This window comes from Hydrogenophaga laconesensis (assembly GCF_031457235.1).
GTDB classification, from domain to species: Bacteria; Pseudomonadota; Gammaproteobacteria; order Burkholderiales; family Burkholderiaceae_C; genus Hydrogenophaga; species Hydrogenophaga laconesensis.
Genome location: NZ_JAVDWE010000002.1, coordinates 110,528 through 166,764 on the forward strand (window position 1 = coordinate 110,528; position 56,237 = coordinate 166,764).

At 67.8% G+C, this 56,237-nt stretch carries 53 protein-coding genes (1 of these 53 cut by a window edge); 36 read left to right on the forward strand and 17 right to left on the reverse strand.

Translation table 11 applies throughout. From position 1 onward, the window contains the following. Positions 1-17: 17 nt before the first annotated feature. From J2X09_RS04910 to J2X09_RS04930, 5 genes are all read left to right on the forward strand, one after another. Positions 18-755, forward strand: a complete 738-nt coding sequence (locus J2X09_RS04910) for a GntR family transcriptional regulator (RefSeq protein ID WP_204732868.1) — start codon at positions 18-20, stop codon at positions 753-755. Beyond that, positions 752-1,546, forward strand: a complete 795-nt coding sequence (locus J2X09_RS04915) for a transporter substrate-binding domain-containing protein (protein ID WP_204732867.1) — start codon at positions 752-754, stop codon at positions 1,544-1,546. The genes J2X09_RS04910 and J2X09_RS04915 overlap by 4 nt, the downstream gene beginning before the upstream one ends. Before the next feature lie 24 nt (positions 1,547-1,570). Next, positions 1,571-2,239 (forward strand): amino acid ABC transporter permease, encoded by a 669-nt coding sequence (locus J2X09_RS04920; RefSeq protein WP_204732866.1) that lies wholly within the window; start codon positions 1,571-1,573, stop codon positions 2,237-2,239. Between the two features lie 72 nt (positions 2,240-2,311). Beyond that, the gene (locus J2X09_RS04925; protein WP_204732865.1) at positions 2,312-2,962 is read left to right on the forward strand and encodes an amino acid ABC transporter permease; all 651 of its coding nucleotides are present in this window, start codon (positions 2,312-2,314) and stop codon (positions 2,960-2,962) included. Next, positions 2,949-3,731, forward strand: a complete 783-nt coding sequence (locus J2X09_RS04930) for an amino acid ABC transporter ATP-binding protein (protein ID WP_310307618.1) — start codon at positions 2,949-2,951, stop codon at positions 3,729-3,731. Before J2X09_RS04925 ends, J2X09_RS04930 begins: the two co-directional genes overlap by 14 nt. On the opposite strand, the gene J2X09_RS04935 is transcribed toward J2X09_RS04930, so the two are convergent. The 3 genes from J2X09_RS04935 to J2X09_RS04945 form a co-directional block, all read right to left on the reverse strand. After that, complete coding sequence (locus J2X09_RS04935; RefSeq protein ID WP_310307620.1) at positions 3,728-5,008, reverse strand: anion transporter; 1,281 nt, start codon at positions 5,006-5,008, stop codon at positions 3,728-3,730. The genes J2X09_RS04930 and J2X09_RS04935 overlap by 4 nt on opposite strands. An 89-nt stretch (positions 5,009-5,097) precedes the next feature. Continuing rightward, positions 5,098-6,078, reverse strand: coding sequence for an MBL fold metallo-hydrolase (locus J2X09_RS04940; RefSeq protein ID WP_204732864.1), 981 nt, complete (start codon positions 6,076-6,078; stop codon positions 5,098-5,100). 63 nt (positions 6,079-6,141) lie between these two features. Then, positions 6,142-6,759, reverse strand: a complete 618-nt coding sequence (locus J2X09_RS04945; RefSeq protein ID WP_204732863.1) for a TetR/AcrR family transcriptional regulator — start codon at positions 6,757-6,759, stop codon at positions 6,142-6,144. A gap of 39 nt (positions 6,760-6,798) precedes the next feature. Between J2X09_RS04945 and J2X09_RS04950 the strand changes: the two genes are divergently transcribed. Next, positions 6,799-7,158 carry a TfoX/Sxy family protein gene (locus J2X09_RS04950; RefSeq protein ID WP_204732862.1) on the forward strand — a complete coding sequence of 120 codons (360 nt, stop codon included), beginning with the start codon at positions 6,799-6,801 and terminating at the stop codon, positions 7,156-7,158. 21 nt (positions 7,159-7,179) lie between these two features. Here J2X09_RS04950 and J2X09_RS04955 read toward each other — a convergent pair whose 3' ends face one another. After that, positions 7,180-7,671, reverse strand: a complete 492-nt coding sequence (locus J2X09_RS04955) for a DUF2917 domain-containing protein (RefSeq protein ID WP_204732861.1) — start codon at positions 7,669-7,671, stop codon at positions 7,180-7,182. A gap of 126 nt (positions 7,672-7,797) precedes the next feature. Between J2X09_RS04955 and J2X09_RS04960 the strand changes: the two genes are divergently transcribed. Together J2X09_RS04960 and J2X09_RS04965 are read left to right on the forward strand one after the other, a co-directional pair. Further along, positions 7,798-8,823: a LysR substrate-binding domain-containing protein gene (locus tag J2X09_RS04960; protein WP_204732860.1), complete on the forward strand. Its 1,026-nt coding sequence runs from the start codon at positions 7,798-7,800 to the stop codon at positions 8,821-8,823. A 110-nt stretch (positions 8,824-8,933) separates the two neighbouring features. Further along, a complete protein-coding gene (locus tag J2X09_RS04965) occupies positions 8,934-9,848 on the forward strand; it encodes a DMT family transporter (protein ID WP_204732859.1) in 915 nt (304 codons plus the stop codon). Between the two features lie 4 nt (positions 9,849-9,852). Here the strand turns inward: J2X09_RS04965 and J2X09_RS04970 are convergent, their stop codons facing one another. Then, positions 9,853-10,503: a 5-formyltetrahydrofolate cyclo-ligase gene (locus tag J2X09_RS04970; RefSeq protein WP_204732858.1), complete on the reverse strand. Its 651-nt coding sequence runs from the start codon at positions 10,501-10,503 to the stop codon at positions 9,853-9,855. Positions 10,504-10,590: 87 nt separating this feature from the next. Here J2X09_RS04970 and J2X09_RS04975 point away from each other — a divergent pair, with 87 nt between their 5' ends. The 8 genes from J2X09_RS04975 to otsA all read left to right on the forward strand — a co-directional run bounded on the left by J2X09_RS04975 (position 10,591) and on the right by otsA (position 20,243). Beyond that, a complete protein-coding gene (locus tag J2X09_RS04975; protein WP_204732989.1) occupies positions 10,591-12,546 on the forward strand; it encodes a lytic transglycosylase domain-containing protein in 1,956 nt (651 codons plus the stop codon). Between the two features lie 25 nt (positions 12,547-12,571). Further along, the gene (locus J2X09_RS04980; RefSeq protein ID WP_204732857.1) at positions 12,572-13,525 is read left to right on the forward strand and encodes a complex I NDUFA9 subunit family protein; all 954 of its coding nucleotides are present in this window, start codon (positions 12,572-12,574) and stop codon (positions 13,523-13,525) included. A 96-nt stretch (positions 13,526-13,621) separates the two neighbouring features. Continuing rightward, positions 13,622-13,948, forward strand: coding sequence for a metal-sensitive transcriptional regulator (locus tag J2X09_RS04985; protein ID WP_310307624.1), 327 nt, complete (start codon positions 13,622-13,624; stop codon positions 13,946-13,948). Positions 13,949-14,083: 135 nt separating this feature from the next. After that, the gene (locus J2X09_RS04990) at positions 14,084-14,773 is read left to right on the forward strand and encodes a glutathione S-transferase family protein (protein ID WP_204732856.1); all 690 of its coding nucleotides are present in this window, start codon (positions 14,084-14,086) and stop codon (positions 14,771-14,773) included. A 27-nt stretch (positions 14,774-14,800) separates the two neighbouring features. Next, positions 14,801-16,093: a multifunctional CCA addition/repair protein gene (locus J2X09_RS04995; protein ID WP_204732855.1), complete on the forward strand. Its 1,293-nt coding sequence runs from the start codon at positions 14,801-14,803 to the stop codon at positions 16,091-16,093. Between the two features lie 103 nt (positions 16,094-16,196). Then, on the forward strand, positions 16,197-16,940 hold the full coding sequence (gene otsB / locus J2X09_RS05000) for a trehalose-phosphatase (protein WP_204732854.1): 744 nt from the start codon (positions 16,197-16,199) through the stop codon (positions 16,938-16,940). Further along, positions 16,937-18,748: a glycoside hydrolase family 15 protein gene (locus J2X09_RS05005; RefSeq protein ID WP_204732853.1), complete on the forward strand. Its 1,812-nt coding sequence runs from the start codon at positions 16,937-16,939 to the stop codon at positions 18,746-18,748. The genes otsB and J2X09_RS05005 overlap by 4 nt, the downstream gene beginning before the upstream one ends. Before the next feature lie 112 nt (positions 18,749-18,860). After that, positions 18,861-20,243 carry an alpha,alpha-trehalose-phosphate synthase (UDP-forming) gene (gene otsA / locus J2X09_RS05010; RefSeq protein WP_204732852.1) on the forward strand — a complete coding sequence of 461 codons (1,383 nt, stop codon included), beginning with the start codon at positions 18,861-18,863 and terminating at the stop codon, positions 20,241-20,243. Between the two features lie 6 nt (positions 20,244-20,249). Here the strand turns inward: otsA and glk are convergent, their stop codons facing one another. From glk to J2X09_RS05030, 4 genes are all read right to left on the reverse strand, one after another. Further along, positions 20,250-21,224: a glucokinase gene (gene glk, locus J2X09_RS05015; RefSeq protein ID WP_204732851.1), complete on the reverse strand. Its 975-nt coding sequence runs from the start codon at positions 21,222-21,224 to the stop codon at positions 20,250-20,252. Positions 21,225-21,289: 65 nt separating this feature from the next. Beyond that, positions 21,290-21,736: a thioredoxin TrxC gene (gene trxC, locus J2X09_RS05020; RefSeq protein ID WP_204732850.1), complete on the reverse strand. Its 447-nt coding sequence runs from the start codon at positions 21,734-21,736 to the stop codon at positions 21,290-21,292. Positions 21,737-21,801: 65 nt separating this feature from the next. Further along, positions 21,802-21,996 (reverse strand): DUF2905 domain-containing protein, encoded by a 195-nt coding sequence (locus J2X09_RS05025; RefSeq protein ID WP_204732849.1) that lies wholly within the window; start codon positions 21,994-21,996, stop codon positions 21,802-21,804. 2 nt (positions 21,997-21,998) lie between these two features. Continuing rightward, positions 21,999-23,114 carry a class I SAM-dependent methyltransferase gene (locus J2X09_RS05030; RefSeq protein ID WP_204732848.1) on the reverse strand — a complete coding sequence of 372 codons (1,116 nt, stop codon included), beginning with the start codon at positions 23,112-23,114 and terminating at the stop codon, positions 21,999-22,001. Positions 23,115-23,142: 28 nt separating this feature from the next. On the opposite strand from J2X09_RS05030, the gene J2X09_RS05035 reads away from it, so the two are divergent. The 4 genes from J2X09_RS05035 to J2X09_RS05050 are packed head-to-tail and all read left to right on the forward strand — an operon-like array spanning position 23,143 to position 26,004. Continuing rightward, positions 23,143-23,928 carry an SDR family oxidoreductase gene (locus tag J2X09_RS05035; RefSeq protein ID WP_204732847.1) on the forward strand — a complete coding sequence of 262 codons (786 nt, stop codon included), beginning with the start codon at positions 23,143-23,145 and terminating at the stop codon, positions 23,926-23,928. 5 nt (positions 23,929-23,933) lie between these two features. Beyond that, a complete protein-coding gene (locus J2X09_RS05040) occupies positions 23,934-24,317 on the forward strand; it encodes a dihydroneopterin aldolase (RefSeq protein WP_204732846.1) in 384 nt (127 codons plus the stop codon). Positions 24,318-24,327: 10 nt separating this feature from the next. Further along, positions 24,328-25,257, forward strand: coding sequence for a tRNA 2-thiocytidine(32) synthetase TtcA (gene ttcA / locus J2X09_RS05045; protein ID WP_204732845.1), 930 nt, complete (start codon positions 24,328-24,330; stop codon positions 25,255-25,257). A 42-nt stretch (positions 25,258-25,299) separates the two neighbouring features. Further along, complete coding sequence (locus J2X09_RS05050; protein WP_204732844.1) at positions 25,300-26,004, forward strand: hypothetical protein; 705 nt, start codon at positions 25,300-25,302, stop codon at positions 26,002-26,004. 24 nt (positions 26,005-26,028) lie between these two features. Here J2X09_RS05050 and J2X09_RS05055 read toward each other — a convergent pair whose 3' ends face one another. After that, entirely contained in the window at positions 26,029-28,395 is a 2,367-nt protein-coding gene (locus tag J2X09_RS05055; RefSeq protein ID WP_204732843.1) for a hybrid sensor histidine kinase/response regulator, read from the reverse strand. Between the two features lie 104 nt (positions 28,396-28,499). On the opposite strand from J2X09_RS05055, the gene J2X09_RS05060 reads away from it, so the two are divergent. Continuing rightward, positions 28,500-29,144, forward strand: coding sequence for a histidine phosphatase family protein (locus J2X09_RS05060; protein WP_204732842.1), 645 nt, complete (start codon positions 28,500-28,502; stop codon positions 29,142-29,144). Continuing rightward, the gene (locus J2X09_RS05065; RefSeq protein ID WP_204732841.1) at positions 29,128-30,312 is read left to right on the forward strand and encodes a DSD1 family PLP-dependent enzyme; all 1,185 of its coding nucleotides are present in this window, start codon (positions 29,128-29,130) and stop codon (positions 30,310-30,312) included. The genes J2X09_RS05060 and J2X09_RS05065 overlap by 17 nt, the downstream gene beginning before the upstream one ends. Before the next feature lie 18 nt (positions 30,313-30,330). On the opposite strand, the gene J2X09_RS05070 is transcribed toward J2X09_RS05065, so the two are convergent. Continuing rightward, complete coding sequence (locus tag J2X09_RS05070; protein WP_310307634.1) at positions 30,331-31,476, reverse strand: SPOR domain-containing protein; 1,146 nt, start codon at positions 31,474-31,476, stop codon at positions 30,331-30,333. A 103-nt stretch (positions 31,477-31,579) separates the two neighbouring features. On the opposite strand from J2X09_RS05070, the gene J2X09_RS05075 reads away from it, so the two are divergent. Continuing rightward, on the forward strand, positions 31,580-33,439 hold the full coding sequence (locus tag J2X09_RS05075) for a lysoplasmalogenase family protein (RefSeq protein ID WP_204732839.1): 1,860 nt from the start codon (positions 31,580-31,582) through the stop codon (positions 33,437-33,439). On the opposite strand, the gene J2X09_RS05080 is transcribed toward J2X09_RS05075, so the two are convergent. From J2X09_RS05080 to ruvA, 3 genes are all read right to left on the reverse strand, one after another. Then, positions 33,363-36,032: a M66 family metalloprotease gene (locus J2X09_RS05080; RefSeq protein WP_204732838.1), complete on the reverse strand. Its 2,670-nt coding sequence runs from the start codon at positions 36,030-36,032 to the stop codon at positions 33,363-33,365. The genes J2X09_RS05075 and J2X09_RS05080 overlap by 77 nt on opposite strands. Before the next feature lie 210 nt (positions 36,033-36,242). Further along, a complete protein-coding gene (ruvB, locus tag J2X09_RS05085) occupies positions 36,243-37,295 on the reverse strand; it encodes a Holliday junction branch migration DNA helicase RuvB (RefSeq protein ID WP_204732837.1) in 1,053 nt (350 codons plus the stop codon). Then, entirely contained in the window at positions 37,296-37,874 is a 579-nt protein-coding gene (gene ruvA, locus J2X09_RS05090; RefSeq protein WP_204732836.1) for a Holliday junction branch migration protein RuvA, read from the reverse strand. It abuts the gene before it with no gap. 32 nt (positions 37,875-37,906) lie between these two features. Between ruvA and J2X09_RS05095 the strand changes: the two genes are divergently transcribed. The 3 genes from J2X09_RS05095 to ybeY are packed head-to-tail and all read left to right on the forward strand — an operon-like array spanning position 37,907 to position 39,766. After that, on the forward strand, positions 37,907-38,893 hold the full coding sequence (locus J2X09_RS05095; protein WP_204732987.1) for a PhoH family protein: 987 nt from the start codon (positions 37,907-37,909) through the stop codon (positions 38,891-38,893). Positions 38,894-38,903: 10 nt separating this feature from the next. Beyond that, positions 38,904-39,311, forward strand: coding sequence for an MliC family protein (locus tag J2X09_RS05100; protein ID WP_204732835.1), 408 nt, complete (start codon positions 38,904-38,906; stop codon positions 39,309-39,311). Continuing rightward, positions 39,311-39,766 (forward strand): rRNA maturation RNase YbeY, encoded by a 456-nt coding sequence (gene ybeY, locus J2X09_RS05105; RefSeq protein ID WP_204732834.1) that lies wholly within the window; start codon positions 39,311-39,313, stop codon positions 39,764-39,766. The genes J2X09_RS05100 and ybeY overlap by 1 nt, the downstream gene beginning before the upstream one ends. 22 nt (positions 39,767-39,788) lie before the next feature. Here the strand turns inward: ybeY and dtd are convergent, their stop codons facing one another. Further along, a complete protein-coding gene (gene dtd / locus J2X09_RS05110; RefSeq protein ID WP_204732833.1) occupies positions 39,789-40,232 on the reverse strand; it encodes a D-aminoacyl-tRNA deacylase in 444 nt (147 codons plus the stop codon). Then, positions 40,229-41,158, reverse strand: coding sequence for a cation diffusion facilitator family transporter (locus tag J2X09_RS05115; protein WP_204732832.1), 930 nt, complete (start codon positions 41,156-41,158; stop codon positions 40,229-40,231). Before J2X09_RS05115 ends, dtd begins: the two co-directional genes overlap by 4 nt. Positions 41,159-41,251: 93 nt before the next feature. Here J2X09_RS05115 and glgB point away from each other — a divergent pair, with 93 nt between their 5' ends. The 10 genes from glgB to J2X09_RS05165 all read left to right on the forward strand — a co-directional run bounded on the left by glgB (position 41,252) and on the right by J2X09_RS05165 (position 55,641). Then, entirely contained in the window at positions 41,252-43,168 is a 1,917-nt protein-coding gene (gene glgB, locus J2X09_RS05120; protein ID WP_310307637.1) for a 1,4-alpha-glucan branching protein GlgB, read from the forward strand. Next, a complete protein-coding gene (glgX, locus tag J2X09_RS05125) occupies positions 43,165-45,333 on the forward strand; it encodes a glycogen debranching protein GlgX (RefSeq protein WP_204732828.1) in 2,169 nt (722 codons plus the stop codon). The genes glgB and glgX overlap by 4 nt, the downstream gene beginning before the upstream one ends. Further along, positions 45,330-46,835: a 4-alpha-glucanotransferase gene (gene malQ, locus J2X09_RS05130; RefSeq protein ID WP_204732827.1), complete on the forward strand. Its 1,506-nt coding sequence runs from the start codon at positions 45,330-45,332 to the stop codon at positions 46,833-46,835. The genes glgX and malQ overlap by 4 nt, the downstream gene beginning before the upstream one ends. A gap of 38 nt (positions 46,836-46,873) precedes the next feature. Further along, positions 46,874-48,133, forward strand: a complete 1,260-nt coding sequence (gene glgC / locus J2X09_RS05135; RefSeq protein ID WP_204732826.1) for a glucose-1-phosphate adenylyltransferase — start codon at positions 46,874-46,876, stop codon at positions 48,131-48,133. Continuing rightward, positions 48,130-49,650: a glycogen synthase GlgA gene (glgA, locus tag J2X09_RS05140; protein ID WP_204732825.1), complete on the forward strand. Its 1,521-nt coding sequence runs from the start codon at positions 48,130-48,132 to the stop codon at positions 49,648-49,650. Before glgC ends, glgA begins: the two co-directional genes overlap by 4 nt. 56 nt (positions 49,651-49,706) lie before the next feature. Next, positions 49,707-52,175 (forward strand): glycogen/starch/alpha-glucan phosphorylase, encoded by a 2,469-nt coding sequence (locus J2X09_RS05145; protein WP_204732824.1) that lies wholly within the window; start codon positions 49,707-49,709, stop codon positions 52,173-52,175. Positions 52,176-52,214: 39 nt separating this feature from the next. Continuing rightward, positions 52,215-53,699, forward strand: coding sequence for a sensor histidine kinase (locus J2X09_RS05150; protein ID WP_204732823.1), 1,485 nt, complete (start codon positions 52,215-52,217; stop codon positions 53,697-53,699). After that, positions 53,696-54,352: a response regulator transcription factor gene (locus tag J2X09_RS05155; RefSeq protein WP_204732822.1), complete on the forward strand. Its 657-nt coding sequence runs from the start codon at positions 53,696-53,698 to the stop codon at positions 54,350-54,352. Before J2X09_RS05150 ends, J2X09_RS05155 begins: the two co-directional genes overlap by 4 nt. Before the next feature lie 105 nt (positions 54,353-54,457). Continuing rightward, on the forward strand, positions 54,458-54,952 hold the full coding sequence (locus J2X09_RS05160; protein WP_204732821.1) for a GlcG/HbpS family heme-binding protein: 495 nt from the start codon (positions 54,458-54,460) through the stop codon (positions 54,950-54,952). Then, positions 54,949-55,641 (forward strand): ankyrin repeat domain-containing protein, encoded by a 693-nt coding sequence (locus J2X09_RS05165; protein ID WP_204732820.1) that lies wholly within the window; start codon positions 54,949-54,951, stop codon positions 55,639-55,641. The genes J2X09_RS05160 and J2X09_RS05165 overlap by 4 nt, the downstream gene beginning before the upstream one ends. 307 nt (positions 55,642-55,948) lie before the next feature. Here J2X09_RS05165 and tyrS read toward each other — a convergent pair whose 3' ends face one another. Beyond that, on the reverse strand, positions 55,949-56,237 hold the 3' end of the coding sequence (gene tyrS / locus J2X09_RS05170) for a tyrosine--tRNA ligase (RefSeq protein ID WP_204732819.1). Its footprint extends 962 nt past the window's final position; the window shows 289 of its 1,251 coding nt (coding positions 963-1,251); the start codon falls outside the window, past its right edge; its stop codon occupies positions 55,949-55,951.

Below are 56,237 nucleotides of genomic sequence, written 5' to 3' on the forward strand. Positions count from 1 at the left end.
GACCGCAAAGGTCTTTCATGGTCAGTTCCACCGACATCGCCCAACGCATCATCGAAGCCGTGCTCGCACAGCGCCTTGCCCCAGGCACGCGACTGGGCGAACAAAGCCTTTCGATGCTGTTCGACTGCAGCCGCACGCTGGTGCGCGAGGCGCTGGTGCGCCTGGCGGCGCGCGGCATCGTCACCGTGAGTTCGCGCCGGGGCTGGTACGTGGTGCAACCCTCACACGAGGAAGCGCGTGAGGCGTTCGAGGCGCGCCGTGTCATCGAAACCGGCCTGATCCGGGGAACGACCCAGCTCGACAAAACCGCGCTCCGGCGCCTGCGCCAGCACCTGAAGCAGGAACAGGCGGCCCTGAAAGGCGATGACGTCGGCCAGCGCAGCTATCTGCTGGGCGACTTCCATGTCTGCCTGGCCGAATGCCTGGGCAACCAGTTGCTGGCCGACACGCTGCGCGACTTCACCGCACGCACCACGCTCATCGCCATGCTCTACCAGAGCAACCACGACGCCGTCCAGTCCTGCCAGGACCATGTGGACATCGTGACCGCGCTGGAGCGAGGCGACACCGCCGCTGCCGAAAACCTCATGGCCGCGCACATCGGCCAGGTGCAGGCCGCCCTCCGGCTGGGCACGGCGAGCGACCCGCTGGCCAACCTGCGCGAAGCCCTGGCGCCCGTGCGCGAGGCCACCGCCCCTGCAAAGAAGCCCCGTTCATCCCCCCCGAGCGACACCTACCTAGGAGCCCTGCTATGACCCTCACCAAACGCGCTTTCATCGCATCCACCGTGGCCGTTGCGGCCGCACTGGGTCTGGGCCACGCCCACGCCCAGACCGCGCTCGACACGGTGATGAAGAACAAGCTGATCAAGATCGCCGTGCCGACCGACTTCCCGCCTTACGGTTTCGTCGGCATCGACCTCAAGCCCCAGGGCCTGGACGTCGACACAGCCAACCTGATCGCGGCCAAGCTGGGCGTGAAGGTGGAACTGGTGCCGGTGACCAGCGCCAACCGCGTGCCTTATCTTCAGACCAAGAAAGCCGACCTGGTGATCTCCACGCTGGGCAAGAACCCCGAGCGGGAGAAGGTGATCGACTTCACCGCGGCCTACTCGCCGTTCTTCCAGGCGGTGTACGGTCCGAAGGCCGCGGCGCTGGCCGATTTCAATGGGCTCGGTGGCAAATCGGTGGCGGTGACGCGCGGTGCCATCGAAGACCAGGAGCTCACCAAGGTCGCACCCGCCAACACCGACATCAAGCGCTTCGAAGACAACAACGCCACCGTCTCGGCCTTCGTCTCCGGTCAGACGCAGTTCATCGCCACGGGTGTCTCGGTGGCCGACAACATGATCAAACGCAACCCGGCACTGGGCGCCGAATACAAGCTGCTGCTGAAAGACAGCCCGAATTTCATCGGCGTGGCCAAGGGCGAGGACGCGCTGCGCGCCAAGGTCAACGAGATCATCATCGCCGCCAAGAAGGCCGGCGAGTTGGACGCCCTGGCGAAGAAGTGGCTGGGTCGCCCAACTGGCGCACTGCCCGAGTAAGGCAACACCTCATCGGGTCCTGACATGGGCATCGAACTCGATTTCCCAGCCGTGCTCGCGCAGTGGCCGCTGCTGGCCAAGGGCGTGCTCTGGACGCTGGGCCTGACCGCCGTCTCGGCGGTGATCGGTCTGTTGCTGGGCACCGCCTGCGCCTGGGCGCGCAGCAGTGGACCGCTGGCGCTGCGCTGGATGGCGGGCACCTATGTGGAACTGATCCGCAACACGCCCTTCATCGTGCAACTGTTCTTCGTGTTCTTCGGCCTGCCGGCCGCGGGCGTGAAGCTCACACCCGAGATCGCGTCGGTCATCGCCATGGTGATCAACCTCGGCGCCTATGCGGCCGAGATCATCCGGGCCGGCATCGAAGCAACGCCCAAGGGCCAGTTCGAGGCCGCGGCCAGCCTGGCGCTCTCGCGCGTGCAGACCTTCCTGCACGTGGTGCTGCCGCCCGCGCTGAAGAAAGTGTGGCCAGCGCTCACCAGCCAGATCATCATCGTCATGCTCGGCTCGGCCGTGTGCGGGCAGATCTCCACGCAGGAGCTCAGCTACGCCGCCAACCTGATCCAGAGCCGCAACTTCCGCGCGTTCGAAGCTTTCATCATCGCCACCGGCATCTACCTGCTGCTCTCGGTCGGCGTGCGGGCGCTGCTCAACTGGCTGGGCCCCAGGTACCTGTTCGGAGGAAGACGATGAGCCCCACACTCACTTCGTTCATGGCCCCCAAGGGGCGCGCAACGCCCTCCGGGCGGCCGGGCGGTCCTTGCCATGGTTGACTTCACCCTCTGGGACATCGTGCGCAACCTGCTGCTGGCCGCGCGCTGGACGGTGGCGCTCTCGCTGATCGCCTTCATCGGTGGCGGCATCGTCGGCCTGTTGCTGCTCGTGGCGCGCACCGCGCGCTGGCCCGGCGCCGAAACCTTCGTGAGCGGCTACGTGCAGCTCTTCCAGGGCACGCCGTTGCTGATGCAGCTGTTCCTGGCCTACTTCGGCCTGGCGCTGTTCGGCTACGAAACCTCGGCGTGGACGGCGGCTTCCGTCGCGCTCACGCTGTACACCAGCGCCTTCCTGGTGGAGATCTGGCGCGGCTGCGTGGCCGCCGTGCCCAAAGGCCAATGGGAGGCCGCACAAAGCCTGGCGCTGAACTTCGGTGAGCAGCTGCGCTACGTGGTCCTGCCGCAGGCCACGCGCATCGCCATCGCGCCCACGGTGGGCTTCCTGGTGCAGGTTGTCAAAGGCACGGCGCTGGCCTCGGTGATCGGCTTCGTCGAACTCACCAAGGCCGGCACCATGATCACCAACGCCACCTTCGCTCCGTTCCTGGTCTACAGCTGTGTGGCCCTGATGTACTTCGCGCTGTGCTTCCCCGTGAGCCTGTACGCGCGCTTCCTCGAAAGGAAACTCCATGCAAGTCGCTGAACCCCTCGTGGCGGAGACGCCCGCGATCAACGCCCGCACCATCGTCGACATCCGGCAGCTGCGCAAGTCCTACGGCAGCAACGAGGTGCTCAAGGGCATCGACCTGCAGGTGAAGGCGGGTGAGGTGATCGCCATCATCGGCAAGAGCGGGTCCGGCAAGAGCACGCTGCTGCGTTGCATCAACGGCCTGGAGGTGTTTCAGTCCGGCTCGCTGACGGTGGACGACAAGCCCCTGCTGCACAAGGACGCCGCCGCCATGCGCGAACTGCGCCAGCACGTGGGCATGATCTTCCAGAACTTCAACCTCTTCCCTCACCTGAGCGTGGGCCGCAACGTGATGCTGGCACCTGCCCTGGTGAAGAAAACCCCGGGCGCGGAAGGCGAGGAGCGCGCCAGGCAATTGCTCAAGCGCGTGGGACTGGGCGAGAAGTTCGACGCCTTCCCGGACCAGCTCTCCGGTGGTCAACAGCAGCGCGTGGCGATCGCGCGCGCACTGGCCATGCAACCCAGCGTGCTGCTCTGCGACGAGATCACCTCGGCGCTCGATCCCGAACTGGTGGGCGAGGTGCTGCGTGTGGTGGAGTCGCTGGCCGACGAGGGCATGACGCTGCTGATGGTCACGCACGAGATGAACTTCGCGCGCAAGGTGAGCGACCGCGTGATCTTCATGCACCAGGGCCGGGTGCATGAGATGGGGCCGCCCGCCGAACTCTTCGGCTCACCGAAGACACCCGAGCTGCAGCAGTTCCTGTCGTCGATCCACGACTAGACGAACCGCATCCAGCCCCAGACGACGGCCAGCGTCAGCAGCGTCACCGGAATGCCGGTGATGGCGTGGCGCTTCCAGTCGATGACGATGCCCTGCTGGCGGGCCAGGTCGGCCACGATCAGGTTGGCGATTGACCCCACCAGCAGCAGGTTGCCGGCAAACGTGGTGACGAGCGCCAGCATCACACCCGCCTGTTCGCCACTTGCCCCCAGATGCGGCAGCAGCAGCATCACGGCCGGTACGTTGGACACGAGATTCGAGAGCACCGCGCTGGCCACCAGCAGCGGCCCCGGCTCGGCCAGATGCACACCTTGCGTGCCCAGCCAGGCCACGGCCTGCGCGGCCAGACCGGTGGTCTCAAACGCGTGGTTCACCACGAACAGGCCCATGAACAGCAGCAACAGTGGCCAGTCGATCAACCCCAGCACGTGCGAGGAATGCAGCCTGCGGCTCAGCAACAGCAGGCCTGCGCCCACGAGCGCCGCCACATCGCGCGGCCAGTTGGTGAACAGGAAGATCAGCATCAGCGCGCCCGCCACCACGAGCCCCTTGGCGGTCTGCCAGCGGTCGAACGGTGGTTCCTCCGGCGGTGCCTCGGCCACGGCGGCAAAGGTGGCCTCGGTAACGTCCGGGCCGGAAGCGGTGCGGGACCCCGGCCCATAGGCCAGCCAGAGCCACAGCAGCAACAGGCCGATGGCCACCGGCGGCAAGGCTTGCCGCACATAGCCACCGAAAGGCAGTTGCAGCACCGAGCCGATCAGCATGTTCTGCGGGTTGCCGATGAGCGTGGCGGCCGAGCCGATGTTGGCCGCGCAGGCCAGGCCGATCAGGAAGGGCAGCGGGTTCATGCCGCGCTGCAGGCACAGCCGAGCCACCACCGGCGTCATGGCCAGGCAGATGATGTCGTTCGAGAACACCGCCGACAGCGCCCCGGAAACCACGATCAGCGCGGCCAGCAGGCCGTTGCGCGACAGTGGCATGGCACCCACGCGCCGCGTGACCGCGCCATAGAAGCCACCGAGGCGCATCTGCGCCGACACCACCATGAAAGCGAACAGCAGCACGATGGTGGGCAGGTCGACCGAGCGCGCGGCGTCCTCCACCGGCAGGCCACTCAGACCGATCACCGCGATCGCGCCCAGCAAGGCCACGCCCGACCGGTCCAGCTTCAGGCGCGGCAGGCCTCCCAGAAACATGCCGAGATAGACGATGGCGAACACCGCGACGATGCCCCAGTCGGTGGCGGAGTGCGAGAGAACGTGGTCGGGCATGGTCATGGGCGTCACAGCGCGTGGGATCGTAGCCTGCCGCCCATGAAAAAGCCGCCCCGGGGGCGGCTTTTTCATGGCTGCGGAACCGTGCGTGCTCAGCTCTGCAGGGCCGCCCACATCTCCTTGTCGCGCTCGGCCGTCCAGATGCGCGGGTTCTTGATGCCCTTGGCTTCGTCGTAAGCGCGGCTCACGTCGAACGGCAGGCAATGTTCGTAGATGAACACGTGACCAAACACGGGGTCCATGCTCTTGCGGGTGTGGGCCATGGCGGCCTTGAGGTCCATGCCGGCGGCGGCAGCTTCCTTGCCCGCCTGGAACAGCGTGCTCACCCAGCGCTGCGTGTAGTCCAGCGCCTTGTTCACGTCGGCGCTGCCCTTCATGGCTTCGCCACGGCCCGGCACGATCGCCTCGGCCTTGAGCGCGCGCAAGGCCTCGAGCGTGGCAGGCCACTCTTCCAGCTGCGCGTCGCCGGTGTACACACCAGCCTCGTACTCCACGAGGTCGCCACTGAACAACACCTTCTCTTCTTCCACCCAGGCGATGGTGTCGCCGCGCGTGTGGCCCTGGCCGGGATGCCAGATTTCCACCTTGACGCCACCCAGATCGACGGTCAGCGAGCCCTGGCGGCCCGGTTGGCCGTCACCGATCACCAGCGTCGGCCAGGTCAGGCCGGGCACGCTGTCGGCACCGCGGAACAGGCGGGGAAAGCGCTCCATCTCGCTCTGCATGTCCTCGGCGCCGCGTTCGACGATCAGTTCGTAGGTGCCCCGGCTGGCGATGACTTCTGTCGCGCCTTCGGCTGCATAGGCGCTGGCACCCAGCACACGCACCGCGTGGTAATGCGTGAGCAGGACGTATTTGATGGGCTTGTCGGAGACGGTGCGGATCTGCTTGATCAGGTCCTGCGCCATGGCCGGGGTGGCGGTGGCGTCGCTCACCATGATGTACTTCTCGCCAATGATCACGCCGGAGTTCGGGTCGCCTTCGGCGGTGTAGGCCCAGCAGTGCTTGCTGAGCTGTTCGAACGTGGTTTTCTTGTCGTCCAGGTCGGCCTGGGAGGCGAAGGCTTTGCTCATGGATGGGTCTCCTGTGGGGAAGGCGGAATTTTACCTAAACGAAATCAATTACGCATAAGTGAATCACAAAGCCCGCCCGGCACTACCGGACAAGCCCCGCTCCAGCACGTCCACCACCTCCTCGGCGAAGGCGCCATAGCTCATGGCGCCGCCCGGGCGCAGCCAGGTGAAGGTCCAGTTGATCATGCCAAACAGCATCATGGTGAGCGCGGTCTGGTTGGCTGCGCTCACGCGCTCGGGGTAGGCGCGCCTGAGGAAGCGGGTGAAGGCGGCGACCACGTCCCGCTGGCGGTTCACGATGAGTTCGCGCTGCCCTTCACCCAGGAATTTGGTGTCGGACAGCAGGGCCACGTGGCGGGTGGCCGAGGTCTCGTATTCGGCGAGGAAGGCCCGCACCAGCTCGCTCAAGGCCTCGCGTTCGCTCAGGTTCTTGCGCTGCGCGCGGGCCTCGGCCTCGCCGATCAGGGCCAGCAGGCGCTGGGTGTAGCGGTCCAGCAGGTCGTACAGGATCGCGTCCTTGCTTTCGTAGTAGTGGTACAGCCGCGCCTTGCTGGTGCCGCATGCAGCAGCGATGTCGTTCATGCTCGCGGCGGGAAAACTCTGCGCGGCGAAGCAGCGCGCGGCGACATCGAGGATTTCGTCGCGCTTGAGATCGTGGGTCGCGGATTTCGGTCGGGCCATGGGGGGATTGTCACCCCCTGCGCCGCTTACCATGCGGCCATGGTCAAACCCGTGGATCCCTTTGCATTGCACGCCTGTGAACTGCTGTCGGGCGTCGGCCCCTGCGTGCCCAAGCGCATGTTCGGCGGCTGGGGCATTTCCACCGATGGCATGAACATCGCGATCATCGCGTGGGACACGCTCTTCCTGAAGACCAATGCCGCGACCGAGCCACGCTGGCTCGCTGCGGGCGGACAGCCCTTCGTGTACGAGGCCAAGGGCAAGTCCATGAAGCTGAACTACCACACGCCACCGGACGAGGCGCTGGAGTCGCCCGCGCTGATGCTGCCCTGGGCCCGGCTGGCCCTGGAAGCGGCGGTGGCAGCACGCAAGCCACCGAAGCGGCCACGCGGCAAATAGGCCCGGGTGGCGCGACCGGGCTCAGCGGCAGTTCGGTGCGCTGGGGGTCAGCGCACGGCCACGCCCGGCCACCCGGTGCTCGCCATACGCCCACAGCCCGCGCAGCAACCGCGCGAAAGCACCACCGGCCTGGCCGAGTGCCCGCGCCAGATCGCGGGAAGGCGCCACCACCTCATGACGGAACGCGCCTGCGGACGTGGCCGCCAGCGGCTCCACGCTCCAGTCGAACCGCACCGGGCCTTCAGCGGGCTGCCAGGGCTCCATGACCAGCCGTGCGCCGGCCGGCACCATCAGGCTTTCGCCTGCGGTCAGCATCAGATCGCCCGACTCGTTGCCCGCGCCCTGCGGTTGCCCCATGGTGACCCACACGCGGCCCTGGTTGATCTGCAGGCGGCTGGGCGCATGCGGGCGCAGGGTCATCGCCCGGCGCGCATCCAGGCGCCAGCCGCGCACATTGGTGGCGCAGGACAGGTGCTCGGAAGGAACGGCAAACGGTGCGATACGGGTGTTCACGAAAGGCTCCTTGTAAGGGGACGATGGCTCATCCTGGGAATGAATGATCGGCCCGCAGCCCCTTGCAGTCCAATGAATACGCAGTAAGCTATTGATTCGATTCCCGCATCAATGCCTGAAGCCCCCATGCAGCTCACCAGCAGCCACCCACGCACCCGCCCGATTGCCGCAGGGCACCTGCGCGCCTTCGAAGCCGTGGCGCGCCACCTCAACTTCCGCGCCGCCGCCGAGGAGCTGTCCCTGACGCAGAGCGCGGTGAGCCGGCAGATTCAGGCACTGGAAGACGAGGTGGGCACCGCCCTCTTCCTGCGCCACACGCGCGCGGTGGAGCTCACCAGCGCGGGCTCGCAGCTGCTGCGCGCCTCCAGCATGGCGCTGGAGCGCATCGACGCGGCCGTGCGGCAGATCCGCCAGAGCGCGGGCCGCAAGGCCGTGGCCATCACCACGTGGGCCTCGTTCGCCTCCATGTGGCTGATCCCGCGCCTGGAAGCGTTCCAGCGCGACCACCCCGACATCGACATCCGGATCGACGCGACCGACGCCGCCGTCGACCTCGCCACCTCCGACGTTGACCTGGCGCTGCGCTACGCCGTGCCGCAGGCCATGCCAGCGAGTGCGCACCGCCTGTTCGGCGAACAGCTCACGCCCGTGGCCAGCCCCTGGCTGCTCAAGACACATCCCATCCAGAGCATCGACGACCTCTCGCGCTGCGCGCTCATCGAGGCGGGCGACGCGCACCGCACACGCCACCTCGAGTGGCTCACCTGGCAACGCTGGCTCGACACTTTCGGCACGCCTGCGCCAGTCTCCGGCAAGCGAGGTGGCCGCCACGCGCCGGCCAAACTATCGCCACAGCGCTGGATGTACTTCAACTACGCCAACCAGATCGTGCAGGCCGCCCTCACCGGGCAGGGCGTGGCGCTGGCGCGGCTGCCGCTCGTGGCGGAAAGCCTGGCCAGCGGCGCGCTGGTGGAGCCGCTGCCGCACACCAGACTCGACTCGCCGCTGGTGTACTGGCTCCTGGTTGCCCCGCGCAGCGCGCAGCGGCCTGAAGTGAAAGCGTTCTGCGACTGGCTGCTGCTGCAGGCAGCCGCCACGCGCGAAGCCATCGGCGACGTGCCCGACCCCGATACATTGGATGACATGGACTGATCCCCCGCGCCACCTGCGGCGTCACCCCCAGTGGGCAACGCTGGCAGCCCGGCAAAGCCGGCTCCGCGGCGTTCCGGACGAAGACACTTCCGATTTCGCACCATTCCTTCATGACGGTCTCTCACCTCGCCGCCGGCAACCTGCGCAGCATCACCTTCATGCTCATCGCCGTGGGCTTCTTCGCCCTCATGGACGCGGTGCTCAAGACCCTCTCGGCCACCTACCCGGTGCTGCAGATCGCCGCGCTGCGCGGCATCACCGCACTGCCCCTCGTGCTGCTCTACATCGCCTGGCGCGGCGCGTGGCACACGGTGTTCAGGGTCCGCTGGCCGCTGCACGTGCTGCGCGGCGTGCTCGGCATCACCATGCTGTCGCTGTTCACGCTGGGCGTGCGCGAGCTGCCGCTGTCGGCCGCTTACACGCTGTTTTTCATCTCACCGCTGCTCATCACCGCGCTCTCGGTGCCCGTGCTCAAGGAACGCGTGCCCAAGGCACACTGGTGGGCGATCGCCATCGGCTTCGTCGGCGTGCTGATCGCGCTGCGGCCCAGCGGTGAAGACCTGCAGGCCGGCTTCGTCACCCTGGGTGGACTGGCCACACTGGGGGCGGCGGCCTGTTATGCCGTGGCGGCGGTGGCAGGCCGACTGGCCAGCCGCACGGACAGCAGCGAAAGCATGGTGCTGTGGATGATGCTGTTCATGGCCGTGGGCGCGGGAGCGATGGCCTGGGCTGGCTGGGTGCCCATCCGGCGCGGCGACGCGTTGCTGCTGCTCGCTCTGGCCGTCACCGGCTTCTGCGGCCAGCTCGCCATCACCGAAGCCTTCCGCCACGGCCAGGCCTCGGCCGTGGCCCCGTTCGAGTACAGCGCACTGGCCTGGGGAGTGGGGCTGGACTGGCTGATCTGGCAGAGCCTGCCGTCCTCACACACCTGGATCGGCGCCGCCATCATCGTGGGCAGCGGTCTCTACCTGGTGCGGCGCGAGAAGCGCATCACCGACGTGCACGCGAACGCCGATCATCCCTAGCGTTTCAACGCTCCGGCCACATCACGCCCGTGTCGCTCAGGATCGCATCCAGCGGCACGTCATGAATCTCGGGCTGCAGATAGGGTAGCCAGCCAAAGTCGTAGCCCAGGCCCACGGTGAAGGGCTTGGGTTTCAGGCTGGCAAGCGTGCGGTCGTAGAAGCCACCACCGTAGCCCAGCCGGAAGCCGCCGGGACCGTAGCCCACGCAGGGCACGAAGATCAGGGTGGGCTCGACGATCTCGGTGTCCTTCGGCTTCGGAATGCCATAGGCATCCTCCTCCATCGGGCACCCCGGGTACCAGGTGTAGAACGTCAGCGTCTTGTCCACCTTGTTCACGACCGGCAGCCCAATCCGTCGGTGGCGCTGCTGGCTCTGCGCATCCTCCTCCAGGCCCGCCTCCTGCCAGCGGAACAGCGCCGGCAGCGGATCGAATTCGCCCTTGATGGGCCAGTAGGCGCCGATGACGGTGTCGGGTCGGTGGATGAGCCAGACGCGCATGACGCGCTGCAGCAAATCGTTGCGCCAGGCACGGTCGGCCAGGCCCTGGCGTTTCTCGATCAGCGATTTGCGCCACTCGGCCTTGAGCGCCGCCGCCGATCCATCGGCGGACGAGGCGTGGGGTTTGTGAGGGCTCTGACCGTCGTTGTTGTCCATAATCGGCACATGAATCGGGTTGACGAGAAACAGGGTGGCTCGCAGCGGATCGGTCTGCACCTTCGCGGGCTGGGCGTGCGGCTGATTATGGCGGTCCTGGCGGGGCCGGGTCTTGCGCTGGCGCAAGGCACTGGCGGAGATGCCACGCTGCTGGAGATGCGCTCTGCGTTCTCTCGCGGCAACAGCTTCCAGCTGGCGAACCTGCTGCCCACGGTGCGGGGCCACGCGCTGGAGCCGCTGGCCATGTATTGGGATGCGCGTGCCCGCCTGGACGTCGCCACCCCCACCGACATCCGCGCCGCCTTGAACCGCATGGCGGGCACCTACTGGGAAGACCGGTTGCGCAACGACTGGTTGCTGCAGCTCGGCAAGGCACGCGACTGGGCCAACTTCGACGCCGAACTGCCGCTCTTCCGCATGAACGACGACCGGCAGGTGCGCTGCTATGGCCTGATGCGCGACGTGATGACGGGCCGCGCACCAGGCGATGCGGTGGCACCGCTGGTGCAGACCAACTGGCAAGCGCAGCGCGAGGCCGACGACGGCTGCGCGACGGCGGCCAAGTTCCTGCTGGACGCCGGGCACCTGAAGCAGCAGGCCGTGTGGCAGCGGGCCCGGGTGGCCATGGACGCCAACCGGCCGCGCGTGGCCACGCAGGCCGTGGGCATGGTGGATCCGGACCTGACTGCGACGGTGGACAGCATCGCGGCGGATCCCGCGAAATACCTTGACGAGAAGTTCACCGCAATCCGGCCCCGCACCAAGGAAATGGTCACGCTGGCCATCATCCGCCTGGCGGCCAACGACCCGGTGATGGCCGCGCTGGAGATGGACCGCACGCGATGGAAGGCCCAGCTGACGAAAGAAGAACGCGGCTGGATCTGGGGTGTGATCGGCAAACGCTCGGCGCAGAAGCTGCAGCCGGAGGCGCTCACCTATTTCGCGAACGGCGAAGACCGCTACATGAACGACGACCACCTGGCCTGGAAGGCGCGCGCCGGCCTGCGCGCCGGTGCCTGGTCCGCTGTGCACGAAGCCATCGCTGCAATGGGTGAGGCACAGCAAAGCGATCCCGCCTGGGTGTACTGGGAAGCGCGCGCCGTGCAGGCGCTCAAGCTGCCCGATCCGGTGGCCGCTTCGGCAAAAGCGCGCCAGCTGTTTGAAAGCATTGCATCGCCTCGCGACTTCTACGAGCAGCTCGCCATGGAAGAACTGGGCCTGCCCATCACCGTGCCGGCAGCACCCGCACCGCTCACCGCGGAGGAGATCGCAACCGCCCAGAACAACCCCGGCCTGCGCCGCGCGCTGATCGCCATCCGCCTGGGCCTGCGCGGCGAAGGCGTGCGCGAATGGAACTACACCGTGGGCCTCCACACCCCTGGGGGCATGGGCGAACGCGAGTTGCTGGCCGCCTCCGCGCTGGCCTGCCAGCATGAACTTTGGGACCGCTGCATCAACACCAGCCTGCGCACGCCCGAAGTGCTGGACCACGCGCAGCGTTTTCCCACGCCCCACCGTGAACAGGTGGTCAGCCGCTCGAACGAGATCGGGCTGGACCCGGCCTACGTGTACGGTCTGATCCGGCAGGAAAGCCGTTTCATCACCGAAGCCCGCTCCGGCGTCGGCGCCTCAGGCCTCATGCAAGTGATGCCAGCCACCGCCCGCTGGACCGCCAACAAGATCGGCATGACCAATTTCAGGCCCGCGCAGATCACCGAGCGCGACACCAACATCCGCATCGGCACGGCCTACCTCAAGTTCGCGCTCGACGACTTCCAGGGCTCGCTGCCCCTCGCCGCCGCCGCCTACAACGCCGGGCCCGGCCGCTCGCGCCTGTGGCGCAACGGGCCGGTGCTGCCGGGGGAAGTGTGGGCCGAGAACATCCCGTTCGAGGAAACGCGCGACTATGTCAAGCGCGTGCTGGCCAACACCACCAACTACGCCGCCCTGATCACAGGCCAGCCGCAGTCGCTGCGCGCGCGGCTGGGCACGGTCGGCCCACGACCCGCCAACGCCCCCACCGTCAACCCCGACCTTCCCTGACACGCACCTTCCAGACCCGCATCCCATGAAGAACGTTCTCGTCCTCGGCGGCACAGGTTTCATCGGCCGCCATGTCTGCGAAAAGCTGCACCGCCAGGGCTGGCGCATCACCGTGCCCACACGCCGCGCCATCCATGCCGCGCGCGTGCAGCACCTGCCCCGGGTGACCGTGCTGGAAGCCGACGTGCACGACCCCGGGCAGTTGCTGGGCTTGCTGGATGGGCACGACGCGGTGGTCAACCTCGTGGCGATCCTGCACGGCAGTGAGGACGATTTCGAGCGCGTGCACGTGGAACTGCCGCTCTCGCTCGCGGAGGCCTGCGCAGCGGACGGCGTCCGCCGTGTGGTGCACGTGAGCGCGCTGGGTGTGAACCTGGACGCACCATCCCGCTACCAGCGCAGCAAGGCGCGCGGCGAGGAGGTGCTTCGCGGCGCGGGGCTGGACCTCACCATCCTGCGCCCCAGCGTGGTGTTCGGGGAAGGTGACCGCTTTCTCAACCTGTTCGCGAAGCTGCAATCGGCGCTTCCGGTGGTGCCACTGGCCCATGCCCAGGCGAAATTCCAGCCGGTCTGGGTGAGCGATGTGGCCGACGCGGTGGTGGCCTGCCTGCGCGACAGCAACCTGCCCATGAGCAGTGTGGGACAGACCTTCGAATGCGCCGGCCCCGACGTCCTGACCCTGGCGGACCTGGTACGGATCGCGGGCAGGCATGGCAGCCGGCAGCGACCCATCCTGCCACTGCCGGCATCGCTGGCGCGGCTGCAGGCCCGCCTCATGGAATGGCTGCCGGGCGAGCCGGTGTTGAGCCGGGACAACCTGGACGCGATGACGGTGGACAACGTCGCCACGGGCCAATGGCCCGGCCTGTCGGCCCTGGACATCACGCCGGCCCACCTTGATAGTGTGGCGCCCACCTACCTCGGCCAGCGCGGCGGGCGCAGCCAGTTGCTGGATTACCGAAACCGCGTGGTCCGCTGATTGGTGAAACTTCGGGGAAAGGTGGGGTACGGGGGTATCTTTTTTGGCAAACTTGGCCTTCCGAGAAAGTAATACCTTTAACCGACAGGAAAGCCGATGTCCACCTCCCCATTCAAAAGCCTCGCCCGCCGCCCGTCCTCCAGCAACGACGTCATGACCCACCGGCCCGAGCACCACCGCGACGTGGTCAACCGGCTCAAGCGCATCGAGGGCCAGGTCCGGGGCCTCATCGAGATGGTGGAGGCGGGGCGGGGCTGTGAAGACGTGGCCCAGCAGATGGCGGCCGCCCGCAAGGCCATGGACAAGGCGTTCTACCGCATGATGGCTTGCTCGGTGATGGAAGCGGTGTCGGAATCGGACTCCGAGATCAACACATTCCGGCAAGTGGAGCGGTCCACGCGCATTCTCGAAAAATACGCCTGAAGCCCTTCACAAGAGGCGGACGCCGGGGTCGGTATTCCGGGGCCTGTCGGCAGCGAATCAATCGCGCGGCGTTTTGGCATCAATGCGGCGCACACAACGCCCTACCATGGACAGTTCTTTCAGGAGATTCTTCCCATGGCTCTGCAGCTCTACGTTGGCAACAAGAACTACTCGTCCTGGTCCATGCGCCCCTGGGTGCTCATGAAACAGGCAGGCATCCCTTTTGAGGAAAAGATGGTGCGATTCGACTCGTTCGACGCCAATTCGGTCTTCAAGAAAGAACTTCGCGCCATCAGCCCCATTGCCAAGGTGCCGGTGCTGGTGGACGACGGCTTCGCCATCTGGGACACCCTCGCGATCGCCGAATACCTCGCGGAGCGCTTCCCGGAGCTCCATCTCTGGCCCAGGGAAGTGAAGGCCCGTGCCCGCGCGCGCAGCGTCTGCGCCGAGATGCACAGCGGCTTCGGTGCCCTGCGCACCCACTGTCCCATGAACATCGAGGCCTCGCTGCCCGACACGGGACGGCTGATCTGGCGCGACAAGCCCGACGTGCGCGCGGACGTGGCCCGCGTGTGCGGACTCTGGGGCGAGCTGCTGGCGGCGCAGCCTGCGGGCAGCCTGCTGTTCGGTGAGTTCACCATCGCCGACGCCTACTTCGCACCGGTCTGCTCCCGCATCCGCACCTACGACCTGCCCCTCCCCGCCGACCTCGAAGCCTACGTGGCCCGCGTGCTGGCCTTGCCCGGGGTGAAAGCCTGGGTGGAGGAGGCGCTGATCGAGCACGACTTCATCGATTTCGACGAGCCCTACCGCCTGGGCCGCTAGCCCGACAGAGCACCTAAACTCGCTCCCATGAAAACCTATCTCGTGGGCGGCGCGGTGCGCGACGCGCTGATGGCGCATGCCGGCGGTGCGCCCACGGCATCGCACGTCGACCGCGACTGGGTGGTGGTGGGCGCCTCCCCCGAATCCATGGCGGCCTTGGGCTTCCTGCCCGTGGGACGTGACTTCCCGGTGTTCCTGCACCCGCAGACGCGCGAAGAACATGCCCTGGCGCGCACGGAGCGCAAGACGGCGCCGGGGTACCACGGCTTCACGTTCCATACCGCCGCGGGTGTGACACTGGAAGACGATCTCGCGCGGCGCGACCTCACCATCAACGCCATGGCCGTGGCCGCCGAGCACGCGGACGATCCGGCGCAGGCGCCGCTGATCGACCCGCACCACGGCCTGCACGATCTGCAGGAAAAAGTGTTGCGCCACGTGACCGGCGCGTTCGCCGAAGACCCGGTGCGCATCCTGCGGCTGGCGCGCTTCGCGGCGCGGTTTCCCGACTTTTCCGTGGCGCCCGAAACCATGGCCTTGATGCGCCGCATGGTCGAGGACGGCGAAGCCGATCACCTGGTCGCCGAACGGGTGTGGCAGGAGCTCGCACGCGGTCTCATGGAGCAGAGGCCCAGCCGCATGCTGGAGGTGCTGCGCGAATGCGGCGCGCTGCAGCGCCTGCTGCCCGAGGTGGAGCGGCTCTGGGGCGTACCGCAGCGCGCCGAGTACCACCCGGAGGTGGACACCGGTGTGCACCTGATGATGGTGCTGAACATGAGCGCACGCCTGGGCGCGCCACTGGCCGTGCGCTTCGCCTGCCTGTGCCACGACCTGGGCAAGGGCACGACGCCCGCCGAGGTGCTGCCGCGGCACATCGGCCACGAGGAGCGCAGTGCGCGCCTGCTGCGTGGGGTGTGCGAACGGCTGCGCGTGCCCAACGACTGCCGCGAACTCGCCGACGTGGTGGCTCGCGAGCACGGAAACATCCACCGCAGCAGCGAATTCGGTGCGGGCGCCGTGGCACGCCTGCTGGAGCGCTGCGATGCGCTGCGCAAGCCCGCGCGTTTCCAAGAGGTGCTGCTCGCCTGCGAATGCGACGCGCGCGGCCGCCTGGGACTCGAAGAGCAACCCTATCCGCAACGCGAACGGCTGGCGCGGGCGCTGGCCGCCGCGCAATCGGTGGACACCGCGACCGTGGCCGCGCAGGCCCAGGCCGATGGGCTTTCGGGTGCGAAAGTTGGCCAGCGCATCCACCAGGCGCGTGTGGATGCGGTGGCGCGCTCGCTGGGCGACAGCGGCCCCGAACCCTCGCTCGATTGAGCCGGACGCGCCCGTCAAGCACGGGGCGAAGTCTCTCACCCCGGTGGTGGGTTAAACGATTTTTCACGACATGGGAGCACATACCCTGTTACGGTAGTGGCCAATGAGCACACTCCCAAGGCTGCTGACCGACCGCACCGCGCTGTTCCTGGACTTCGACGGCACGCTGGCCGATCTGGCCGGGCGACCCGATGCGGTGCAAATCCACCCGGAACTGCGAACCCTGCTGGACCGCCTGCATGCGCGACTGGATGGCGCGCTCGCCCTGGTCACCGGCCGCTCCCGTGAAGACCTGGAGCCCATGCTGGCCTCGCCCTGGCCCTGGCCGGCAGCGTTCGAACACGGTGCGGTGCGCCTCTCGCCGCGAGGTGGTTCAGCATCGGCCCGGCCGGGCGGCCTCGCGCGCGCCATCGCGGCGGCCGAACAGCTGGTGGCGGGCCATGGCGGCCTGCTGCTTGAACGCAAGCAGACATCGATGGCGCTGCACTACCGCCAGGCACCCATGCTGGAGGCCCTGTGCATGAGCACGCTGCAGCAGGCCATCGCCAACGAGCCCGGCCTGCAGCTGCTGCGCGGCAAGGCGGTGGTGGAAGTGAAGTCCGCGCGCGTGAGCAAGGGCGCTGCGATCGAGGCCTTCATGCAGGAAGTACCCTTCGCTGGCCGGACGCCCGTGTTTGCGGGCGATGACGTGACGGACGAAGCCGGCTTCGAGGTGGTGCAACGTCTGGGCGGTGAAGGCATCAAGGTGGGCAACGGGCCCACCCACGCCCGCCACCGCTGTCCCGACCCCCAAGCGTTGCGGGCCTGGCTGTCCGACGCCCTTTCTCTCTCGAACACCGCAACATGAAGACACCTGGCTTTGCCCCGCCCGCGCGCCCTTCGCTGTCACTGGGCATGGTGGGCAATTGCGCTTTCAGCGCCCTGATCGATCCGCATGGCCGTGTGGTCTGGAGTTGCCTGCCGCGCTTCGATGGCGATCCCGTGTTCCATGCCTTGCTGGGTGGTGAGGACGCCGAACAGGGGGCGTTCGCCATCGAGATCGAGCACCTGGCCGAGGCCAGGCAGCGCTATGAACACAACACGGCGGTCCTGGTCACGGAACTCTGGGACAAGGACGGCAATGGCCTGTCCATCACCGACTTTGCACCGCGTTTCCTCTCGCGCGGGCGCTATTTCAGGCCCACCCAGCTGGTGCGCCGGGTGAGGCCGCTCAAAGGGGCACCGCGCATCCGCGTGAGCCTGCTGCCGCGCTTCGACTGGGGCCGATCGGCCCCCACCATCACATCGGGCAGCAACCACATCCGCTATGTCGGGGACGGGCAGACGCTGCGCCTGCACACAGACGCATCGATCAGCCACGTGCTCTCGCGCGAGCCCTTCCTGCTGATGCGCGAGCACAACTTCATCTTCGGCCCGGACGAGACGCTGGACACCGGCATCGGCGACACGGCTCGCCACTTCGAGCAGGAGACGATTTCCTACTGGCGCAACTGGAGCCGCCGCCTGGCCTTGCCGCTGGAGTGGCAGGAAGCGGTGATCCGCGCGGCCATCACGCTCAAGCTCTCGCTGTACGAAGACACCGGCGCGATCATCGCGGCGATGACCACCAGCATCCCTGAGTCGCCCGGCAGCGAGCGCAACTGGGACTACCGCTACTGCTGGCTGCGCGACGCCTTCTTCGTGGTGCGGGCGCTCAACAGCCTGTCCGAGGTGGGCACCATGGAGGACTACCTGCGCTGGCTGGCCAACGTGGTGGTGGGCGCGGGCGGCGGCCACATCCAGCCGCTGCACGGCATTGGTCTTGAACGCGAACTGCCCGAGCGCATCTGCGACACCCTGCCAGGCTACCGCGGCATGGGGCCGGTGCGCGTGGGCAACCAGGCGCAGGAACATTTCCAGCACGACGTGTACGGCAACATCGTGCTGGCCGCCGCCCAGTCTTTCCACGACAAGCGCCTGCTGCACCAGGCCGGCCTGGCCGAGTTCGAACAACTGGAAGCGGTGGGCGAGCGCGCCCTGCTCATCCACGACCAGCCCGACGCCGGCATGTGGGAACTGCGCACCCGCGCGCGGGTGCACACCAGCTCGGTGCTGATGTGCTGGGCCGCGTGCGACCGCCTGGCCAAGATCGCGCGCACCCTGGAACTGCCGGGTCGCGCCGAGCTCTGGGCGGCTCGCGCCGACGCCATGCGCGAGCGCATCCTGCGTGAATCCTGGAGCGAGAAACGCCAGGCCTTCGCCGAGAGTTTCGGTGGACACGACCTGGATGCCAGCGTGCTGCTGATGGCCGAGGTCGGGCTCATCGACCCGAAAGACCCGCGCTTCATCTCCACGCTGGACGCGCTGGAGAAGCACCTGTGCGATGGCCCTTTCATGCGGCGCTATGAGGCCGCCGACGACTTCGGCAAGCCCGAGGTGGCGTTCAACATCTGCACCTTCTGGCGCATCGACGCGTTGGCGCGCATCGGCCGCGTGGACGAGGCACGCGCCATCTTCGAGACCATGCTGGCCGCGCGCAACCCGCTGGGCATGCTGTCGGAAGACACACACGCCACCACCGGAGAGATGTGGGGCAATTTCCCGCAGACCTATTCGATGGTGGGCATCATCAATGCGGCCGTGAGACTCTCGGCCAGTTGGGACACGGTCATATGAGACTCCCCCCGCAGCGCCTGTGGCGCTACCCCTCGAGGGGCGACGCCTGCGGCCCGGCAAAGCCGGTTCCGCGGCATCTCTGGACCCTGAATCGGCATATGGAGGTATTCACATGAGCCGATTGGTTGTGATCTCGAACCGCATCGCCGATCCGCGCAAGACCGCCTCTGGCGGGCTGGCGGTGGCGCTGGGGCAGGCGCTGGAGGCATCGGGCGGGATGTGGTTCGGCTGGAGCGGCAAGGTCGTGGAAGACGGCACACCCGGCGAAGGCGACCTGCATGTCCAGACCGCCGGCAAGGTGCAGCTGGCCACGGTGGACCTGAGCCGCGAAGACCACGACAGCTACTACCTGGGCTACAGCAACGGCGTGCTCTGGCCTGTGTTCCATTACCGGCTGGACCTCGCCGATTTCGATTCAGGCTACATCGCCGGCTACCGGCGCGTGAACCAGATGTTCGCGAACAAGCTCAAGGGCCTGCTGCGCCCCGACGACATCATCTGGGTACACGACTACCACCTGATTCCGCTGGCGGCGGAGCTGCGCGCCATGGGCTGCCAGCAGCGCATGGGCTTCTTCCTGCACATCCCGCTCCCTCCGCCCCTGATGCTGGCCGCCGTACCGGAACACGACTGGCTGATGCGCTCGCTGTTCGCGTACGACCTGGTCGGTTTCCAGAGCGAGGCCGACGTGTCGCACTTCGCGCGCTACGTGAATACCGAAACCCCGGCCGACATTTTGGGCGAGCACGAGTTCCGCGCCTTTGGCAAGACACTGCGGGCAAGGGCGTTTCCCATCGGCATCGACGTGGACGAGTTCATCGGGCTCGGCGAAGGCCGCGAATCGCAGGAGATGTTCGGGCAGATGCGCGAGGAGTATTCGCGGCGCCGCCTGCTGCTCGGGGTGGAGCGGCTGGACTATTCCAAGGGCCTCCCTCAGCGACTCAAGGCGTTCCGACAGCTGCTGCAGGCCTACCCGGAAAACCTGGGCAGCGCCACACTGATCCAGATCGCCGCGCCGAGCCGCGAGTCGGTGGACGCCTATGCCGCGCTGCGCCAGGAACTGGAGAGCCTGTGTGGCGCGATCAACGGCAACTACGGCGAACTCGACTGGATGCCGGTGCGCTACATCCACCGCAACGTCGCGCGCAAACGCCTGCCCGGGCTGTACCGTGCGGCCGCGGTGGCGCTGGTGACGCCGCTGCGCGATGGCATGAACCTGGTGGCCAAGGAATTCATCGCCGCGCAGGACCCTGACGACCCTGGCGTGCTCGTGCTATCCCGCTTTGCAGGCGCGGCCGAGCAGATGAAGGACGCCCTGCTGGTCAACCCCTATGACACCACGCGCACCGCAGAGACCATGCAGCGCGCGCTGCAGATGCCGCGGGAAGAACGGCAGCGCCGCCATCAGGCGCTGCTGAAGGGCATCCGCGAACAGGATGTGCACTGGTGGCGCGAAAGCTTCCTGGCCGCGCTCGCGGCCGTTCCCGAGGCATGACGCGGCTCAGGCCCGCGCGTCGAACGCGTGTGAAGCGCCCAGCAGCGCGGGCGACTGAGGCGAAGTGATCACCCAGATCGGCACGCCGCTCAGGTAGCCTTCGAAACGCCCCTTGGCCTCGAAGCGTTCGCGAAAGGGCGACGTGTCGAACCAGGTGCCCAGCCGCGGCACCACGCCGCCGCCGATGTACACGCCACCCAGCGCACCCAGCGTGAGCGCGAGATTGCCCGCCACCGAGCCGAGCACGGCACAGAAGATCTGCAGAGCCTCCAGCGCCTGCGGGTGACGCCCCTCCAGCGCAGCCTCGGTGACGGCTGCGGCGCTGGTGAAGGCACTGGCGTCGGCGCGATCGGCCTCACACAGGATCTGGCAGGTTTCCAGCAGGCCGGTGCCGCTGGCCACGCGCTCGGCCGAGGCGTGGCCATGGCGCGCCACCAGTGCATCCATCACCCGACGCTCGCGCGCCGTGGCGGCCGGCAACGTCACATGGCCGCCCTCGCCCGAGATCGGCACCCAGCCTCCCGCACCATCGGGCAGCAGGCCCGACACACCCAACCCGGTTCCGGCGCCCAGCAACGCAATCGCGGTACCGGGCACCGGTTCACCCCCGCCCACCTGGCGCAACTCGTGCGCCGGCAGATGCGGCAGCGCCAGCGCCAGGGCTGTGAAATCGTTGAGCACGCGCAGTGCCGATAGGCCGAACTCCTCGCGCAACGCAGCCTGCGAGAACGACCAGTGGTGGTTGGTCATGCTGACCCGGTCGCCAGTGACGGGGTTGGCCATGGCGATGGCCGCCTCCGCCGGCTGGCGACCCAGCCCATCCAGATAAACGCGAATGGCGGCCTGCAGGCTGGCGTGGTCGGCCACGGGCAGCACGCGGATGTGTTCGATCGGGGCATCTGAGCCCTCCTGCCAGGCCAGCCGGGCGTTGGTACCGCCCACGTCGGCCAGCAGGCGGCCTCGGTTTGAAGGTGAGGACATGGTGTGAAGAAATCGGTCGGACAGGCCCCGACCATAACGCCTATCGGGGCGGGGCGTCGCCGCAGTCAGGTGCGCGGCAGGTTCGAACGCGCCCAGCGCACGATGTCGACTGCCCCCATGGCCCCGGGCTGGCGCGCCACCTCGCGCCCGTTCACGAACAGCGCCAGCGTGGGAATGCTGCGGATCTGCAGCCGCGCGCCCAGCGCCTGCGCCTCTTCGGTGTTGACCTTGGCCAGCCGCATGTGCGGCTCGAGTTCGCGCGCGGCGGCCTCGAACTGGGGCGCCATCATGCGGCAGGGGCCGCACCAGGGCGCCCAGAAATCCACCAGCACCGGCACCTGGGAACGCGCCACGTGCTTCTCGAACCCGGCCTCGTCCAGCGCCACCGGTTGGCCCGCGAACAACGCGCGGTGGCACTTGCCGCAATCGGGCGACTGGCCCAGCGCGTCACGCGCCACGCGGTTGGTGGTGTGGCAATGGGGGCAGACGATGTGCAGGGAATCGGTGGTCATGGGTCGCTCCGGGCAATGCCTGCAGATGAACGCCGTGCGCCGGATTTCAAGGCCGCCGGAAGCCGTCAGATCAGGTAACCGAGCAGGCTGGCCAGCATGCTGAGCACGATGGTGGTGGCGAACGGCAGGTTCCAGTCGCGGCCGAAGGCCTTGAACCGCAGGTCGCCGGGCAGCCGGCCGAAGCCCAGCCTGCGCAGCAGCGGCGTGAACCAGCTGATGAGCACCAGCGCCAGGAAGATGACGATCATCCAGCGGATCATGGTCAGAGCCTGTGCGTGCGGTCGCCCGTGGCGAAACCCACCGGTATCCAGCCGGCACCGCCGCCGGCTGGCGCCAGCCCGATCACCTTGAACAGCTCGCCCATTTCGTGCTCGTTGACGAGCTTCTGCATCATGGCGTTCTGCCGCGCATCGGCGTGCTGCGCGAGGTCCAGCAGGCCGCAGTTGAGCAGGAAGCGCCCCTGGCTGGTGTAGCCCAGCACATCGAGCCCGGCGTCCTGCGCGGCCAGGGCAATGCCGGTGAAGTTCACGTGGGCGGTGATGTCTTTCTGACCCGGATCGCCCAGCGGATCGTGGTCGCTGCGGTGCGCCCGATGGCAGATCAGTGTGCCCATGGCCCGCTGCGGGTGGTAGTACTCGGCCTCGGGAAAACCGTAGTCGAGCAGGAAAGCCGCGCCACGCTGCAGGCGGTCGGCCAGCGTGCGGACAAAGGCTTCAGCCTGCGGGTGGATCTCGGTCACGTAGTCGTGCACGCCCTCCACCTCCAGCGGCGGGCGCAGCCGGGTGGGGCGATCGGCCCAGGCCAGCGTGCCCGCTGCGTCCAGCGTCACGCCGCGCTCGTGCCAGGCGCCACCGACACGGGCGAGCAGTTGCACCGGCATGGCATCGAGCACTTCGTTGCCCAGCACCACGCCCTCGATCCGCTCGGGCAAGGCATCGGCCCAGTGCACCGTGTCACCGTGGGCGGCCAGTGTGGCGCGCTGGCGTTCGCGCAGGCTGCCGGACAGATCGACGATGGTGTAGCGGCGCAGCGGCTGCCCCAGCGCCGCGAGGGCCTCGATCACCTGCAGGGCCAGGGCACCTGTGCCCGCGCCGAACTCCCACACCTCGCCGGTGCCGGTGGCGGTGAGGGCCTGTGCCACCTGGCGCGCCAGCGTCTGCCCGAACAGGGGGGTGAGACCGGGCGCCGTCACGAAATCACTGCCGCTGCCCGGCAGGTGGCCGAATTTCGCCAAGGCGTTGGCGTAATAGCCCAGACCGGGTTCGTACAGGGCGATCGCCATGTACCGGTCGAACGGCAGCCAGCCGCCCGCCCGGGCGATGGCCTCGCGCACACGCGCCAGGAGGGGGCTCGTTAAACTCTCGGGTTCTGTTGCCATGGGGTTCTGCACCCCCGGATTGTCCTTCATGCCCAGCGCCACACCCCCACCCGCCACGCGCACGGTGCTCGTCACCGGCGCGGGCAAGCGCCTGGGCCGCGACATGGCCCTCGCCCTCGCACAGGCGGGCTGGAACGTGGCCGTGCATTACCGCCATTCCGCCGACGACGCACAGCGCACCGCCGCCGACTGCGCTCTGCGCAGCGGGCGCGACGGCAGCGCCCACACCTTCTTTGCCGACCTTGGCGACGAAGCCAGCGTGCGCAACCTGCTGCCGGCGGTGGCTGCGCACTTCGGTCAGGTGGACGCCGTGGTCAACAACGCCTCCACCTTCGAGCACGACAGCGCCCAGACCTTCGGCTTCGCCGCGCTGGAACACCACCTGCGCGCCAACACCGGCGCGGCCGTGCTGCTCGCACAGGCACTGCACGGCCACGTCGTGGCGCGGCAGGCCGAAGGCGCGGTGGTCAATCTGCTGGACCAGAAGCTCTGGAACATGAACCCGGACTTCTTCAGCTACACGCTGTCCAAGGCGGCCCTGGAAGCCGCCAACACCATGCTGGCGCTGGCGCTGGCGCCTCACGTGCGCGTGGTCGGCGTGGCACCGGGGCTCACGCTCACCAGCCACATGCTCACGGACGAGAAATTCGCCGAGCTGCACCAGAAGTCGCCCCTGGGGCGCTCCTCCACCCCACACGATGTGGCGGCCACCGTGGCCTTCGCGCTGGACAACCGATCCATCACCGGCACCACCCTGCTGGTGGACGGCGGCCAGCACCTCATGCGCTTCGAGCGCGACTTCTCGCTGATGTGAGCATCATGCCCGCCCTGAACGCCACCGCCGCCGGCACGCAGATCCTGACCCTCACCGGACTGCGCTTCAACGCCAATCTGGGCATCCTCGACCATGAGAAGTCGAGCCCCCAGCCGATCCAGGTCGACGCCGAACTGAACCAGGGCACACAGCCCCTGCTGCCGCACGATGACGACATCGGCCATGTGCTCGACTACCGCAAGGTGCGCCAGATCATCATCGACGAGTGCACTGCCGAGCACGTCAACCTGCTGGAGAGCCTGATCGGCAAGCTCGCGCGCCGGCTGATGCAGCTGCCCGGCGTGATCGGGGTGCGCGTGAAGATCGCCAAACTGGAAATTTTCGACGACTGTGAAGTCGCCATCCGCATGGAAAGCGGACAGTGGTAAGGACCACCAGATGAACACCGAATTCGAAAACCACAAACTCGAAAAACGCCTGTGCCGCGAAGTGGGCCGCGCGATCGTGGACTACAACATGATCGAGGAAGGCGACCGCGTGATGGTCTGTCTCTCTGGCGGCAAGGACAGCTACGGCATGCTCGACATCCTGCAGAAGCTGCAGGCGCGCGCACCGGTGCGGTTCGAGCTGATCGTGGTCAACCTGGACCAGAAGCAGCCCGGGTTCCCGGCCGATGTGCTGCCCGCGTACCTCACGAAGCTCGGCGTCAGGTTCCACATCGAGAACCAGGACACGTACTCCATCGTCAAGCGGGTCATTCCCGAAGGCAAGACCATGTGCAGCCTGTGCAGCCGGCTGCGCCGCGGCATTCTGTACCGGGTGGCCGGCGAGCTCGGCGCGACCAAGATCGCGCTCGGCCACCACCGCGACGACATGCTGCAGACGCTGATGCTGAACATGTTCTTCGGCGCCAAGCTCAAGGGCATGCCACCCAAGCTGGTGAGCGACGACGGTCAGCACGTGGTGATCCGCCCGATGGCCTACGTGCCCGAGAAGGACCTGATCCGCTGGGCCGAGATCCGCCAGTTCCCCATCATTCCCTGCACGCTGTGTGGCAGCCAGGAGAACCTGCAGCGCAAACAGGTCGGCCTCATGCTCAAGGACTGGGAGAAGCGCTTTCCCGGCCGCGTCGAGAACATGTTCACCGCACTGCAGAACATCGTGCCCAGCCACCTGATGGACCGCGCGCTGTTTCCTTTTGAAACCATCCGGGCCACCGGCGAAGCCAGCGAAGACGGTGACAAGGCCTTCGACGAAGAGCCCCTGCCCGGTACGGCACGCGCCTTGCCCGGGGAAGATGGCTGGCAGGCCGCGCCAGGGAACGCTTCAGCCCCCAGCGCGGTCATACCGATTGCCGCGGCGCACTGAGTCACCCGCACCAGGCCGCCGCCACCCATTCAGGAGGCTTCCATGAGAACCCATCCCCTTCTGCGCCACGCCAGGCTGTTCGCGGCGGCGGGTGCACTGTTCGCCCTCGGTGGCTGTGCCAGCGTCTACCTGGTCGACAACCAGGTGCAGAGCTACGCGCGCTGGGCGGACCAGGCGGCCAAGCCTGGCACCCCGGTGACCGTACCGCAGGCACCGCAAATCTACCGCTTCGAACGCCTTCCCTCGCAGCGCGAAGGCCGCATCGCCACCGGCCAGGACGAACTGGAAAAGCTCACCGAGACCGCGATGGCCAAGGTCGGCTGGACCCATGCCGCGCCAGGCACCGCCGCCCCGTGGGTGGTGCAGGTGGACGCCGGCACGCTGCGCCTGCCGCGCGCGCCCTGGGAGAGCCCCTATGACCCCTTCTGGGGTGGCGGCTACTGGGGCGGCTTCGGCCCTGGCTACGGCTATGCCATGCCCGGGCGAGACTACGTGGTGACCGGGCGGGGCCAGATCATCTGGATGCCGGTGTACCCGCGCATCGAGACCCCCTACTACAAACGCGAGGTATCGCTGGTGATCCGCCACGCCGCCACGGGCAAGGTGGTCTACGAAACCCGTTCCGCGCACGATGGGCGGTGGAACAGCTCCAGCGGCCTGTGGTCCGCCATGCTGGACGCGGCCCTGCGCGACTTCCCCGCACCGCCCGAGGGCGTGCGGCAGGTCAACATCGAAGTGCCGCGCTGACCGGCAGGCCGGGCGTCGGCCGGCTCAGCGCGTGGCGCGCGCGAGCAGCTCGCGGATCGCCTCACCCAGGGCGTCCATGCTGTCCTGCTTGCCCATCACATCGCTCACCCCGGCTTCGGTGGCCTCGGCGATCAGCTTGTCGTTGACATGCCCTGACACGATGGCCACGCGCAAGCCAGGGCGCAGGGCACGGGCCTCCCGGGCCACATCCACCCCCGACATACCGGGCATGTTCTGGTCGGTCACCACGAGGTCGACCGCGTCATCCGGGTTCTCGCGCAGCCATGCCACCGCGGCCTCGCCCGATTCGAACGTGCTGGCGCGGTAGCCCTGCTTGCGCAACAGGCGCCCGACCAGGAACACCAGCGCTTCGTAGTCGTCGATATAGATCACGTGTTTGCCCTGCACCACCGGCGCGGCCGTGGGGGCCGCTGCAACGGCCGGCGCTGGCGCCTCCAGGGAAGCTTCCGGAGCCAGCGGGAGGTAGACGTCGAAGCGGGCGCCTTCGCCGGGACGGCTGTGCAGCGAGATCACTCCCCGGTGGGCCTTGACGATGCCGTGCACCACCGCCAGCCCGAGCCCCGTGCCCGCGCCGGGTGCCTTGGTGGTGAAGAAAGGCTCGAAGATGCGCTGCTGCGTGGCCTCGTCCATGCCCGGCCCGTTGTCGGCCACGCTCAGGCAGGCATACGCACCGCTGGCCAGCCCTCCCAACTGCAGCCCTTGCGAAGCATCGAGCCGAACCTCGCGCAGCGCCACGGTGATGTCGCCCGCGCCGCCCTCCATGGCCTGCCACGCGTTGGTGCAGAGGTTCATCAGCACCTGCTGCATCTGCGTCGAGTCGGCCAGCACCGGCAACCCGGCGGCCGGCAGCCGCGCCACCAGCTTGAGGCCGGCGGGCAGCAGTGACCGCATCAGGCCCAGCGCCTCCTCCACCAACGGAGTGAGTGGCTGCCGAACCATTTCCTGTGTCTGGCGGCGGCTGAAGGTGAGGATCTGCTGCACCAGCTGGCGCGCGCGGATGGCCGCCCGGTTGATCTCGGTCAGGCTTTCCTGCGCCGGGTGCTGCTCACCCAGGTCTTCACGGGCCAGCGCCAGGTTGCCCAGGATCGCCGCCAGCAGGTTGTTGAAGTCGTGCGCCACGCCACCCGCCAGCGTGCCGATGGCCTCCATCTTCTGCGACTCGCGCAGTTGCACCTCGAGCGCACGTTGCTGGGCTTCGGCCTGCTTGTGTTCGGTGATGTCGGTGTGCGTGCCGATCATGCGCAGCGGCTTGCCGTTCTCGTCGCGCGACAGCACCATGCCGCGCGACAGCACCCACTTCCACTGGCCATCCTTGCAGCGGATGCGCCGTTCGTTGCGGTACACCGGTGCGCGCTGCTCGAAATGCGCCTGCCGGTCGGCCAGCATCTGCGGCACGTCTTCGGGGTGGGTGCTGTTGTCCAGCTCGAACGAGAGGTTGACGTCGTCCGTCTCGTCGTAACCGAACATGGCCTTCATGCCCGAGGAGAAGTACTCCTCGTCGGTCACCAGATTCCAGTCCCACACGCCATCGCCGGCGCTCTCCAGCGCCAGCTTCCAGAGCGCTTCGTTGGCGTGCAGCGCGGCCTCGGCTTCCTTGCGGTCGGTGATGTCGAGCAGCATGCCCACGCGCAGAAAGCCTTTTTCGTCCTTCGACACGGCCGACGACCGGTTGCTGATCCACTTGATGGTGCCGTCGGGCAGCACCACCCGGAACTCCGTCTCCAGGTTCGACTGGCCCGCGAGGATGGCACGCCGGTCACGCTCGAGCATGGCCTGGTCTTCGGGATGGAAGTACCGCCCGAGCAACGAGGGGTTGCGCATCAGGTCCTCGGCCTCGAAGCCGTAGATGTCCTTGATGCCCGCGCTGAGGAACCGGTATTCCCGCTCGCCGTCATGCCGCACGTACACCGAGAACACCGCGCCCGGCACCTGCGAGGTGATGAGGCGCAGCTGCTCTTCGCTGTCCCGCAGTGCCTTCTGGTCGCTCATGCGGTCGGTGATGTCTTCGACGGTGCCCTCGTAGTAGCGCAGTGCGCCGGTGGCGTCACGCACGCCGTGCGCGTTCTCGCTGATCCAGACGCGCTCGCGCGTCTTGTGCCGGTGGATTTCAGAGATGAAGCCGCGCACGAAGCCATCGCGTTCGAGCAGGCTCTTGAAAGCGGCCCGGCGCGTCGGGTCGACATACCACTCCATGGCGATGTCGTTCACGGCCTCGAGCATCTCGGCTTCGGAAGTGTAGCCATTGAGCGCCACCAGCGCCTGGTTGGCCCGCAGCATGCGGCCGCCTGGTGAGCTGCGGTAGGCGCCGATCGGCAGGAAATTGAAGAGGGAGGAAAAGTCCCCGTCGGTCGGAAAAGGCGACAGCGTCATGCCCCGGATTGTCTCGCAAACCCCGGTTTTGCTGGCCTGCGGCCGTGCGCGACAGTGGCGCGGCCGGTACAGTTGCGGTTTCCGCCCGTGTTCAAGGAACCGCTTTGCAAGTCACCCGCATCCTGGCCGTGCGCCATGGTGAAACCGCCTGGAATCGCGACACCCGCATCCAGGGCCACACCGATATCGCCCTCAACGAACGCGGGCGCTGGCAGGCCGCCCAGCTGGCCGAGGCGCTGCGCGACGAACCCATCGCCGCCGTGTACGCCAGCGATCTGGGTCGCGCCTTCGAAACCGCCCAGGCGGTGGCGCGCGTCAAGAACCTCACCGTCATCCCGCACCAGGGCCTGCGCGAGCGCCATTTCGGGCGGTTTGAAGGCCAGACCTGGGCCGAACTGGAGCAGCGCTGGCCGGCGGAAGCCCTGGCCTGGCGCAAGCGCATGCCCGATTTCGCACCTGCCGGCGGCGAATCGCTGGAGCAATTGCAGCGCCGTGTGATACCCACCGTGCTGGAGCTGGCCTCCCGGCACCCGGGCGAACAGGTGCTCATGGTGGCGCACGGCGGCGTGCTGGACATGCTCTACCGTGCAGCCACGCGCGTGGAGCTCACGGCGCCGCGCAGCTGGGAACTGGCGAACACGGCCATCAACCGTCTGTTGTGGTCCCCCGAAGGCCTGAGCCTGGTGGGATGGGGAGACACCCAGCATCTGCAAACCACCGGAGCACCGCTCGATGAACGCAGCGTTTGACGCGTCACCGGCCACCGCCTGGCAGAACGCGCAGGCACTCATCGGTCAGAGCGTGGCCGACATCGACACGCCGGCCCTGGTGGTCGACCTGGACGCCATGGAGCGCAACCTCGCTCACATGGCGGCATACGCGCGTGCGCACGGGGTCCGGCTGCGGCCGCACGCCAAGATGCACAAGAGCGCCGACCTCGCGCGCCTGCAGATGGCCCATGGCGCCGTGGGCGTGTGCGTGCAGAAAACCGACGAGGCCCTGATCCTGGCCCGCGCCGGCGTGACCGACATCTACATCAGCAACGAGGTCATCGCACTACCGAAACTGCAGCGCCTGGCGCAAGCCGTGCGCTCGCTGCCAGACACACGTTTCGCCATCGCGGTGGACAGCGCGGCCGGCGTGCTGCGGCTGGCGCAGGCACTGGAGGCCGCCGGCGTGGGCGGCGAGGGGCGCATCGATGTGTTCGTGGAAGTCGATGTCGGCCAGGGCCGTTGCGGCGTGCCGCCCGGTGAACCGGCGGTGGACCTGGCGCGGCTGATCGCCCAGCACCCGGTGCTGCGCTTTGGCGGCCTGCAGGCGTACCACGGCGGGGCACAACACCGGCGCGACCCGGCGGAACGCGCCAAGGCCATCGGCGAAGCGGCCTGGGCCGCAGCCCTCACCCGCGAGCGCCTGCAAGCCGCCGGGTTCACCGTGCCGCTGATCACGGGCGCAGGCACCGGCACCTTCGCACTGGAAACGTCCAGTCGCGTCTGGGGCGAATTGCAGGTGGGGTCTTACCTGTTCATGGACGCGGACTACGCCCGCAACGAAAGCGCGCCGCTGGCGCCCGTGTTCGAGCACGCGTTGTTCATCAAAGCCCAGGTGATGAGCCGCAGCGCCCAGCACGCCGTGTGCGATGCGGGCCACAAGAGCCACGCCGTCGACAGCGGCCTGCCGGCGGTCTGGAGCCCCGCGGGGCTGGTGTTCGCCAACGGCGGGGACGAGCACGGCATCCTGCGCGCGGCCCACGCCGGCCACCCGTTGCCCAGCCTCGGCGACACCGTCTGGCTGGTGCCCGGGCACTGCGACCCGACGGTCAACCTGCACAACCTGATGCTCGGTGTGCGCGGCGGCCTCACGGAAGGCACCGTCGAGCGGCTGTTCCGCGTGGACGCGCGCGGCGCGCTGGGCTGAGACGCCCTCGACCGGCCGTCAGGGCGCGAACACCACCGCGTCGAGCCCCATGGCGCGGATGCGCGCCGCCGCTTCCTCTGCCTGGGCGCGTCCCGCGAACGGGCCCACGCGCACGCGGGTGCGCTCGCCGCTGGCCGATTCCACTTTCTGCAGGATGGCCGGGAAACCCGCCTCGACCAGCCGGGCATGCGCCTTCTCGGCATTGGCAGGGTCGGCGAACAGGCCGACGTTGATGCCGTGTGCCTGAGGGGCGGCCGATGCAGCCGTCGCGGGCGCTGGCCTGGGCGGCGAAGCGGGCTTGGCGGGCGCTGGTGCGGGCAGGGATGGGCGGTCGACCAGCGTGGCGCGCTCCGGTGAAGGAAGCGGTGGGGAGATCGGAGCCGGCATTGGCTCGGGAGGTGGCGCCGCCTCTGCGGCAGCCGGAGACGGCGGCACGGGAGGGGACACGATGACTGGCGGGGGTTCCGGCGCGGGCGCGGGTGCAGCCGGCGTTGCCGGCCCGGAAGGCGGAGGCGGTGGGTCGGCCACGGCTTGCGAGGCAGGACCCGGCGCTGCCAGCGCCAGGTTCGACGCCGGCACGGCGGGGGACTCGGGCACCTCGTTGAGCACGGCCGCGGGCGAGGTCGCCACGGGTCGCCATACCAGGTAGGCCGCCACCGCGGCACCGGCCAGCAGCAGGTTGAGCACAACCAACACCCAAAGCCGGCGCCTCGTGCTGGCCTGCTTCTCCAGCGTGGCGCAGGCCTCGCGCACGGTGCTGGCCGCTTTCACCGCGCGCGTCATGCGGCGGCGCGTATCGGCGTGCAGCAGCGCCGTGCCATAGGCGCCGGGCAGCGCAATGCTCAGCAGCAGCAGCGCCAGCAGCACCCCCCATTCCACCGACGGCGGCCACTGCAGAAAACGGCGGGCCACCACCAGCACCAGCAGCGCCGCGCCCTGGACGCAGGCCAGGTACACCAGGGCAGCGCCCCAGAGCTGGCGGAACAGCAGCCAGTTCAGCGTGAGCAACCCCGCCGCCGGGTTCCACACCGGGCTGGTGCGGCCCGCGTGGTCGAAGCGGTCGAACATGTCCAGGTAGTGCGCCGTGTTCACCGGCCCCAGCGCGGCGCGGTACAGCGCCACGGTGGCGCTCTCGGGGGCGGCGGGCTGCGAAGGGGCGGACATGTCCGCAATTCTGGCACGGGGCATGCGGGTTGATGCCAAGGGCATGTCGAGGCGCTTGTGCCCACAATGCGCGGATGCCTTTCTGCCGCCCGCCGCGCCAGCCATGAGCCCCAGCCAGATCATCGTGCTGGCCACGCCGGTGTTCTTCGCGCTGATCGCGGTCGAGTACGCCATCGGTGTGAAGCGCCGGCGCAACACCTACCGGCTGGACGACGCCATCACCAGCATCGGCCTGGGCATGCTCAGCCAGATCAGCGCGGTGTTCACGCGGCTGCTGCGCGTGGGCATCTACACCGCTGTCTACTCGGCGGTGGCGATCTGGCCCGACCACCCCTTCTGGACCTCCTGGGCCGGCTGGCTGGTGGCCCTGGTGTTCTACGACTTCTGCTACTACTGGCTGCACCGGGCCGGCCACGAATGCGCCGTGTTCTGGGCCGCGCATGTGGTGCACCACCAGAGCGAGGACTACAACCTCTCGACCGCGCTGCGCCAGACGAGTTCAGGCGCATTGCTCGGCTGGGTGTTCTACCTGCCGATGGCCGTGGCCGGCGTGCCGCCGCTGGTGTTCGGCGTGGTCGCGCTGATCGATCTGCTCTACCAGTTCTGGGTCCACACGGAACAGGTCGGCAAGCTCGGCTGGTTCGACCGCTGGTTCTGCAGCCCCTCCAACCACCGCGTGCACCATGCGGTGAACGACCGCTATCTGGACCGCAACTACGGCGGCATCCTCATCGTCTGGGACCGGCTCTTCGGCAGCTTCAAGGAAGAAGACGAGAAGTGCGTCTACGGAACGCGCAAGCCCCTGCGCAGCTGGGACCCGCTGTGGGCCAATGGCGAGGTGTACTGGGGTTTGCTCAAGGATTCGTGGCACACCCGTCGATGGTCCGACAAACTGCGGGTGTGGTTCAAGCCGCCGGGCTGGCACCCCGCCGACCTGGCCGAACGCTTTCCGACCCCGGCCTTCGACATCGCGCAGGTGCAACGTTACGCACCCCCCATGGACCGTGGCGCCATGGGGTTCGCAGGGATCCAGTTCGGGCTGCTGCTGGCGGGCGTGGCGGGCTTCCTCTGGTTCGCCGATACATGGCCGCTGGCGCGCAGCGCCGTGGTGTTCACCGTGTTGCTGGTGGCGTTGTGGGTGATAGGGGCGGTGATGCAGGGGCGCATCGGCATGGGCGAAGCGCTGCTGATCGAGTGCGGCGCCCTGTCCATGGCCACCGCCGCACTGGGCTGGCTGGAGCTGCACCGGGTGTTCAAGCCGCTGGCGATGCTGCTGGCCATCGGCGTGGTGGTGTCGCACGCACGCGTGACCGGCGGGCCGCGGCGCTGCGATCTGCTGCTGATCGCCGCCCTCGTCTTTTCACTGGCCGGCGATGCCTTCCTGATGTTTCCCGGCTACTTCATCCCGGGCCTGGTGTCCTTCCTGGTGGCGCATCTGGCCTACATCGCTCTGTTCCGGGAGGGCGTGCCGTGGTTTCCGAGCCGGCTCGCACTCGTGGCCACGCTGGGCATCGGCATGGCCATGTACGCCTTTCTCTGGCAGGGTGGCCTTCCCGCGGCGCTGCGTGGCCCGGTGGCGGCCTATGTGCTGGTGATCGCGCTGATGGCGGCGCAGGCCTTCGGCCGAGCCACGCTGCACCGCGACGGCGCGGCGTTGGCGGTGGCGCTGGGCGCCGGCTGTTTCATGGTCAGCGACGCGTTGCTGGCCATGAACCGGTTCGTGTCGCCATTGCCGATGCCCCAGGTCTGGGTGCTCACGACCTACTACCTGGCGCAGGTGCTGATCGTCATGGGCGTGCTGCGCGGCAGGTCAGCCGAGCGGCAGCGACCGTTGTCATTGAAGACCCGGCCACGGGCGCTGCGGAGGTTGCGTCAAGAGAAGGGACTCAAGCTGGCAGCGCGAACAGACGACGCACATTGCCCGACGACAGATACACCAGCGGCAACAACGAAGACGCCTTGACAAGTCCGCTCCATTGCTGGTTTGCGTTGCCGTGATAGCCATACAGAATGACTTGCCCGATCGCCTGATCCAGATCCAGCACATCTTGGTTACGCACAGAGCGGAGCGTGTTATCGCTTGCATGTGTCCATTTCTGACCAGCCCACATTGGACGGCACTGGTTCAGACTTAGCACATTGCCCACACCGACTGTCAGACAGGCATCGAGCCTCTGGCCATTGCGAATAGCCCCCTGCGCATCCATGATCCACTGCTGCTCGGGTCTGGAGGCATCGCAGGCGCTGGATGCCACGACCCAGACCGAAGCCGCCGACAGTTCGCTGCCACTCAGGCGCAGGCTCATGCAGCTGTTGTTGACGCCGCGCACCAGCCCCGGCGTCGGTAGCGACGCCCCGGCCGCCAGCCAGCCGGACTCGACCAGCTTCGATTTGAGCATCTGCACCACTTTCGGGTCCTGGAGGTCGAGCGCCTCGGCATTCGCGTTCATCCACAGATCCAGTTCACGGACGGCCATTCGCTGTGCGCGGATTTTTCTCCAGACGGCCTGGGCTCGCGTGCTCAAGGTTCCAAGCCGATCGTTCCAGCTTTGCAACAGGATATCCACCCGATAAGTTGGCACCAGTGACCCTGTCGCGTCCATCGTCAACAGCGCCTGCTCAAGTTCCGCCAACTCTTTTGTCGCCAACGCTTCGTAGCCCGCCGCCTCTCCGATCACTGCGGGTGGCTCCATTGGCGCCAAGCGGTCGACATCGGGGAAAACCACCTGGTCCAGTTTGCGCGCGATGCCCGCCGTACGACACCAGAGACCGGCATCGGCCGGTCGATCTTGTTCAGCAATGTTGACGTGGTACTTGTTGGCTGCACCATGGTTCAAGCGGGTGACGGCCACAGCAATACGACGCCGGCCACCCGAGACGTAACCTACGTCCAGCCAACAGGCATCGACGGCCTGCACACTGCTGGGTTCGGGCAGGTTGTCGTATACGTTTCCGTAGTTGGCACGCGCCGGCGGATACATCACTGCGGTGCCGCTGACCGGGTCGTACCCACCCAGCAGGGTGAACACCGGCACGCCGAAGCGCGTTGCTTTCTGGAAGCCAGTTTTCACTGCATCCACCACCTGGCCCGATGCCGCATCGTATTGGCTGTAGCCGGTGGACGAACCGGCGTCATACCAGGCGCGCGCCATCACGTTGTTCTGGATGCGTCTGGCCGTGTAGCCCGTGTAATGCGTGTACAACGACAGGTCACCGGGCTCCCACCCACCGGCCATTGCATCCGCGTTGTAGCTGTACAACCGCATGAACGATTCCGGATTTGCGTAGCCATCGACATCCAGCCCGGTCCGGGCTGCCTTGTCGAACGCGAGGTTGGCACGCATGCGCTTGCGATGAGCGATATATCCCCAGCCGCTGTCGGCGTGGTGTGCAGACCAGAAATAGTTGGTACCGATGGCTCCTGGATAGTGCCCCATCTCGAAGTGGTGGCCGATTTCGTGGCTCCACTCATTGCCAGATGACTGGGACAGCGTGCCGATCGCATTGCCGCCCGACAGTCCATGGCGTTGAATCCCATTGGCGTAAGCACCCACCGCATGGTGGTAGACGAACTGCGAGGTCAGGAGGCTTGGCGACTGCTCGTCCAGACGGGAGCTGGTCACGCCGTAGTTGGCTTGATTGATACCCACACTGTAGGTGGCCTTGGCCACGTCCTCGCGCATGTCTCCGTTGTAAGCATCACCATTGTCTGCGCTAGAAGTGCCATAGATGGCGCCGCTACCCACCATGACACGCGTGAGCCATTGAGTCTCATAACTGGCGACGATGATTTGCGACGCTGGCAATGTCTGAAGGTAATCGGCCGCCCCCGTTGCGGGATGGTTTAGCAGGATTTGATTGTCACCGTCACTTGTCACGGCCTGCGGATCTGTCAACATTCCCAGCCGGATACCCCACACATACAGTTTGCCAGGAGCAGCGAACGTGAGCTTGTGCGCAGGGAGTGTTCCTGTCAGACCATTGGTGTCCTCGAAGTGCAATGACAGGCCCTTGCGCATCAAATCCCATGGCAATGCAATCGACCACGCGCGCTTTGAATACTCGACTGCCGCGCGCCCGTCGTCCACGTTGCTGGATGGAAGATTCATCGGTGCCAGCAACGTCAACGTCACTGGACTTTGCCCGTCGATCTTGGCCGTCACCTTGAGCGGTGCCATGACATCGACGCCGGGTGTGAAAAGCAGCAACGCCTCGCGCCGCGTCACCAGCGAAGGCATCTCCTTGGCATCGTTGTTGGTCGGGTCGATCGTGTGACTCTGCGCGAACTGCACCATGCCCGCCAACTTGCCGTCGAGATCATTTCGAATGGGACGCGTGTTGCCGGATCGGTCGATGTCGTAGAAACCCAGGGCACTGTCGAAAAATGCCTGATCGGCAAGAGATACGGGATCGGATGAATCCTCTTCAGGTGTCTGCGCCTGCGTTCCAGCGGGAGAGCCCCCGCAGGCAACGACGATCAGTGCGCCGATGAAGACGCTGCCCAGAAGCAAGAATGGCTTGAAAATTCCAAAGTCGCCGGAAGTATTGTGGGTCACCACGTGCGTGCTCTCTCAAAGTTGATGCACGCAACAGAACCGTCGGTCCATGCTGCGCGGTGGCACTATGCACCGCGCTCAAGGCAGCATCCGGAAGAGAGCCCAACCCCGGTACCGGTCGGATTGAAACACCTGTTTTGAAGCACGAACGGACCGGGGGAGCAAAGGAATGGCACGGGCAGTCCGGTGCCACACCCGATCAAGAGCCCCTCAATCGCCGAACAACGCCTCTGCACTGCTTGGCGGCACCACCCCCAGGTGCCGGTACGCCGCCAGCGTGGCGATGCGTCCGCGCGGCGTGCGCTGCAGGAAGCCCTGCTGGATGAGGTACGGCTCGATCACATCCTCGATCGTGTCGCGCTCTTCGCCGATGCTGGCGGCGATGTTGTCCAGGCCCACCGGCCCACCATCGAAACGGTGGATCACGGCTTCCAGCAGCTTGCGGTCCATCAGGTCAAAGCCTTGCGGGTCCACGTCGAGCATGGCCAGCGCACGGTTGGCGATGTCTTTCGTGATCGTGCCGCTGCCCTTCACGTCGGCGAAGTCGCGCACCCGGCGCAGCAGGCGGTTGGCGATGCGGGGCGTGCCGCGCGAGCGTCGCGCGATCTCGAATCCGCCCTCGGCCTCCATGGGTGCGTTCAGCAGGCCCGCGCTGCGCTGGACAATGCGCGCGAGCTCCTCGGCCGTGTAGAACTCCAGCCGCGCCACGATGCCGAAGCGGTCGCGCAGCGGGTTGGTGAGCATGCCGGCGCGCGTGGTGGCACCCACGAGGGTGAAGGGCTGCAGGTCCAGCTTGATGCTGCGCGCCGCGGGGCCCTCGCCGATCATGATGTCGATCTGGTAGTCCTCCAGTGCGGGGTACAGGATTTCCTCGACGACTGGGCTGAGCCGGTGGATCTCGTCGATGAAGAGCACGTCGTTGGCTTCGAGATTGGTCAGCAGCGCCGCGAGGTCTTTCGGTTTCTCGAGCACCGGCCCGCTGGTCTGACGCAGATTCACGCCCAGTTCCTGCGCGATGATGTGCGAGAGCGTGGTCTTGCCCAGCCCGGGCGGGCCGAACAGCAGCACATGGTCCAGTGCCTCGCTGCGCTTGCGGGCCGCGCCGATGAAGATTTCGAGCTGCTCGCGCACCTTGGCCTGCCCGACATACTCGTCCAGCAGCTTGGGCCGCAGCGCGCGTTCGATCGCCTCTTCCTTGGGTGAGGCCGGCGCGGCGGACACCACGCGCGGCGCGGGAGCGAAATCGTCGGTCTGGATGCTCATTTACTTTGCCAATGCCTTGAGCGCGAGCTTGATGCCCTCCGTCACACCCACATCCTTCGGCAGCGCCTTGAGTGCGGTGGTGGCGTCCTTGTCGCTGTACCCCAGTGCCACCAGCGCCTGGTGGATGTCACCCTGCGCGTCGCCCAGGGCCTGACCTGCACCGGGCAGGTTCATGTCGGCGCCCAGCTTGCCCTTGAGTTCGAGCAGCAGGCGCTCGGCCGTCTTCTTGCCAATACCGGGTACCTTGACGATGCGCCCGCTCTCCTGGGCACTCACCGCCTGGGCCAGATCGGTGACGCTCATGCCCGAAAGCACCGAGAGCGCGGTGCGCGGGCCCACGCCACTGATCTTGATGAGCTGACGGAACGCCTCGCGCTCGGGTGCGGTGCCAAAGCCGTAGAGGATCTGCGCATCCTCGCGCACGACGAAGTGCGTGAGCAGGGCCACCTTCTCGCCCGGGGCGGGCAGGTTGTAGAAGGTGCTCATGGGCACATCCACCTCGTAACCCACGCCATGGCAGTCCAGCAGGATCTGGGGCGGATTTTTTTCCAGCAGCGTTCCGGTCAACTTGCCTATCATCGGGAAATTCCTTGGTTCACTGGATTATCGGTTTGATTCTCAGGCACACCTTCTCCCCACCGGACAACACCCGCATGGCGCATCTGTGCGGCCCGATGGACAGCCATATCCGGAGCATCGAGGCCGCGTTGCAGGTCAAGGTGGCGCACCGGTTCGAGCAGTTTCGCATCGAGGGCCCCAAGGCAAAGGCCACGCAGGCCCTGGAGGCGCTCCAGGCGCTCTACGAAATGGCGAAGCGGCCCATTCCGGCCGAGCAGGTGCAGCTCATGCTCAGCGGCGACACGGCGCTGGTCGATCCGGGTGACGGCGCGCTGGCCATGCAGACACGGCGTGGCGAGGTGCGCGGGCGCACACCCAATCAGGCACGCTACCTCGAGAACATGGCCACGCACGACATCACCTTCGGCATTGGTCCGGCCGGCACCGGCAAGACGTACCTCGCCGTGGCCTGCGCGGTGGACGCCCTGGAACGCAGCGCGGTGCAGCGCATCGTGCTCACGCGCCCCGCAGTGGAGGCCGGCGAGAAGCTGGGTTTTCTGCCCGGCGACCTGGGCCAGAAGGTGGACCCCTACCTTCGGCCACTGTACGACGCGCTCTACGACCTGATGGGGGCCGACAAGGTGCAGAAGGCTTTCGAGCGGCAGCAGATCGAGATCGCGCCGCTGGCCTTCATGCGCGGACGCACGCTCAACCACGCGTTCGTGATCCTGGACGAGGCGCAGAACACCACGCCGGAACAGATGAAGATGTTCCTCACGCGCATAGGCTTCGGCAGCAAGGCGGTGGTCACCGGCGATGTGAGCCAGATCGACCTGCCGCGCACGCAGCTCAGTGGCCTGATCGACGCCGAGCGCGTGCTCAAGCGCGTGCAGGGCATTGCCTTCACCCGCCTGTCCAGCGCCGACGTGGTGCGCCACCCGCTCGTGGCGCGCATCGTGGATGCGTACGACACGCGATCGCCTGACCGCGACGACACGTCGCCCGCTCCCGTGAAGCGCGCGCGCCGCACCGCCAACTGACCGCCTGCCCATGCTCACACGAACCCTGTTCGCCAGCCTCGTCGCCGTGCTGGCCCTCGATGTCTCCGCCCAGGGTGCCACCCCAGCCCCGCAAGCCCAGGCCAGCCCGCCACCCCAGCTCGTCTTCAGCAGCCAGGCCGTGCAATACAAATGCGACGGGGGCGGCGAGATCGAGCTGGCCTACCTGAACCTGAGCAATGGCACCACGTTCGCGGCGTTGCACCACGACAAGCGCACCCTGATGCTGCAGGGCCGCCGTGCCACCACCGGCGTGCGCTTCTTCGCGCTCGACCCACAGTCCCGCCTGAGCTGGTACACCCAGGGCATGAAGGGCGAACTGAGCGCCATCGCGCCCGACCCCAACATGCAGGACCAGATCCTGATGGCCAACTGCTTCGCCCAACCGGCCAAACGCTGATGGCACTCCCTTCGCTCACACTCTCCCTGCAATTCGGCGAACTGGCCGACGCCGCCACGCACCGTGCCGCCCTGCCCCGCCACTGGGTCATCCGTTGCATCCGCCACGCGCTCGACGCGGACGCCGAGATCACCGTGCGCATCGTCGACGCCGAAGAAGGCCAGGCGCTCAACCGCGACTACCGCGGCCGCGACTACGCCACCAACGTGCTCACCTTCGACTACGCGATCGAACCGGTGGTGATGGCCGACCTGGTGCTCTGCGCGCCCGTGGTGGCGCGCGAAGCGGCCGAACTGAAGAAGCCGCTGACCCAGCACTACGCGCACCTGCTGGTGCACGGCACCCTGCACGCCCAGGGCTGGGACCACGAGACCGGCGAGGCCGACGCCGAAGAAATGGAAGCGCGCGAAACCGAGATTCTCGCGGGGCTCGGGCAGCCGAATCCCTATCGCTAGATCCCCCGCGCCGCCTGCGGCGTCAAGCCGTCATTCGCAGGGGGATCGTCACGGGCCCGTCGTTGATCAGGTGCACCTGCATGTCGGCGCCGAAATGGCCGGTCTGGACCAGCGGATGCTGCGCACGCGCCGTCGCCACGAACGCGTCATAGAGTGCCTCACCCAGGGCGGGCGGGGCGGCACCCGTGAAGCCGGGCCGGTTGCCGCTCCGGGTGTCGGCGGCCAGGGTGAACTGGCTCACGATCAGCAGACCGCCGCCCACGTCCTGCACGCTGCGGTTCATCTTGCCGGCCTCGTCGCTGAAGATGCGCAGCTTCAGTATCTTGGCCAGTAGTCTCTCTCCGGTGGCCGCGGTGTCGCCGGGCTCGGCGCACACCAGCACCAGCAGGCCGTGGCCGATCGCGCCCACGGTCTGTCCATCGATGTCCACACGGGCTTCACGCACGCGCTGCAGCAGCGACATCATGTCAATTCGTCCTCGTCAAAAAAGCGTGTTTCCACATCGGCAGGCAGCAGCTGGATGGACGCGCGCAGCCCGGGCACCGCATCCATGAGCGCATGCTCCACGCGGCCCCGCAATGCCGCGGCGCGGCCGAGCGTCCAGCCCGCCGGCACGTGCATGTGCAAGTCCACGAAACGCCGTTGCCCGGCGCGGCGTGTGCTCACGTGGTCGAAGCGGATGGTGCGATCGTCGCCCTGCGATCGCGCAAAGCCGTCCAGTGTCTGCTGGATGATGGCCTGCACCGCCGGCTCCACCGCCTCGTCCATCAGCCCCTGCGAGGACCGCCACGCCAGGCGTCCCCCCTCCTTGAGGATGTTGAGCGCCACGAGAATGGCCACCGCCGGGTCCAGCCAGAGCCAGCCGGTGAACGTGACCAGCACCACGCCCACCAGAACGCCCCCGGAGGTCCAGACGTCGGAGAACAGGTGCTTCGCATCGGCTTCGAGGGCGATGGACCGGTGCCGTTTCGATGCCCGCAGCATCACCCAGGCCAGCCCGCCATTGAGCACCGAACTGGCCACCGACAAGGCCAGGCCCCAGCCCACCTGCTCGATGGGCTGCGGGTCGAGCAGTCGCGCGCTGGCGGCCCAGATGATGCCCAGCCCGGCCGCGATGATGAGGATGCCCTCGAAGCCCGACGAAAAGTACTCGGCCTTGTGGTGCCCGTAAGGGTGGTCCTCGTCGGCCGGGCGCGCGGCGACGGTCACCATCACCAGGCCGACCACCGCGCTGGCGAGGTTCACCAGGGATTCCATGGCATCGGACAGCAGGCCCACGGAGTCGGTCACCACCCAGGCCAGGGTCTTGAGCGCGATGGTGATGACCGCGACCACGATCGATGCCATCAGCAGGCGCCGGGGGCTGAGCAGGTCGGCTTGGGCAGGTGTCATGGCTGGATTGTGATCCACCTCCCCGACCCGGAACGCCAGGAAATGAGAGGCCGGGACGCGAGCGGTGACAGAATGGCTCGACCACACGCACACATGACGGCCCTACCCGACCCCCACACCGCCCCTGCACCCGCCAGCGCCTGGCTGGGTGACATCGATGTCTGGCTGCTGGCCGAAGGCAAGCACCTGCGCCCCTGGCAGAAGCTGGGCGCGCACCCGACCACCCTGGACGGACAGAGCGGCACCGCCTTTGCCGTGTGGGCCCCCCACGCCCGTCAGGTGGCGTTGGTGGGCGACTTCAACCAGTGGCTTGCGCAGCCCATGCGCCTGCACCCCGCCTGCGGCGTGTGGGAGCTCTTCGTGCCCGGCGCGGCCGTCGGCGACTGGTACAAGTTCGAGGTGTCGGGCAGCGATGGCCGACGGGTCTTCAAGACCGACCCGTACGCCCGGGAAACCGAACTGCCACCCGGCAATGCCGCGCGCGTGTGCGAGCCCTTGCGCGCTCCGGCCGAGCGTGGCGACGCCGTGCACGAGCGCCCCGATCTGCCCATGGCGGTGTACGAGGTGCACGCGGGCTCGTGGCGCCGGCCCGACGGCGTGCACACGGTGCCGACCTGGGACGACCTCACCACCCACCTCGTGCCTTACGCGGTGGAGATGGGCTTCACCCACCTGGAACTCCTGCCGGTGAGCGAGCACCCGTTCTACGGCTCCTGGGGCTACCAGCCCACCGGCCTGTACGCCCCCACCGCGCGCCACGGCTCGCCGGCGTCGTTTCGCCGCTTCGCGCAGGCCGTGCACGCCGCCGGGCTCCAGCTCATCCTGGACTGGGTGCCCGCGCACTTCCCCACCGACGAACACGCGCTGGCCCGCTTTGACGGCACGGCGCTCTACGAACACGCCGACCCACGCGAAGGCTTCCACCGCGACTGGAATACCCTCATCTACAACTTCGGGCGCCACGAGGTGCGCAACTTCCTGGTGGGCAACGCGCTGTTCTGGGTCGAGCAGTACGGCGTCGACGGCCTCCGGGTCGACGCGGTGGCCTCCATGCTCTACCGGGATTACAGCCGCCCCGCCGGCGAGTGGGTGCCCAACGAGCACGGCGGGCGCGAGAACTACGAGGCCATCACCTTCCTGAAAGAAGTGCACGAGGTGCTGCACCGGGAGGCCCCCCGCGCCATCACCTGCGCCGAGGAGTCCACCGCTTTTCCGCGCGTGACCGGCCCGGTGGCCGAGGGCGGGCTCGGCTTCGACCACAAATGGAACATGGGCTGGATGCACGACACCCTGTCGTACTTCGGGCTCGACCCGATCCACCGGCGCTGGCACCACAACAAGCTGACCTTTGCCATGATGTACGCGCACACCGAGGACTACGTGCTGCCGCTCTCGCACGACGAGGTGGTGCATGGCAAAGGCTCCCTGCTGAACAAGATGGCCGGCGACCGCTGGCAACAGCTCGCCAACCTGCGCGCGCTGTACGCCTGGATGTACGCCCACCCCGGCAAGAAGCTGCTCTTCATGGGCGCCGAGCTGGCGCAGACCACCGAGTGGAACCACGATGCCGAGCTCCCCTGGCACCTGTTGCAGGACCCGGCGCATGCGGGCGTGCAGCAGCTGGTGCGCGACCTCAACCACCTCTACCGCAGCGCGCCTGCCCTGCACGCGCGCGACACCGATCCCCACAGCTTCCAGTGGCTGGTGGTGGACGACGCCGACCACTCGGTGCTGGCTTTCGCGCGCTACGGCCACGCCCCCGAGGACACGGTGGTGGTGATCGCCAACCTCACCCCGGAGGTGCGCCACGGGTACCGCGTGGGACTCCCGCACGAAGGGCACTGGCGCGAGCGGCTCAACACCGACTCGGCGCACTACGGTGGCAGCAACGTGGGCAACTTTGGTGGCGTGAGAGCAGAAAGCAATGGTCAGCACGGCCAGCGCTGGTCGGCCAGCTTCACGCTGCCGCCGCTCGGCGTTCTCTGGCTGCAACCGGAGGGGGGCGCATGAGCACGGAAGCAGGTCCTGCCCTGGGGGCAAAGCCCGGGCACCGCCGCGGCGTGGAAGGTGTGCACTTCTCGGTCTGGGCCCCCGATGCACAGGGCGTGGATGTCTGCCTTTTCGAGCCCGGTGCCCCGGTGGAACATGAGCGCGTGGGCCTGCAGCCCATCGGCAACGGCATCTGGGCGGCCTTTGCGCCCGGCCTCGTCGCCGGGCAGCTCTATGGTCTGCGCGCCAGCGGCCCGTGGTCGCCGTCCACCGGCCACCGCTTCAACCCGGCCCGCCTGCTGCTCGACCCCTGGTCACTGGCACTGGTGGGCGACACCGAACGCCTGGCCCTGCAGACCGGCCACGCCTGCGCCGATCCGTTGCACCCCACACAGGCCTGGGACGAACACCAGCCCGACCCGGCCGACAACGCGGGCCACATGCCGCGTTGCGTGGTGGTGGATGCGCAGGCCGAACTGGCCGCTGGCCGGGCCATCGCGCCCGGCCCGGCCATCGCCGGCGAACGCGTGGTGATCTACGAGGCCCATGTGAAAGCACTCACCCGCCTGCACCCCGAAGTGCCCGAGAGTCAGCGCGGCAGCTACGCCGCGCTGGCCCACCCGGCGGTGGTGCGGCACCTGCTGCAGCTGGGCATCACCACGGTGTGCCTGCTGCCGGTGCACCAGCACATCAGCGAGCGCCACCTGATCGAACGGGGGCTCAGCAACCACTGGGGTTACAACACGCTCAACGCGTTCGCGCCCGAGCCGGGCTACGCCGCCGCCACGGGTGGGCAATGCCCGGCGCGCGCGGAAGACGCTGCCGCCGTGCGCGCGGAGTTTCGCCAGATGGTCGACATCCTGCACCGCGCCGGCATCGAAGTGGTGCTCGACGTGGTGTTCAACCACACCGCCGAAAGCGACCTCGACGGCCCCACGCTGAGCTGGCGCGGCCTGGGGCAGACGCGCTGGTACGCCATGGGCGACCAAGGCCGGCCGCACAACTTCAGCGGCACGGGCAACAGCCTGGCGGTCAGCGAGCCGCGCGTGCTGGCGTGGGTGATGGACAGCCTGCGCTGGTGGGTGCAGGCCTTCGGCGTGGATGGCTTCCGCTTCGACCTGGCCGTCTCACTCGGGCGCGACGCCGCGCTGGGCCACGCCTTTCGCGCGCGCAGTGCCCTGCTCAGCGCCATGGCGCAAGATCCGGTGCTGCGTGGCGTGCGCCTGATCGCCGAACCCTGGGACGTGGGCCCTGACGGCTATCACACCGGGGGATTCGAGGCCGGCTGGCTCGAGTGGAATGATCGCTTTCGCGATGGCGTGCGCGCCTTCTGGCTCGGCCACGGGGGCACGCGCGGCGAACTCGCCACGCGCACCTGCGCCAGCAGCGACCTGTTCCAGCGGCACCACCGCCTGCCCACCGCCAGCGTGAACATGGTCACCGCGCACGACGGCTTCAACCTGGCCGACCTCACGGCCCACCGCCACAAGCACAACGCCGCCAACGGGGAAGACAACCGCGACGGCCACAGCCACAACCTGAGTGCCAACGGCGGCGTGGAAGGCCTCACCGACGACCCCGGGGTGCAGCACCGTCGCGGGCTGTGGCGCCGCGCCCTGCTGGCCACGCTGTTCTGCGCACAAGGCACGCCGCAGTTGCTGGCGGGCGACGAGCTCGGTCACAGCCAGCAAGGCAACAACAACGTCTATTGCCAGGACAACACGATCACCTGGCTGGACTGGGCGCAAGGCGACACGATGCTGGCCGGCTTCGTGGCCAGCCTGGCCGCCTTGAGGCGCCGCCACCCCGGCCTGCGCCACGCGCGCTGGTTCGGTGGCGCCGGCCCGCAGCCCGACATCATCTGGCTCGACGCCGACGGCACCGCCATGTCACCCGAAGCGTGGCAGGCGCACGACCGCCACACCCTGACGGCGGTGATCACCGTGGGCGAAAGCGGCGACACGCCCACGGAACGCCTGTGGGTGACCTGGCACGCCGGTCCCGGAGCGATCACCGTGCCACTGCCCGATGGCGACTGGGCCTTGCTGCTGGACAGCGCCCGCCCGGCGGTGCACCTGGTCGGCGAGGTCGTGGCCGCAGGCCAGATCACGCTGGACGATACCGGCGTGTGGGTGCTGGTCCAAGGCTTGCATGGGCCCGATGGCCACCTGCCAGGCCGTTCATGAACACCACCATCCACCCCTTCCTTTCGCGCCGCACCAGTGGCGTGTTGTTGCACATCACCAGCCTGCCCGGTCCCAATGGCTCCGGCGATCTGGGCGTGGGCGCCCGCCATTTCGTGGACTGGCTGGTGTCCGCCGGCCAGTCGATGTGGCAGATCCTGCCGCTGTCGCCCGCCGGGCCGGGCAACTCGCCCTACCAGAGCGTCTCGGCCTTCGCGGGCAGTCCGCTCCTGGTCGACCTGGAAGATCTGGTGCAGATGGGATGGTTGCCGTGGATGCCGACCCAGGGCTTCGACCACCACCGGTGCGACTTCGCGCGCGTGGCGCCGTGGCGCATGGCGCACCTGCGCAAGGCCTGGGACGGCTTCAACCTGCACGCCAGCCCGGAGAGCCGCGACGCACTGGCCGGTTTCTGCACCGAACACGCCCACTGGCTCGACGACTACGCGCTCTTCATGGTGCTCAGCGAGCGCCACATCGGCAGCTGGCCGCAGTGGCTCGAGCCACTGGCCCGGCGCGACCCGCAGGCGCTGGACGAGGTGCGGCGGCATTCATCCAGGGCGCTCGGTTTCTGGCAGTTCGTGCAGTGGCGCTTCTGGGTGCAATGGCAAGCGCTGCGCGACTATGCCCACAGCCGGGGCGTGCAGATCGTGGGCGATGCACCCATCTTCGTGGCGCACCACAGTGCCGACGTCTGGGCCCATGCCGACCAGTTCCTGCTTGGCGACGACTTCGAACCCCAGGTGGTCGCCGGCGTGCCACCCGACTACTTCAGCGCCACCGGCCAGCGCTGGGGCAACCCGCTCTACAACTGGCCGGTGATGGCGCAGAACGGCTACCGGTGGTGGAAGGACCGCGTGGCCCACCTCTTCCAGCAGGTGGACGTGGTGCGGCTGGACCACTTCCGCGGCTTCGAGGCGCACTGGGAAATTCCGGCCAGCGAGCCCACCGCCGTGGCCGGGCAGTGGCAAAGCGGGCCAGGCACCGCCTTGTTTGCCGAGCTGCAGCAGGAGCTGGGGCCGCTGGCCATCATCGCGGAAGACCTGGGCCTGATCACGCCCGAGGTGACGGCGTTGCGCGAGGCTTGCGGCTTTCCGGGCATGCGCATTCTCCAGTTCGCCTTTGGCGGCGGTCCGGGCAACCCCTACCTGCCGCACAACCTCGAACACAACTGCGTGGCCTACACCGGCACGCACGACAACGACACCACGCTGGGCTGGTGGCGCACCGCGTCCAGCCACGAAAAAGCCACCGCTCGCGCCTACCTGGGCCCCGGGGTGGACAACGAGCCGCACTGGACGATGATCACCGCGCTGTCGCAGACGGTGGCCAACACCGTCGTGCTGCCTTTCCAGGACGTGGTGGGACTGGATGGCAAGCACCGCATGAACACGCCGGGGCAGGCCACCGGTTGCTGGGAATGGCGCTTCGACTGGCGCCAGATCGATCACCGACCGGCGGAGCGCCTGCTGGCCATGGCACGCGCGCACGGCCGGACACCCTGAGTGGCCACACAAGCATCCCATCATCAACGGAGACAAGCATGGAAAAGACCTCGCCCCAGCAACTGGCCAGACGCACCATCGCCCTCGTGCTCGCAGGTGGGCGGGGCTCGCGCCTGCACGCCCTGACCGACCGACGTGCCAAACCCGCCGTGTACTTTGGCGGCAAGTTCCGCATCGTCGACTTTGCACTCTCCAACTGTCTGAACTCGGGCGTGCGCCGCATCGGCGTGCTCACGCAGTACAAGTCACACAGCCTGTTGCGCCACCTGCAGCGTGGCTGGAGCTTCCTGCGCAACGAGTTCAACGAGTTCATCGACCTGCTGCCGGCCCAGCAGCGCATGGACGATGAAAGCTGGTACCTCGGCACGGCCGATGCGGTCTACCAGAACCTGGACATCCTGCGCGCGCACAAGCCCGAGTACATCCTGGTGCTCGCGGGCGACCACATCTACAAGATGGACTACGCCGGCCTGATCGCCGACCATGTGGCACTGGGCAAGAAGTGCACCGTGGCCTGCATCGAGGTGCCGCTGGCCGAGGCCACGGCCTTCGGTGTGATGGACATCGATGCCGACCGCAACATCGTGCGCTTTCTGGAGAAACCGGCCCAGCCGCCGCACATGCCGGGCCACCCCGACATGGCACTGGCCAGCATGGGGGTCTATGTGTTCAACACCGAGCACCTGTTCGAGGCGCTCAAGCGCGATTCGGGCACACAGGGGTCCAGCCGCGATTTCGGCAAGGACATCATCCCGGCCATGGTGGCCGCTGGCGAAGCGGTGGCCCACCCGTTCGGCATGTCGTGCGTGAAGAGCTCACCCGAGGCGCCCGCGTACTGGCGCGATGTGGGCACGGTGGATGCCTACTGGGCGGCCAACATCGACCTCACCGGCACCATTCCCGAGCTGGACATGTACGACCGCGAATGGCCGATCTGGACCTACCAGGAGCAACTGCCGCCGGCCAAGTTCGTGTTCGACGACGATGGCCGCCGCGGCTGCGCCGTGGACTCGCTGGTGTCGGGCGGCTGCATCATCTCGGGCGCGCTCGTGCGCCGTTCAGTGCTGTTCTCCCGGGTGCGGGTGCACTCCTACGCCACGGTGGAAGAATCCGTCGTCCTCCCCGAGGTCGACATCGGGCGGGGTTGCGAATTGCGCAAGGTGGTGATCGACAACGGCTGCGTGATCCCGGATGGCATGAAGATCGGCGTGGATGCGGAAGAAGACGCGCGGCGCTTCTTCCGCACCGCCAGCGGCGTGGTGCTGGTCACCCGGGCCATGCTCGACAAACTGGCATGAAGCCCAAAGTCCTCTACGTCTGCTCCGAGGTGTTCCCGCTGCTCAAGACCGGCGGGCTGGCCGACGTCAGTGCGGGCCTTCCTCCCGCGCTCACAGCCCTGGGCGCCGATGTGCGCCTGCTGCTGCCCGCATTTCCCCGCGTGGTGGAAGGCGTCACACCCGAAGGCCCGACGCTGCTCGTGCCGCCCGGGGGCAGCCCGGGCCTGCCGGCGGGCGTGGGCCCACAGGCCACATCGGCCCACGGGCCCACCCCCTGGCTGCGCGCCGGGCGCATCACCGAGAGCGGCACCCCCGTGTGGCTGCTGCATGCGCCCGGGCTCTACGAACGCGGCGGCAACCCGTACCTGGACCCGTCCGGCCAACCCTGGCCCGACAGCGCCGAGCAGTTCGCATGGCTGGGCTGGGCGGCGGCCCTGCTCGGCACCGGGCTGCATGCCGCCTGGCTACCCGACATCGTGCACGGCCATGACTGGCACACCGGCCTGGCGTTCGCCTACCTGCGCGAACTGGCGCGCACGGCAGAGCACCGCCCGGCCACCGTCTTCACGGTGCACAACCTGGCCTATCAGGGCGTGTTCAACGCCGGCCTGCGCCCTCGCCTGGGCCTGCCCGACGGGCTTTTCCACCTGCAGGGCCTGGAGTTCCATGGCCAGATCAGCTTCATGAAAGCGGGGCTGAAGTACAGCGACGCCATCACCACCGTGAGCCCGACCTATGCGCGCGAAATCACCGGCGCCGAACAGGGCTGCGGGCTCGACGGCGTGCTGCGCCAGCGCCAGGCGCATTTGCACGGCATCCTGAACGGCGTGGACGACGCGGTGTGGAACCCGCAGACCGACCCGCTGGTGCAACCGGGCTTCGATGCCGGACATCTGGATGGCAAGGCCCGGGCCAAGGCCCGGCTGCAGCAGCGCATGGGGCTGGAGCCCCGGGCCGATGCCCTGCTGTTCTCGGTCGTGAGCCGCCTCACCGAACAGAAGGGCCTGCACCTGCTGCCGGCGGTGGTGGATGAGCTGGTCCAGCGCGGCGGGCAACTCGCGGTGCTCGGTTCGGGCGATGCGGCCATCGAGCGGGCGCTGCGCGCCTGTGCCCAGCGCCACCCCGCGCAGGTGGCGCTCACCGTGGGGTACGACGAAGCGCTGGCGCATACCGTCATCGCCGGCGCCGATGTGATCCTGCTGCCCTCGCGCTTCGAGCCCTGCGGCCTCACCCAGCTGTACGGTCTGCGCTACGGCACGCTGCCGCTGGTGCGCGCCGTGGGCGGGCTGGCCGACACCGTGGTCGATTGCAGCCTGGAAAACCTGGACGACGGCAGCGCCAGCGGCTTCGTCTTCCGCGACCTCGACGTCCCCGGCCTGCTCTCGGCCCTGCGCCGCGCCTTTGCGCTGCGGCGCCGCCCGGTGGAGTGGCGCGCCGTGCAGCGGCACGGCATGTCGCTGCGCTTTGGCTGGGAACGCGCGGCGGCCGACTACCTGCGCGTCTACACCGCCGTGCTGCCCTCACCCGGCGGCCCCTGAGCAGCCTGCACGTTTATTGCTTCCGCCTTCAGCACCACCACGCACACCCCACCGCCATGTCCGACACCCAACCGACCGCCGACCCTGTCACGTTCGAATACGACCATCTCGACAACGACGTGGATGCGTTGCGAAAGTCGATCACCAACCAGTTGATCTACACGGTCGGCCGCGACCAACGTTCGGCCAATTCGGCCGACTGGTTCTTCGCCCTCTTCCACGCGGTGCGCGACCGCATGATGCACCGCTGGCGAGAAACGCTCGCCACCGCGCAGGACAGCGACGCCAAGCGGGTGTACTACCTCTCCATGGAGTTCCTCACCGGCAGAGCGCTCACCAACGCGCTGCTCTCGGTGGGCATCATGGACGAGGCGCGCACCGCCTGCACCCAGCTGGGGCTTGACTTCGACGCCCTGATCGACCTGGAAACCGATGCCGGTCTGGGCAACGGCGGCCTGGGGCGCCTGGCGGCCTGTTTCCTCGACTCCATGGCCACCGTGGGCGTGCCCGGCATGGGCTACGGGATCCGCTACGACTACGGCATGTTCGCGCAGCGCATCGTGCACGGCCGCCAGGTGGAAGAGCCCGACTACTGGCTGGTGAACGGCAACCCGTGGGAATTCATGCGCCCCGAGTTCAGCTACCCGGTGCATTTTGGCGGGCGCCTGGTGCAGGCGGGCGACGATGTTCGCTGGGTCGAAACCGACGACGTGGTCGCCACCGCCTACGACACCGGCGTGCCCGGCCACGAACTGCGCAGCGTGGCCACCATGCGGCTGTGGACCGCGCGTGCCACCAGCGGCATCAACCTCGACGCCTTCAACAAGGGCGACTACATGCGCGCCGTGGAAGCCAAGAACGCGTCGGAAAACGTCTCGCGCGTGCTCTACCCCGATGACAGCACCGACCACGGCAAGGAGCTGCGCCTGCGCCAGGAGTACTTCTTCGTCAGCGCCTCGCTGCAGGACATCGTGCGCCGCTTCAAGAAGCACCAGGGCAACTTCGACCTGTTCGCCGACCGGGTGGCGATCCATCTGAACGACACCCACCCCGCCCTGGCCGTGCCGGAGCTCATGCGCCTGCTGGTCGACGAGCAGCGCCTGGAGTGGGACAACGCGTGGAATATCTGCAAGAAGGTGTTCAGCTACACCAACCACACGCTGATGCAGGAAGCGCTCGAGACCTGGCCGGTGGACATGATGGGCCGCCTGCTGCCGCGCCACCTGCGCATCATCTACGACCTGAACGCGAACTTCCTGGCCGAGGTGCACGAGCGTTTCCCCGGTGAGAACGACCTGCTGCGGCGTGTGTCGCTGATCGACGAGCGTGGCCAGCGCCGCGTGCGCATGGCCTACCTCTCGGTGCTCGCCAGCCACAAGGTCAACGGCGTGTCGGCCCTGCACAGCCAGCTCATGGTGCAGACCATCTTTGCCGACTTCGCGCGGCTCTACCCCGAGCGCTTCTGCAACAAGACCAATGGCATCACGCCCCGGCGCTGGCTCTCGCAGGCCAACCGGCCCCTGGCAGGCCTGATCGACGCACGGATCGGGACCGACTGGCGACGCAACCTCGACGAGCTGGCGCAGTTGCGCCCGCTGGCCACCGATCCCGAATTCGTGAGCGCGTTCCAGGAAGCCAAGGCACAGAACAAGCGCCGCCTGGCAGAACGCATCGCCGCCGAGACCGGCGTGATCGTCAACCCGAACAGCCTGTTCGACGTGCAGATCAAGCGCATGCACGAGTACAAGCGGCAACTGCTGAATGTGCTGCACGTGGTCACGCGCTACCAGCAGATACTGGCGCGGCCTCACGCCGACTGGGTGCCGCGCACGGTGGTGTTTGCCGGCAAGGCGGCCTCGGCCTATTTCATGGCCAAGCTGGTGATCAAACTGATCAACGACGTGGCGCGCGTGGTCAACCACGACAAGCGCATCGGCGACAAGCTCAAGGTGGTCTTCATCCCCAACTACCGCGTGTCCCTTGCCGAGGTGATCATCCCCGCAGCCGACCTGTCCGAACAGATTTCCACGGCCGGCACCGAGGCTTCTGGCACGGGCAACATGAAGTTCGCGCTCAATGGTGCGCTGACCATCGGCACCTGGGATGGCGCCAACATCGAGATTGCCGAAAACGTCGGGCTGGAGCACATCTTCATCTTCGGCCACCGCACCGAGCAGGTGGCCGCCCTGCGTGCCAGCGGCTACAACCCGCGCCGCTACTACGACAACAACTACGACCTGAAGACCGCCATCGACCGCATCGCCGAGGGCGCCTTCAGCCCGGAGGAACCGGGACGGTTCCACGACATCACGCGCACGCTGCTGGAGTCCGACTACTACCTGCTGCTGGCCGACTACAGCGACTACCTGGCCACGCAGCACAAGGTGGACGAGCTCTACCGCAACCCGGCCGAATGGACCCGGCACGCGATCATGAATGTGGCCGGCATGGGCGCCTTCTCGTCCGACCGCACCATCCGTGAGTACGCCAGCGAGATCTGGAACGTCAAGCCACTTTTCCCCTGAGGAGCGACCGTCCCCCGGGCGCGTGCCAGAATCGGCCGGATGTGGCGGTCATGGCAACGCGTGAAATGGTGGCTGGGCGGCGGACTCCTGCTGTCCCTCGCGGGCGCGGTGCTGCTGGCGCGCCTGTCGCTTGACGATCAGCGCGCGCTTTTCGAGACCGATGCGCGCATCGTGCACCGGCTGCTCAGCCAGCAGGTGGTGCAACACGACGCGATGCTGGCCACGCTGGCGCTGCTGCAACCGGCACCCGACAGCAGCAGTGGCGCCTCCTCGCCCGAGCAGCGCCTGCCGGTGCTCTACCCGCAGATCCTGGCCGTGCAGCGGCGCGCCCCCGGCCAGCACTGGAGCGACCCGTTGCTGGCGCAGGCCGAAACCGTTTCGCGCCAGACGCGCAGGGCCGCGCTGGGCGGCCTTGATCTGCCCGATGGCCGCTACCAGCTGGTGCTCGCGGCCACACCCACCAGCTATGCGCTGACCATCGACATGCGGGCCATGGTGCCCTGGTCCGAATGGCCGATGCAGGCCGACACCAGCCCGGTGCGCGTGACACTGGAGCACGCCGACCAGGCCTTCGTGGTCCAGGCCGGCGCCCATCCCGGCACACCACCATCGCGCGGCTGGCATTTCGCCTTTCACAAGGTACTGGCCGCAGAAAGCCAGCCCTTCGACGTCGCGGCCACCCTCACAGTGGGCTGGGGCCAATTGCCCTGGGGCCTCATGCTGGGCTGGGTGCTGGCCGTGGCGGCGGTACTCGCCACGCTGCACCACCTGCAGCGGCAGCGCAGCGCGCGGCGGCGTGCCGAAGAGCTGCTGCGGCTGGGCCAGGTGGCGCGCCTGAACACCCTGGGCGAACTCGCGGCAGGCATGGCGCACGAACTCAACCAGCCGCTGACGGCCGTGCTGGCGAACACGCAAGCCGCGCAGCGCTTGCTGAATGAAGAGCCCCCCGAACTGGGCACCGCGCGCGATGCCATGCGGCAGGCCGCCGCCCAGGCGCGGCGCGCCGCCGAAGTGGTGGGCCGCCTGCGCCAGGCCGTGGAGCGGCCGGGCCGCAGCGGTCAGCACCAGCCGGTGCCGGCGGTGGAAGCGGTGCGCCGCGCACTGTACTTGCTGGAACCCGAATGCCAGCGGCGAGGCGTGGTACCGACGCTGGACGCGGCGCAGGCCGTCACGGTGCTGGCCGATCCGATCGCGCTGGACCAGATCGTGCACAACCTCATCCTGAACGCGCTGCAGGCGCTCGAGCAGGTGCCGGTGGCGCGGCGTCAACTCATGCTGACCGTGTCGACCTCCGAGGGGCGTGGCGAGATCACCGTGGCCGACAACGGGCCCGGCATTCCCCCCGAGGTGCTGCCGCGCCTGTTCGAGCCGTTCTTCTCCACGCGCGAAGGTGGACTCGGCCTCGGCCTGAGCCTGTGCGAGACGCTGGCGCAAGGCATGGGCGGCACGCTCAGTGCCGGCAATGCCCCGTCGGGTGGCGCGGCATTCCGCCTTCAAGTCCCTCTGGCCAGCCGCACGCCATGACCACCACGCCCGACACGCTGTCCCCCACCGTGCACCTGATCGACGATGACCAGGCGGTGCGCGACAGCCTGGCCCTGCTGATCGGCACCGTGGGCCTGCGCGTGCAGCCCTGGAGCGACCCGCAGGCCTTTCTGGCGGACTTCGATCGCGAAGGCATCGGCGCCATCGTGCTCGACGTGCGCATGCCCGGCATCAGCGGACTGAGCGTGCTTGACACGCTGGTGGCGCAGGGGGTGGACCAGCCGGTGATCATGCTCACCGGCCACGGCACCGTGGACATGTGCCGCCGCGCCTTCAAGGCGGGCGCTGCCGAATTCCTGGAAAAGCCCGTGGACGACGAGGCCTTGCTCGAAGCCCTGCAGAACGCAGTGCGCCAGCATGTGCGCTCGCGCCAGCGCCACCAGGCCGACCGCGAGGCGCGCGAGCGCTACGCGCAGCTGTCCGAACGCGAACGCGAGGTGCTCGGCCTGATCGTCGAAGGCCTGACCAACAAGGAGATCGGCCGCGCGCTCAGCCTGTCGCCGCGCACGGTGGAAACCCACCGCGCCAACCTCTTCGCCAAACTGCAGACGCCTTCACTCGCGCATCTCATCCGCCACTACGCTGCCCTGGTGGACACCGACGACACGGCGGAGGGCAAGGGCGCTGCGTAGTTCTACGGAGGGCCGCGCGTAGCCGCCCGAATGGCGTTTCGGCACCCGGATTTCTACAGTTCTCCCACGGTTGATCGAACCGTTTCATACACACCGGAGAACACCATGCAAACCTTCGCCAAAGCGTCCATCCTCGCCCTGTCCCTCGCCGCCGCCAGCCTGGCGAGCGCGCAAAGCGTGCGGGTGGAGAAAAACATGTCGCTCGACCTCGCGACCCAGATCGCGGCCGCCACCGTCGCATCCTGCACCGCAGCAGGCTACAACGTGGCAGCCACGGTGGTCGACCGCGCCGGTACCGTGCGCGCGGTGATGCGCGCGGACAACGCCGGCCCGCACACGCTGGAAGCCAGCCGCCTCAAAGCCTACACCTCGGCCTCGGCCAAGAACAACACGCTGGCCATGATGGAGGCCGCACAGAAGAACCCGGCCGCCGCCAACCTGGTGAACATCCCCGGTTACCTGCTGCTCGGCGGCGGCGTGCCGGTGAAGGTGGGCAACGAGGTGATCGGTGCCGTGGGTGTGGGTGGCGCACCGGGCGGCCATCTGGACGAACAATGCGCGATCGCCGCCATTGACAAGGTGAAGGACCAGCTGAAATGAAACGCCGCACGCTGATCACCGGCTGGCTGGTGGCCACGCTTGCCGCCACCGCGCCCGCCTGGGCGCAGGTGGGCCCCAGCCCCGGCGAAGCCGCTGCGTACAGCGGGCTGCACGCCGCCGCCCAGCAGGGCGATGCCGCCAAGATCGCACGGCTGGCGGCCTCGGGCGCGGCGCTGAACGCCACGGACGCGCGCGGCCGCACGCCGCTGCATGTGGCCACCTTTGCGCGGCAGCGCGAGGCGATCCGCGCGCTGGTGAAGGCCGGCGCGGACATCAACCGGCTGGAGAACGACCGTTACGACGCGGTGACGATTGCCTCGGTGGCCGACGACGAAGAGAGCTTGCGCCTGTTGTTGCAGCTGGGCGCGAGCGCGAAGCAGACCACCAGCCGCTACGACGGCACGGCACTGATCGCGGCCGCGCACCTGGGTCACGATGGTGTGGTGCGGCAGTTGATCGCGGCCGGCGCCCCATTGGATCACGTGAACAACCTGCACTGGACGGCCACCATCGAGTCCATCGTGCTGGGCGACGGTGGTGCTCGCCATCAGTCGACGCTCAAGGCGCTGATCGATGCGGGAGCAAATCTGCAACTGGCGGATCGCACGGGGCAGACGCCGTTGGCGTTGGCCCGGTCACGTGGGTATTCGGCGATGGTGGCGATGCTGGAGAAGGCGGGGGGACAGTGAGTTTTCGCTCCTGGGCTTCTTCGCTCGCCACCTGAGCGCCAGGGGTGACGGGCTCCGCGGCTGTCCCCCGGCGGCTGGAGCCGCCTCCTCCTTTTATGCCGCTGCGCCCGCCACCCCTGTCACTCAGGCCGCCACCGCGCGGGCCAGCGAACGCTGCGCACCAACCAAGCATCGGTTCGGGGACCGTGGGCGCTCTGCGCAGCGGAATAAAAGGAGGAGGACCGGCGAAGCCGGTCCGGGGGACATCCGCGGAGCAGAGCGCCCACGGTCCCCGAACCCGCGAGGCCTTCGAACGAAAGAGAAACGCTCAGGCCAGCGCGACCCGAGCGAACTTCCGCTTGCCCACCTGCACCACGAAAGTGCCCGCAGGCAGCTTCAACCCCTTGTCGCTGATGACAGCGCCATCCACCCGCACACCGCCGCCCTCGATGAGGCGGTTCGCCTCGCTGCTCGAAGGCGCCAGGCCAGCCGACTTCAGCAATGCCGCAATGCCCAGCGGCGCACCCGACAGGGAGACTTCCGGAATCTCGTCCGGCACACCGCCTTTGCTGCGGTTGATGAAATCCTGCTCCGCCGCGTCCGCTGCCGCTGCGCTG

Excerpts from the sequence above, each read along its gene's own strand:
- J2X09_RS04985 (WP_310307624.1), top strand. The coding sequence starts at position 13,622 with ATGTCCACCTCCCCATTCAAAAGCCTCGCCCGCCGCCCGTCCTCCAGC.
- J2X09_RS04915 (WP_204732867.1), top strand. The coding sequence starts at position 752 with ATGACCCTCACCAAACGCGCTTTCATCGCATCCACCGTGGCCGTTGCG.
- glk (WP_204732851.1), bottom strand. The coding sequence starts at position 21,224 with ATGTCCTCACCTTCAAACCGAGGCCGCCTGCTGGCCGACGTGGGCGGT.
- J2X09_RS05150 (WP_204732823.1), top strand. The coding sequence starts at position 52,215 with ATGTGGCGGTCATGGCAACGCGTGAAATGGTGGCTGGGCGGCGGACTC.
- J2X09_RS04975 (WP_204732989.1), top strand. The coding sequence starts at position 10,591 with ATGGCGGTCCTGGCGGGGCCGGGTCTTGCGCTGGCGCAAGGCACTGGC.
- glgC (WP_204732826.1), top strand. The coding sequence starts at position 46,874 with ATGGAAAAGACCTCGCCCCAGCAACTGGCCAGACGCACCATCGCCCTC.
- J2X09_RS04935 (WP_310307620.1), bottom strand. The coding sequence starts at position 5,008 with ATGACCATGCCCGACCACGTTCTCTCGCACTCCGCCACCGACTGGGGC.
- J2X09_RS04965 (WP_204732859.1), top strand. The coding sequence starts at position 8,934 with ATGACGGTCTCTCACCTCGCCGCCGGCAACCTGCGCAGCATCACCTTC.
- J2X09_RS05160 (WP_204732821.1), top strand. The coding sequence starts at position 54,458 with ATGCAAACCTTCGCCAAAGCGTCCATCCTCGCCCTGTCCCTCGCCGCC.
- J2X09_RS05115 (WP_204732832.1), bottom strand. The coding sequence starts at position 41,158 with ATGACACCTGCCCAAGCCGACCTGCTCAGCCCCCGGCGCCTGCTGATG.
- J2X09_RS04970 (WP_204732858.1), bottom strand. The coding sequence starts at position 10,503 with ATGGACAACAACGACGGTCAGAGCCCTCACAAACCCCACGCCTCGTCC.
- J2X09_RS05165 (WP_204732820.1), top strand. The coding sequence starts at position 54,949 with ATGAAACGCCGCACGCTGATCACCGGCTGGCTGGTGGCCACGCTTGCC.
- J2X09_RS04910 (WP_204732868.1), top strand. The coding sequence starts at position 18 with ATGGTCAGTTCCACCGACATCGCCCAACGCATCATCGAAGCCGTGCTC.
- J2X09_RS05055 (WP_204732843.1), bottom strand. The coding sequence starts at position 28,395 with ATGACGCTGTCGCCTTTTCCGACCGACGGGGACTTTTCCTCCCTCTTC.
- malQ (WP_204732827.1), top strand. The coding sequence starts at position 45,330 with ATGAACACCACCATCCACCCCTTCCTTTCGCGCCGCACCAGTGGCGTG.
- glgA (WP_204732825.1), top strand. The coding sequence starts at position 48,130 with ATGAAGCCCAAAGTCCTCTACGTCTGCTCCGAGGTGTTCCCGCTGCTC.
- glgB (WP_310307637.1), top strand. The coding sequence starts at position 41,252 with ATGACGGCCCTACCCGACCCCCACACCGCCCCTGCACCCGCCAGCGCC.
- ruvB (WP_204732837.1), bottom strand. The coding sequence starts at position 37,295 with ATGAGCATCCAGACCGACGATTTCGCTCCCGCGCCGCGCGTGGTGTCC.
- glgX (WP_204732828.1), top strand. The coding sequence starts at position 43,165 with ATGAGCACGGAAGCAGGTCCTGCCCTGGGGGCAAAGCCCGGGCACCGC.
- J2X09_RS04950 (WP_204732862.1), top strand. The coding sequence starts at position 6,799 with ATGGTCAAACCCGTGGATCCCTTTGCATTGCACGCCTGTGAACTGCTG.
- J2X09_RS05075 (WP_204732839.1), top strand. The coding sequence starts at position 31,580 with ATGAGCCCCAGCCAGATCATCGTGCTGGCCACGCCGGTGTTCTTCGCG.
- J2X09_RS05100 (WP_204732835.1), top strand. The coding sequence starts at position 38,904 with ATGCTCACACGAACCCTGTTCGCCAGCCTCGTCGCCGTGCTGGCCCTC.
- J2X09_RS05070 (WP_310307634.1), bottom strand. The coding sequence starts at position 31,476 with ATGTCCGCCCCTTCGCAGCCCGCCGCCCCCGAGAGCGCCACCGTGGCG.
- J2X09_RS04940 (WP_204732864.1), bottom strand. The coding sequence starts at position 6,078 with ATGAGCAAAGCCTTCGCCTCCCAGGCCGACCTGGACGACAAGAAAACC.
- J2X09_RS04980 (WP_204732857.1), top strand. The coding sequence starts at position 12,572 with ATGAAGAACGTTCTCGTCCTCGGCGGCACAGGTTTCATCGGCCGCCAT.
- ybeY (WP_204732834.1), top strand. The coding sequence starts at position 39,311 with ATGGCACTCCCTTCGCTCACACTCTCCCTGCAATTCGGCGAACTGGCC.
- J2X09_RS05155 (WP_204732822.1), top strand. The coding sequence starts at position 53,696 with ATGACCACCACGCCCGACACGCTGTCCCCCACCGTGCACCTGATCGAC.
- J2X09_RS05040 (WP_204732846.1), top strand. The coding sequence starts at position 23,934 with ATGCCCGCCCTGAACGCCACCGCCGCCGGCACGCAGATCCTGACCCTC.
- trxC (WP_204732850.1), bottom strand. The coding sequence starts at position 21,736 with ATGACCACCGATTCCCTGCACATCGTCTGCCCCCATTGCCACACCACC.
- J2X09_RS05145 (WP_204732824.1), top strand. The coding sequence starts at position 49,707 with ATGTCCGACACCCAACCGACCGCCGACCCTGTCACGTTCGAATACGAC.
- J2X09_RS05065 (WP_204732841.1), top strand. The coding sequence starts at position 29,128 with ATGAACGCAGCGTTTGACGCGTCACCGGCCACCGCCTGGCAGAACGCG.
- J2X09_RS04920 (WP_204732866.1), top strand. The coding sequence starts at position 1,571 with ATGGGCATCGAACTCGATTTCCCAGCCGTGCTCGCGCAGTGGCCGCTG.
- J2X09_RS04960 (WP_204732860.1), top strand. The coding sequence starts at position 7,798 with ATGCAGCTCACCAGCAGCCACCCACGCACCCGCCCGATTGCCGCAGGG.
- J2X09_RS05025 (WP_204732849.1), bottom strand. The coding sequence starts at position 21,996 with ATGATCCGCTGGATGATCGTCATCTTCCTGGCGCTGGTGCTCATCAGC.
- J2X09_RS04995 (WP_204732855.1), top strand. The coding sequence starts at position 14,801 with ATGAAAACCTATCTCGTGGGCGGCGCGGTGCGCGACGCGCTGATGGCG.
- dtd (WP_204732833.1), bottom strand. The coding sequence starts at position 40,232 with ATGATGTCGCTGCTGCAGCGCGTGCGTGAAGCCCGTGTGGACATCGAT.
- J2X09_RS04990 (WP_204732856.1), top strand. The coding sequence starts at position 14,084 with ATGGCTCTGCAGCTCTACGTTGGCAACAAGAACTACTCGTCCTGGTCC.
- otsA (WP_204732852.1), top strand. The coding sequence starts at position 18,861 with ATGAGCCGATTGGTTGTGATCTCGAACCGCATCGCCGATCCGCGCAAG.
- J2X09_RS04945 (WP_204732863.1), bottom strand. The coding sequence starts at position 6,759 with ATGGCCCGACCGAAATCCGCGACCCACGATCTCAAGCGCGACGAAATC.
- J2X09_RS05050 (WP_204732844.1), top strand. The coding sequence starts at position 25,300 with ATGAGAACCCATCCCCTTCTGCGCCACGCCAGGCTGTTCGCGGCGGCG.
- J2X09_RS05035 (WP_204732847.1), top strand. The coding sequence starts at position 23,143 with ATGCCCAGCGCCACACCCCCACCCGCCACGCGCACGGTGCTCGTCACC.
- ttcA (WP_204732845.1), top strand. The coding sequence starts at position 24,328 with ATGAACACCGAATTCGAAAACCACAAACTCGAAAAACGCCTGTGCCGC.
- J2X09_RS05030 (WP_204732848.1), bottom strand. The coding sequence starts at position 23,114 with ATGGCAACAGAACCCGAGAGTTTAACGAGCCCCCTCCTGGCGCGTGTG.
- ruvA (WP_204732836.1), bottom strand. The coding sequence starts at position 37,874 with ATGATAGGCAAGTTGACCGGAACGCTGCTGGAAAAAAATCCGCCCCAG.
- J2X09_RS04925 (WP_204732865.1), top strand. The coding sequence starts at position 2,312 with ATGGTTGACTTCACCCTCTGGGACATCGTGCGCAACCTGCTGCTGGCC.
- otsB (WP_204732854.1), top strand. The coding sequence starts at position 16,197 with ATGAGCACACTCCCAAGGCTGCTGACCGACCGCACCGCGCTGTTCCTG.
- J2X09_RS05005 (WP_204732853.1), top strand. The coding sequence starts at position 16,937 with ATGAAGACACCTGGCTTTGCCCCGCCCGCGCGCCCTTCGCTGTCACTG.
- J2X09_RS04930 (WP_310307618.1), top strand. The coding sequence starts at position 2,949 with ATGCAAGTCGCTGAACCCCTCGTGGCGGAGACGCCCGCGATCAACGCC.